The sequence below is a fragment of the Thiorhodococcus fuscus genome (assembly GCF_042682685.1).
GTDB lineage: Bacteria > Pseudomonadota > Gammaproteobacteria > Chromatiales > Chromatiaceae > Imhoffiella > Imhoffiella fuscus.
In genome coordinates, this window is the sequence record NZ_JBHUHX010000062.1 from 56,854 (window position 1) to 112,803 (window position 55,950).

Annotated in this window: 53 protein-coding genes (2 of these 53 cut by a window edge); 29 read left to right on the forward strand and 24 right to left on the reverse strand. The window is 64.8% G+C overall.

What is annotated here, in order from left to right; genetic code table 11:
* Positions 1–359, reverse strand: the start of a protein-coding gene (locus ACFSJC_RS19460; RefSeq protein WP_386028892.1) for a methanol/ethanol family PQQ-dependent dehydrogenase. Its footprint begins 1,597 nt before the window's first position; the window shows 359 of its 1,956 coding nt (coding positions 1–359); it begins with the start codon at positions 357–359; its stop codon lies beyond the left edge, outside the window.
* A gap of 603 nt (positions 360–962) precedes the next feature.
* Here ACFSJC_RS19460 and pip point away from each other — a divergent pair.
* The 4 genes from pip to ACFSJC_RS19480 all read left to right on the forward strand — a co-directional run bounded on the left by pip (position 963) and on the right by ACFSJC_RS19480 (position 6,773).
* Positions 963–1,949 carry a prolyl aminopeptidase gene (gene pip, locus ACFSJC_RS19465; RefSeq protein WP_386028894.1) on the forward strand — a complete coding sequence of 329 codons (987 nt, stop codon included), beginning with the start codon at positions 963–965 and terminating at the stop codon, positions 1,947–1,949.
* A gap of 170 nt (positions 1,950–2,119) precedes the next feature.
* Complete coding sequence (locus ACFSJC_RS19470; protein WP_386028896.1) at positions 2,120–3,865, forward strand: chloride channel protein; 1,746 nt, start codon at positions 2,120–2,122, stop codon at positions 3,863–3,865.
* Between the two features lie 83 nt (positions 3,866–3,948).
* Entirely contained in the window at positions 3,949–5,715 is a 1,767-nt protein-coding gene (locus ACFSJC_RS19475) for a hypothetical protein (RefSeq protein WP_386028898.1), read from the forward strand.
* A 104-nt stretch (positions 5,716–5,819) separates the two neighbouring features.
* Complete coding sequence (locus ACFSJC_RS19480) at positions 5,820–6,773, forward strand: AEC family transporter (protein WP_386028900.1); 954 nt, start codon at positions 5,820–5,822, stop codon at positions 6,771–6,773.
* Here ACFSJC_RS19480 and pqqE read toward each other — a convergent pair.
* The 10 genes from pqqE to ACFSJC_RS19530 form a co-directional block, all read right to left on the reverse strand.
* Positions 6,763–7,947 carry a pyrroloquinoline quinone biosynthesis protein PqqE gene (pqqE, locus tag ACFSJC_RS19485; RefSeq protein ID WP_386028902.1) on the reverse strand — a complete coding sequence of 395 codons (1,185 nt, stop codon included), beginning with the start codon at positions 7,945–7,947 and terminating at the stop codon, positions 6,763–6,765. The genes ACFSJC_RS19480 and pqqE overlap by 11 nt on opposite strands.
* Positions 7,916–8,200 (reverse strand): pyrroloquinoline quinone biosynthesis peptide chaperone PqqD, encoded by a 285-nt coding sequence (gene pqqD, locus ACFSJC_RS19490; protein ID WP_386028904.1) that lies wholly within the window; start codon positions 8,198–8,200, stop codon positions 7,916–7,918. Before pqqD ends, pqqE begins: the two co-directional genes overlap by 32 nt.
* Positions 8,197–8,931 (reverse strand): pyrroloquinoline-quinone synthase PqqC, encoded by a 735-nt coding sequence (gene pqqC, locus ACFSJC_RS19495; protein WP_386028906.1) that lies wholly within the window; start codon positions 8,929–8,931, stop codon positions 8,197–8,199. The genes pqqD and pqqC overlap by 4 nt, the downstream gene beginning before the upstream one ends.
* Before the next feature lie 66 nt (positions 8,932–8,997).
* Positions 8,998–9,912, reverse strand: coding sequence for a pyrroloquinoline quinone biosynthesis protein PqqB (pqqB, locus tag ACFSJC_RS19500; RefSeq protein ID WP_386028908.1), 915 nt, complete (start codon positions 9,910–9,912; stop codon positions 8,998–9,000).
* Between the two features lie 99 nt (positions 9,913–10,011).
* Positions 10,012–10,239: a pyrroloquinoline quinone precursor peptide PqqA gene (pqqA, locus tag ACFSJC_RS19505; protein WP_386028910.1), complete on the reverse strand. Its 228-nt coding sequence runs from the start codon at positions 10,237–10,239 to the stop codon at positions 10,012–10,014.
* Between the two features lie 179 nt (positions 10,240–10,418).
* Entirely contained in the window at positions 10,419–10,868 is a 450-nt protein-coding gene (locus ACFSJC_RS19510) for a hypothetical protein (RefSeq protein ID WP_386028912.1), read from the reverse strand.
* Positions 10,869–10,905: 37 nt separating this feature from the next.
* A complete protein-coding gene (locus ACFSJC_RS19515; RefSeq protein WP_386028914.1) occupies positions 10,906–11,877 on the reverse strand; it encodes an SLAC1 anion channel family protein in 972 nt (323 codons plus the stop codon).
* Positions 11,878–11,968: 91 nt separating this feature from the next.
* Positions 11,969–12,148 (reverse strand): YgaP family membrane protein, encoded by a 180-nt coding sequence (locus ACFSJC_RS19520; protein WP_386028916.1) that lies wholly within the window; start codon positions 12,146–12,148, stop codon positions 11,969–11,971.
* A gap of 120 nt (positions 12,149–12,268) precedes the next feature.
* Positions 12,269–12,955, reverse strand: coding sequence for a Crp/Fnr family transcriptional regulator (locus ACFSJC_RS19525; RefSeq protein WP_386028918.1), 687 nt, complete (start codon positions 12,953–12,955; stop codon positions 12,269–12,271).
* A 73-nt stretch (positions 12,956–13,028) separates the two neighbouring features.
* Complete coding sequence (locus tag ACFSJC_RS19530; protein WP_386028920.1) at positions 13,029–13,730, reverse strand: hypothetical protein; 702 nt, start codon at positions 13,728–13,730, stop codon at positions 13,029–13,031.
* 140 nt (positions 13,731–13,870) lie between these two features.
* Between ACFSJC_RS19530 and ACFSJC_RS19535 the strand changes: the two genes are divergently transcribed.
* Together ACFSJC_RS19535 and ACFSJC_RS19540 are read left to right on the forward strand one after the other, a co-directional pair.
* The gene (locus ACFSJC_RS19535) at positions 13,871–14,356 is read left to right on the forward strand and encodes a DUF2147 domain-containing protein (RefSeq protein ID WP_386028922.1); all 486 of its coding nucleotides are present in this window, start codon (positions 13,871–13,873) and stop codon (positions 14,354–14,356) included.
* A gap of 158 nt (positions 14,357–14,514) precedes the next feature.
* Positions 14,515–15,825 carry a dicarboxylate/amino acid:cation symporter gene (locus ACFSJC_RS19540; RefSeq protein ID WP_386028924.1) on the forward strand — a complete coding sequence of 437 codons (1,311 nt, stop codon included), beginning with the start codon at positions 14,515–14,517 and terminating at the stop codon, positions 15,823–15,825.
* Here ACFSJC_RS19540 and ACFSJC_RS19545 read toward each other — a convergent pair.
* Together ACFSJC_RS19545 and ACFSJC_RS19550 are read right to left on the reverse strand one after the other, a co-directional pair.
* Positions 15,812–16,177: a 4a-hydroxytetrahydrobiopterin dehydratase gene (locus ACFSJC_RS19545; protein ID WP_386028926.1), complete on the reverse strand. Its 366-nt coding sequence runs from the start codon at positions 16,175–16,177 to the stop codon at positions 15,812–15,814. The genes ACFSJC_RS19540 and ACFSJC_RS19545 overlap by 14 nt on opposite strands.
* Positions 16,178–16,237: 60 nt before the next feature.
* Positions 16,238–16,819: an SCO family protein gene (locus ACFSJC_RS19550; RefSeq protein WP_386028928.1), complete on the reverse strand. Its 582-nt coding sequence runs from the start codon at positions 16,817–16,819 to the stop codon at positions 16,238–16,240.
* 321 nt (positions 16,820–17,140) lie between these two features.
* Between ACFSJC_RS19550 and mtoX the strand changes: the two genes are divergently transcribed.
* From mtoX to ACFSJC_RS19570, 4 genes are all read left to right on the forward strand, one after another.
* Positions 17,141–18,514, forward strand: coding sequence for a methanethiol oxidase (mtoX, locus tag ACFSJC_RS19555; protein WP_386028930.1), 1,374 nt, complete (start codon positions 17,141–17,143; stop codon positions 18,512–18,514).
* Between the two features lie 26 nt (positions 18,515–18,540).
* Complete coding sequence (locus ACFSJC_RS19560) at positions 18,541–20,328, forward strand: cytochrome c peroxidase (protein WP_386028932.1); 1,788 nt, start codon at positions 18,541–18,543, stop codon at positions 20,326–20,328.
* A 1-nt stretch (position 20,329) separates the two neighbouring features.
* Positions 20,330–21,685, forward strand: coding sequence for a cytochrome-c peroxidase (locus ACFSJC_RS19565; RefSeq protein WP_386028934.1), 1,356 nt, complete (start codon positions 20,330–20,332; stop codon positions 21,683–21,685).
* 66 nt (positions 21,686–21,751) lie between these two features.
* The gene (locus tag ACFSJC_RS19570; protein ID WP_386028936.1) at positions 21,752–22,642 is read left to right on the forward strand and encodes a DMT family transporter; all 891 of its coding nucleotides are present in this window, start codon (positions 21,752–21,754) and stop codon (positions 22,640–22,642) included.
* A 37-nt stretch (positions 22,643–22,679) separates the two neighbouring features.
* Here the strand turns inward: ACFSJC_RS19570 and ACFSJC_RS19575 are convergent, their stop codons facing one another.
* The 3 genes from ACFSJC_RS19575 to ACFSJC_RS19585 form a co-directional block, all read right to left on the reverse strand.
* The gene (locus ACFSJC_RS19575; RefSeq protein WP_386028938.1) at positions 22,680–23,621 is read right to left on the reverse strand and encodes a CysB family HTH-type transcriptional regulator; all 942 of its coding nucleotides are present in this window, start codon (positions 23,619–23,621) and stop codon (positions 22,680–22,682) included.
* A 121-nt stretch (positions 23,622–23,742) separates the two neighbouring features.
* Positions 23,743–24,789, reverse strand: coding sequence for a GGDEF domain-containing protein (locus ACFSJC_RS19580; RefSeq protein ID WP_386028940.1), 1,047 nt, complete (start codon positions 24,787–24,789; stop codon positions 23,743–23,745).
* Positions 24,790–24,831: 42 nt separating this feature from the next.
* Positions 24,832–25,392, reverse strand: coding sequence for a carboxymuconolactone decarboxylase family protein (locus tag ACFSJC_RS19585; protein WP_386028942.1), 561 nt, complete (start codon positions 25,390–25,392; stop codon positions 24,832–24,834).
* A gap of 749 nt (positions 25,393–26,141) precedes the next feature.
* Between ACFSJC_RS19585 and ACFSJC_RS19590 the strand changes: the two genes are divergently transcribed.
* The 3 genes from ACFSJC_RS19590 (at position 26,142) to ACFSJC_RS19600 (ending at position 30,285) form a co-directional block, all read left to right on the forward strand.
* On the forward strand, positions 26,142–28,427 hold the full coding sequence (locus tag ACFSJC_RS19590) for a VTT domain-containing protein (RefSeq protein WP_386028944.1): 2,286 nt from the start codon (positions 26,142–26,144) through the stop codon (positions 28,425–28,427).
* Positions 28,417–29,166: an endonuclease/exonuclease/phosphatase family protein gene (locus ACFSJC_RS19595; RefSeq protein ID WP_386028946.1), complete on the forward strand. Its 750-nt coding sequence runs from the start codon at positions 28,417–28,419 to the stop codon at positions 29,164–29,166. The genes ACFSJC_RS19590 and ACFSJC_RS19595 overlap by 11 nt, the downstream gene beginning before the upstream one ends.
* A 516-nt stretch (positions 29,167–29,682) precedes the next feature.
* Positions 29,683–30,285 carry a hypothetical protein gene (locus ACFSJC_RS19600; RefSeq protein WP_386028948.1) on the forward strand — a complete coding sequence of 201 codons (603 nt, stop codon included), beginning with the start codon at positions 29,683–29,685 and terminating at the stop codon, positions 30,283–30,285.
* Between the two features lie 135 nt (positions 30,286–30,420).
* On the opposite strand, the gene ACFSJC_RS19605 is transcribed toward ACFSJC_RS19600, so the two are convergent.
* A complete protein-coding gene (locus tag ACFSJC_RS19605; protein ID WP_386028950.1) occupies positions 30,421–31,497 on the reverse strand; it encodes a ribonuclease T2 family protein in 1,077 nt (358 codons plus the stop codon).
* A 305-nt stretch (positions 31,498–31,802) separates the two neighbouring features.
* Here ACFSJC_RS19605 and ACFSJC_RS19610 point away from each other — a divergent pair, with 305 nt between their 5' ends.
* Both ACFSJC_RS19610 and cysK read left to right on the forward strand, forming a co-directional pair.
* On the forward strand, positions 31,803–32,471 hold the full coding sequence (locus ACFSJC_RS19610) for an RBBP9/YdeN family alpha/beta hydrolase (RefSeq protein WP_386028952.1): 669 nt from the start codon (positions 31,803–31,805) through the stop codon (positions 32,469–32,471).
* A gap of 69 nt (positions 32,472–32,540) precedes the next feature.
* Positions 32,541–33,518, forward strand: coding sequence for a cysteine synthase A (gene cysK / locus ACFSJC_RS19615; protein WP_386028954.1), 978 nt, complete (start codon positions 32,541–32,543; stop codon positions 33,516–33,518).
* 82 nt (positions 33,519–33,600) lie between these two features.
* On the opposite strand, the gene ACFSJC_RS19620 is transcribed toward cysK, so the two are convergent.
* Together ACFSJC_RS19620 and ACFSJC_RS19625 are read right to left on the reverse strand one after the other, a co-directional pair.
* Positions 33,601–35,058 (reverse strand): methyl-accepting chemotaxis protein, encoded by a 1,458-nt coding sequence (locus ACFSJC_RS19620; RefSeq protein WP_386028956.1) that lies wholly within the window; start codon positions 35,056–35,058, stop codon positions 33,601–33,603.
* Positions 35,048–35,566 carry a PAS domain-containing protein gene (locus ACFSJC_RS19625; RefSeq protein ID WP_386028958.1) on the reverse strand — a complete coding sequence of 173 codons (519 nt, stop codon included), beginning with the start codon at positions 35,564–35,566 and terminating at the stop codon, positions 35,048–35,050. The genes ACFSJC_RS19620 and ACFSJC_RS19625 overlap by 11 nt, the downstream gene beginning before the upstream one ends.
* Positions 35,567–35,975: 409 nt before the next feature.
* On the opposite strand from ACFSJC_RS19625, the gene ACFSJC_RS19630 reads away from it, so the two are divergent.
* On the forward strand, positions 35,976–37,292 hold the full coding sequence (locus tag ACFSJC_RS19630) for an MFS transporter (protein ID WP_386028960.1): 1,317 nt from the start codon (positions 35,976–35,978) through the stop codon (positions 37,290–37,292).
* A gap of 32 nt (positions 37,293–37,324) precedes the next feature.
* Here the strand turns inward: ACFSJC_RS19630 and ACFSJC_RS19635 are convergent, their stop codons facing one another.
* From ACFSJC_RS19635 to ACFSJC_RS19650, 4 genes are read right to left on the reverse strand one after another with little or no spacing between them, the layout of a single operon-like run.
* Entirely contained in the window at positions 37,325–38,131 is an 807-nt protein-coding gene (locus ACFSJC_RS19635; protein ID WP_386028962.1) for a formylmethanofuran dehydrogenase subunit C, read from the reverse strand.
* A complete protein-coding gene (gene fhcD, locus ACFSJC_RS19640) occupies positions 38,128–39,027 on the reverse strand; it encodes a formylmethanofuran--tetrahydromethanopterin N-formyltransferase (protein WP_386028964.1) in 900 nt (299 codons plus the stop codon). Before fhcD ends, ACFSJC_RS19635 begins: the two co-directional genes overlap by 4 nt.
* On the reverse strand, positions 39,024–40,694 hold the full coding sequence (locus ACFSJC_RS19645; RefSeq protein ID WP_386028966.1) for a formylmethanofuran dehydrogenase subunit A: 1,671 nt from the start codon (positions 40,692–40,694) through the stop codon (positions 39,024–39,026). The genes fhcD and ACFSJC_RS19645 overlap by 4 nt, the downstream gene beginning before the upstream one ends.
* Complete coding sequence (locus ACFSJC_RS19650; RefSeq protein WP_386028968.1) at positions 40,688–41,998, reverse strand: formylmethanofuran dehydrogenase subunit B; 1,311 nt, start codon at positions 41,996–41,998, stop codon at positions 40,688–40,690. Before ACFSJC_RS19650 ends, ACFSJC_RS19645 begins: the two co-directional genes overlap by 7 nt.
* Before the next feature lie 330 nt (positions 41,999–42,328).
* On the opposite strand from ACFSJC_RS19650, the gene ACFSJC_RS19655 reads away from it, so the two are divergent.
* The 8 genes from ACFSJC_RS19655 to ACFSJC_RS19690 all read left to right on the forward strand — a co-directional run bounded on the left by ACFSJC_RS19655 (position 42,329) and on the right by ACFSJC_RS19690 (position 50,057).
* Positions 42,329–43,345, forward strand: coding sequence for a beta-ribofuranosylaminobenzene 5'-phosphate synthase family protein (locus ACFSJC_RS19655; protein WP_386028970.1), 1,017 nt, complete (start codon positions 42,329–42,331; stop codon positions 43,343–43,345).
* Between the two features lie 8 nt (positions 43,346–43,353).
* Positions 43,354–44,256, forward strand: a complete 903-nt coding sequence (locus ACFSJC_RS19660; RefSeq protein WP_386028972.1) for an NAD(P)-dependent methylenetetrahydromethanopterin dehydrogenase — start codon at positions 43,354–43,356, stop codon at positions 44,254–44,256.
* Positions 44,246–45,406, forward strand: a complete 1,161-nt coding sequence (locus ACFSJC_RS19665) for an ATP-grasp domain-containing protein (protein WP_386028974.1) — start codon at positions 44,246–44,248, stop codon at positions 45,404–45,406. Before ACFSJC_RS19660 ends, ACFSJC_RS19665 begins: the two co-directional genes overlap by 11 nt.
* Positions 45,403–46,380, forward strand: coding sequence for a methenyltetrahydromethanopterin cyclohydrolase (gene mch / locus ACFSJC_RS19670; protein ID WP_386028976.1), 978 nt, complete (start codon positions 45,403–45,405; stop codon positions 46,378–46,380). Before ACFSJC_RS19665 ends, mch begins: the two co-directional genes overlap by 4 nt.
* On the forward strand, positions 46,377–47,297 hold the full coding sequence (locus tag ACFSJC_RS19675) for an ATP-grasp domain-containing protein (protein WP_386028978.1): 921 nt from the start codon (positions 46,377–46,379) through the stop codon (positions 47,295–47,297). Before mch ends, ACFSJC_RS19675 begins: the two co-directional genes overlap by 4 nt.
* Positions 47,294–48,262: a triphosphoribosyl-dephospho-CoA synthase gene (locus ACFSJC_RS19680; protein WP_386028980.1), complete on the forward strand. Its 969-nt coding sequence runs from the start codon at positions 47,294–47,296 to the stop codon at positions 48,260–48,262. Before ACFSJC_RS19675 ends, ACFSJC_RS19680 begins: the two co-directional genes overlap by 4 nt.
* 30 nt (positions 48,263–48,292) lie before the next feature.
* The gene (gene fae, locus ACFSJC_RS19685; protein WP_386028982.1) at positions 48,293–48,805 is read left to right on the forward strand and encodes a formaldehyde-activating enzyme; all 513 of its coding nucleotides are present in this window, start codon (positions 48,293–48,295) and stop codon (positions 48,803–48,805) included.
* 64 nt (positions 48,806–48,869) lie between these two features.
* Entirely contained in the window at positions 48,870–50,057 is a 1,188-nt protein-coding gene (locus ACFSJC_RS19690; RefSeq protein ID WP_386029017.1) for a 6-pyruvoyl trahydropterin synthase family protein, read from the forward strand.
* Between the two features lie 81 nt (positions 50,058–50,138).
* Here ACFSJC_RS19690 and ACFSJC_RS19695 read toward each other — a convergent pair whose 3' ends face one another.
* A complete protein-coding gene (locus tag ACFSJC_RS19695; protein WP_386028984.1) occupies positions 50,139–50,816 on the reverse strand; it encodes a HisA/HisF-related TIM barrel protein in 678 nt (225 codons plus the stop codon).
* A gap of 12 nt (positions 50,817–50,828) precedes the next feature.
* On the opposite strand from ACFSJC_RS19695, the gene ACFSJC_RS19700 reads away from it, so the two are divergent.
* The 5 genes from ACFSJC_RS19700 to ACFSJC_RS19720 all read left to right on the forward strand — a co-directional run.
* Entirely contained in the window at positions 50,829–51,833 is a 1,005-nt protein-coding gene (locus ACFSJC_RS19700; protein WP_386028986.1) for an ATP-grasp domain-containing protein, read from the forward strand.
* On the forward strand, positions 51,826–52,866 hold the full coding sequence (locus ACFSJC_RS19705; protein ID WP_386028988.1) for a hydantoinase/oxoprolinase family protein: 1,041 nt from the start codon (positions 51,826–51,828) through the stop codon (positions 52,864–52,866). The genes ACFSJC_RS19700 and ACFSJC_RS19705 overlap by 8 nt, the downstream gene beginning before the upstream one ends.
* A gap of 93 nt (positions 52,867–52,959) precedes the next feature.
* A complete protein-coding gene (gene pabB, locus ACFSJC_RS19710; protein WP_386028990.1) occupies positions 52,960–54,357 on the forward strand; it encodes an aminodeoxychorismate synthase component I in 1,398 nt (465 codons plus the stop codon).
* 2 nt (positions 54,358–54,359) lie between these two features.
* The gene (locus ACFSJC_RS19715; RefSeq protein WP_386028992.1) at positions 54,360–54,962 is read left to right on the forward strand and encodes an amino acid kinase family protein; all 603 of its coding nucleotides are present in this window, start codon (positions 54,360–54,362) and stop codon (positions 54,960–54,962) included.
* Positions 54,963–55,756: 794 nt separating this feature from the next.
* Positions 55,757–55,950: the 5' portion of a hypothetical protein gene (locus ACFSJC_RS19720; RefSeq protein WP_386028994.1), read on the forward strand. 202 nt of this gene lie beyond the right edge of the window; 194 of the gene's 396 nt are visible here — the first part of the coding sequence; its start codon is at positions 55,757–55,759; its stop codon lies beyond the right edge, outside the window.

Sequence of the window (55,950 nt, forward strand, 5' to 3'; positions counted from 1 at the left end):
TCCTGGCGCGGCTCGTATTTCCAGATCACCTTCCCTTCGTTGTTGAGGTCGAGTGCGAACACCTTGTTGGGGAAGGGGGTGTGGATGTACATGACATCCCCGATCACCAGCGGACCGCCCTCGTGACCGCGCAGCACCCCGGTCGAGAAGGTCCAGGCGACACGCAGATTCTTGACGTTGTCGGCGTTGATCTGATCGAGTTCGCTGTATCGGGTGCTGGCGTAGTCGCCGTTCTGCATGACCCAGAGATTCGGGTCCTGCTGCAGTTCCAAGAGCTCTTCGTTCGAAAAGCTGTTAGCGCTGAAGGCGAGCGCGGCGGATGCGCAGGCGATCAGCAATGAGTTCTTTGGGGTTGGCATCGTTCTCGGAACCTCCTCGATGGACTATGAAGATGAGCCCGAGGAACAGGCACGTCATGCTCGTTGCCTGCTTGCCCCGCAGCTCATGAAGCGGACTCACTCGGTGTGCCGGAGGGATGTCCGCCAGCACGCGACGTTGCCTGAGTTCTGCTTCTGCGCTCTGTTGTCGCCTCGATTTCGCAAATGCTGGCAACCCCCATCAGCAAACCCTATGCCAGTGGGTGCCACATGCCGGCGTGAGGCGCCGATACTGTGTTCGCGGCGTCTGCGGGGGGAGATGCAGGGCGTGGAGACGTCAGGTGACTGGACTTGTTTGGGTCTGCCGCGCCGCTCCGGCAGTAGGGTGGCCGAGCTGCCGTTGCGGCGAACCTGCGTGTTCGCCGACGCGGTTTCTGATGGGACGGGGCGCTGTTGGGTTGCGAGCGTTTAAAGGGGCGACGCGCTTGCGATTTTCTGTACCTGAGCTGCCCGTCATGTGTCAGGCGAGGGACAGTCCGCCCGTTACAGACGCGCTCCTCGATTCCGTGAACCGTTTCAGGGAATCATCGAGAGGGACTTCTGTCACAACCCATTCCTCGGTCACAACTCAGGCGAGGTGGTTCGATGCCTTCACTCTATCCTCCGATCGAGCCCTTTCGGACGCATCATCTGGCGGTCGGTGGCGGTCATCTGCTCTATGTCGAGGAGTGCGGTCGGCCAGACGGCCGACCGCTCGTCTTTCTGCATGGAGGTCCCGGCTCGGGGTGTTCGCCCGAGCATCGGCGCCTCTTCGATCCCGAGCACTATCGAATCGTGCTCATCGATCAGCGCGGCTGCGGACGATCCGTTCCGCTCGGAGGGCTCGTCGCCAATCGAACCTCCGATCTGATCGCCGATCTGGAGTTGGTGCGGCGTGCGTTGGGTATCGATCGCTGGGTCCTGTTCGGCGGTTCCTGGGGCGCGACCTTGGCGGTGGTCTATGCGCAGACCCATCCGGAGCGGCTGTCCGCACTCGTACTGCGCGGGGTCTTTCTGGCGCGTCGTCGCGATCTGGCCTGGTTCTTCGGCGAGTCGGGTGCCGCGCGCTTCTTTCCCGACGACTGGCAGTCCCTTTGCGACTGCGTCGGAGAGACGGATTGGGAGCGGCTGATCGAGCGCTATCAGGGGCGCGTGAACGGCGAGGATCCGAGGATGGCGGCCGCTGCGGCGCGTGCCTGGACGGTCTGGGGCGAGCGTCTGCTGAGCGCGATTCCCTCGTGGCTCTCGGACCGGGATGTCCCTGCGACTGGGGAACCGGCGACTGGGGAACCGGACACCGCCGCACTGGCGAAGGCCCGGATCGAGATCCACTATGCGTTCCATCGTTATTTTCTGGCCGAGGACGAGATCCTGATGCGTGCCCGGCAGCTCCCGGATTGTCCGCTGGTCATGGTGCAGGGGCAGCGCGACCTGGTCTGTCCCCCGGAGGGCGCCTGGTCGCTCCATCGCGCCGTTCCCGGTTCACGGCTGCGCCTGCTCGCAGACGCCGGACACCTGGCCTGGGATGCGGCGATCCTCGACGCGCTGATCGAGGAGACCGATCGCCTGCGCGGTCTGCCGGACGGTTGCTGACCGCCGCTGCAGTGTTTCGACGCACGTCACGCCCGTCATTCGGACGGGGTGCGAGCGCAATCTGAGGTGTCCTTCGCCGGTTGGCGCGGCGGTGAATGCGGGCGTCGTGGGTGTTTGAGTGGGCCGGGGGTGGTTGCCAAGTGCCCGTTTGGTCCGCAAGATGGCGCGCCATGCTGTTTCGCAGATTTCTCCGCCATCGGCCGCGCCTGGATCTGGAGGCGCTTCGGCTGCGTCTCTCGCGGCCGGATGCGCTCCTCTGGCATGCCCTGCTGGGGCTGATTGCGGGATTGGCGACCGGGGTTCTGATCGTCGGTTTCCGGCTCTCGGTCGAAGGGTTCCAGGCGGTCATGCTGCCGCTGCATGGCGAGAACTACGAGGCGTTGTCGCTCTGGATGCGGCTACTGCTGCCCCTGGTCGGGGCGCTGGCCATCGGAGTGATCTTCGTTCGCTTCGCCCAGGGGATCCCGGTGCTCGGCGTGGCGCGCGTCATGGAGCGCATGGAATATCACCAGGGTCATCTCACCGCGCGCGGGCTGGTGCTCCAGTTCGTCGGGGCGGCGATCGCGATCGTCAGCGGCCACTCGGTCGGGCGCGAAGGACCGCACGTCTATCTGGGCGCGGCCAGCGGCAGTCTGATCGGACAGGGGCTCGCCCTGCCCAACAACAGTATCCGCAACATGGCCGCCTGCGGCACGGCCGCCGGGATCGCGGCTTCGTTCAACACACCGCTGGCCGGCGTCATCTTCGCGCTCGAGGTGCTGGCGCTGGAATACAGCATCGCCGGTTTCATCCCCATCATCCTGGCCGCAGTCAGCGCCAACGCAGTGTCGGTCGCCGTGTTCGGCAGTGCGCCCGTCTTTCAGGTGCATCCCTTTCTGTTGACCTCGCTCTCCGATCTGCTGCCGGTGGCGGTGCTGGGGCTGGCTGCGGGCGCACTGTCCGCCGCCTACATCCAGGCGTTGCAGAGCTGTGCGCGATTCGGCAAGCGGTTCCCCTATTTCTGGCGAATCGTTCTCGCCGGGTTGACCGCTGGACTGTGCGGAATGCTGGTTCCGGAGGTGATGGGGCTGGGTTACGACACCCTGCACAGCCTGCTGGCCGGTCAGTTGCCCTGGGCGTTTCTGCTGGTCCTGCTGCTGGTCAAGCTGATTGCGACCTCGACCAGCGTGGGGTTCGGCATTCCGGGTGGAACCATCGGTCCGGCGCTGTTCATGGGGGCGGTGATCGGCAATCTGGTGGCGGGTCTGGCCGGTCTATGGGTGCCCATCGATGCGAGCCATGCCAGCTACTATGCCCTGCTCGGCATGGGGGCGATGATGGGCGCGAGCCTGCAGGCGCCGCTGGCCGCCCTGACCGCCATCGTGGAATTGGCGCACAGCCCCGGCGTCATGATGCCGGGGATGCTGGCGATCATTCTGGCGGTCGTCACGACCAGTCAGCTGTTCCGCAAGAATTCGCTCTTTCTCGGCGTGCTGCGGGCCAACGGGCTGGATTACCGCGCCAATCCGGTGGTCGAGCTGCTGCGGCGCAGCGCGGTGGGCGGGGCGATGAATACCAATTTCAGACGTCAGCCAGCTCTCATGACCCGTGCTGCGGCGGAGCGCCTGATGGGGGAGGGACCTGAATGGATCATCATCGAGACGGCCAGGGGGCCTTCGCTGCTGATGCCGGGGATCGCCATCGCCAGCCATCTCGCCCATGACCCGGAGGCGCAGGAGATCGATCTGCTCGCGATTCCGGCCGAGCGGCTCGAACTGGCACCGGTCCATCTGCAGGCGACGCTCAAAGAGGCGCTCGACATCCTGCGGGCGCGGGGCGTGGAGGCGCTCTATGTCCAGCGCCCGATCGCCCCTGGTATCGATCATATCTACGGCGTTCTGACCAAGGGCCGGATCGAGTCGGCCTATCGTTACTGACCCGCGCTGGATACCTGTTCACCAGGGCTGCTTCATCCGCGCGTTGCCACCGATTCCCGATTTCCCCGTGCTGGATCACCCCGATGCCTATGCTTGTCTTATCGCGCGACCTTCGGCCGCCTTACCTCACCTGGCCCTTTCTCGCCCTGGCGGTGCTCTTCGTCTCCCTGGCGGTGATCGGCGGCTTTCGGAGCTACACGCCGACCCCCTTCTGGGATTCCTGGGGCATCTACCAGTTCGTCGAGAAGGTCTCCACCGGCGATCTGTCCGCCTGGTGGGCGCTGCACAACGAGCATCGCATCCTGCTCACCCGCGTTCTGCAGTGGCTGGACATCCGGCTCTTCGACGGCTCCATGGTCTTTCTGGTGGCGATCAACTACGCCATGGCGAGCGCGATCTGTCTGCTCTTTCTGCGCGCGCTCGCGGATGCCGTCCCCGTTGGCAAATCGTCTGGCATGCGACTGATCCTCGCCTGCCTGATCTGCGCGCTGAGCTTTTCGTGGCTGCAGATGGAGAACTTCACCTGGGACTACCAGAGCCAGTTTTTCGGCGCACAGCTCTTTCCGCTGCTCGGGTTCTATGCGCTCTATCGTGCGCGTCGCGTCTCGCCGTTCGGCGACGGCCCGTTCATCGCCGCCGTTCTCGCCGGCATCCTCAGCGTGGGCACCATGGCGAACGGTATCCTGGCGCTTCCCGCCTTCGCCGTCCTGGCCTGGATCTATGGCGCCGGCCGGGTCCGGGTCGGCGCGCTCGTCGCGGTGTCGATCCTCATGGCCGGACTCTATCTGCTCGGCTACCACACGCCCGGCGGACAGCACTCCTCGCTGTTCGCCGCCCTGATCGAGCATCCCGTCCTGCTGGCGAATCACACGCTCATCTACCTGGGCGGACCGATCTACCATCTGCTTGGCATGCGCCACTCCGGGCTCGCCCTGGTCGTCGGGCTGTTCGTGGTCCTGAGCGCGCTGTTTCTGGCGGTCCGATCGCTGCGCGATCCGCGCCAGCATGCGCTCGAACTGGCGCTACTCGCCTTCGTCGCCTATGTGATCGGAACGGCGCTCATCACCTCCGCAGGTCGCATCCATTTCTTTGAGGATCGGCCTTATCTGCCAAGCCGCTATATGACTCCAGTCCTGATGGCCTGGTCGGCCTTGCTGATCGCCTTCGCCGCTCGGTTCGCTCACCGACTCGACGATCGGCGTCTGCGTCCGATCATGGTCGGGGCCGCGTTGGCGCTTCTGCTCTTGCTGACGCCCTTCCAATTTCTTGCATTGCAGACGCATGACGACAGGATCTTCCTGCAGTATGCGTCGGATCTCTGGGCACCGACGTCGCACGAGGAGCAGAACTTTTCACGCTCGATCACCGCGCTGGCATTGGAACTGGGCGTTCAGGATTCGGCGCGGATTACCGCGACCTTTCCGGAGGTCGATATGGCGCTGGCCTTGGCGCGTCCGGCGATCGCGCACGGTTGGTCGGCGTTCGGCGATCCACTGCTCGCGGACGCGGGTGCCCGGCTCGGCACCCGCATCGGCGAGGTTCCGGGGCGCGTCTGTCTCGGACATCTGGACGGGATCGCTCCGGTCGACGGCGATGCGCGCTATCTCCGCTTCTCGGGTTGGATCTATGCGCGACACGACACGTCGGTTCCGAGGTCCGTCCTGCTCGTCGGCCGTGACCGTCGGATTCTCGGCTATGCCCTGACCGGTCGGCCGCGCCCGGACGTCGAGCGCGCCGTCGGCGGGGCTGCGGCGCTGTCCGGCTTCGAGGGGTTTCTACCGGCCGGGTCGTCGTATGCAAAGGCGCTGCTCGTCGGGTCGGATCCCGATTGCCGCCTGACGCTGCCCTGATCGGTCACGCCGGTTCGCCAAGCCGGCCGCTTTGCGGCGGCGCTCTGGATCTCCCTGCGCGGGGCGGGCAGTATGTCCGCCCGACTCGATAAAGACTCCTCTCGATGCACAGCTTGCTTTCCAATCTCGATTTCGCGCTCTCCGTCACAGGCCCCATCATGCTCGTCCTCGCGCTGGGGGTCTGGCTCACGCGGCGCGGTCTGCTGACGGACGCCTTCGCCGATGTCGGGTCCAGGCTGGTCTTCAACGTGACCCTGCCGATCCTGCTCTTCATCACCATCAGTCAGACGCATTACACCCAGGCGGCGAATCTGCGCTTGCTGGCGGTGGGTTTGATGGGGACGCTGGCGAGCTATCTGCTTTTCGAACTGGTCGCGGCGGCGACGGTGGAGCCGCGACGGGATCGGGGCGTGGTGGTGCAGGGCGCCTTTCGCGCCAACATGGGCATCGTGGGATTGGCCTATTGCGTCAACGCCTATGGTGACGTGGCGATGGCGACGGCCGCGCTCTATCTCGGCGTGGTCACGCTCTTCTTCAACGTGCTCGCGGTCGTCACGCTCAACCGCTCGCTCAGCGAGCATCGGTCGCTCGTGCCCATCCTCAAGGACATTGCCCGCAATCCGCTGATCATCGCCATCCTCTCGGCGTTGCCCTTCGCCTATTTCGAGGTGCGGCTGCCGGATCTGCTGCTGCAGACGGGCGAGTATTTCGCCCAGATGACCCTGCCGCTCGCCCTGCTCTGCACCGGCGGATCCATGAGCCTGCGGGCGCTGCACCTGGATTCGCGCAACGCCCTCATCGGCGCCTTCGGCAAGGTGGTCGTCACGCCGCTGGTGGTGACCGGGATGGGTTATCTGGTTGGATTGCGGGGCATGGAACTCGGCATCCTCTTCCTCATGTCATCGGCGCCGACCGCTGCCGCCAGCTATGTGATGGCGCGCGCCATGGGCGGCAACGCCGCGCTCGCAGCCAACATCATCGTGCTGAGCACCATCGGTTCCATCGTCTTCACCAGCCTGGGTATTACCCTGCTCCATACGTTCGGGGTCATCCGGTAACGATCGTTCGGTCGACGTGCCTGGTTGGTGCGGCGCCGGTCTCCAGCAGACCCATGTGGCGCTTGGAGTTGCGCATGTTGCGGAAGATGAGCGGGGTCTCCGGCTGGGCGGTCTGCTCGGTCGCGCTCTGGACCTGACGGCGCAGTTCCGCGTGGTGCGGCGACTTGGAACAGACCGGGTCGGCGTTGGCGGCATCGCCGGTGAGCAGATAGGCCTGGCAGCGACAGCCGCTGTAATCCTTGGTCTTCTCGTCGCAGGAACGGCAGGGCTCCTTCATCCAGCCGTAGCCGCGAAAACGGTTGAAGTCGGGCGAGTCGTTCCAGATCCAGTCGAGGTCGTGATCGCGGACGTTGGGAAAGCTCAGTTCCGGCAGCGAACCGGCGGCGTGACAGGGCAGGGCGGTGCCGTCCGGGGCGACGGTGAGGAAGATGGAGCCCCAGCCGCTCATGCAGGCCTTGGGGCGCTCCTCGTGATAGTCCGGGACCACGTAGAAGATCTTCATCTGACCCTTGAGCCGTTCCTGGTATTCATGGGCGACGGCCTCGGCCTGCCGCACCTGCTCGCGCGTCGGCAGGAGTTGGTCGCGGTTGAGCATGGCCCAGCCGTAATACTGGGTGGTCGCCAGCTCGACATAGTCCGCCTGCAGCGCGTGCGCCATGTCGAGGATCTGGGCGACCTCGCCCGTGTTGTGCCGATGGAGGACGAAGCAGAGCACCATGGGGTAGTCGTACTGCTTCACCAGTCGGGCCATCTCCAGCTTGTGCTGGAAGGTGTCGTTGCCGGCGATGAAGTCGTTCAGCTCGGCCCCGCTGGCCTGGAAGCTGATCTGGATGTGGTCGAGCCCCGCCTCCTTGAAGGCGCGGATGCGACGCTCGTCCATGCCGACGCCGGAGGTCAGCAGGTTGGTGTAGAAGCCGAGCCGGTGCGCCTCGGCGATCAGTTCCTCCAGGTCCTTGCGCACCAGGGCCTCGCCGCCCGAGAGCCCGAGCTGGACGGCTCCCATGGCGCGCGCCTCCCGAAACACCCGGAACCAGTCCTCGGTCGAAAGCTCGTCCGCGTATTTGGCCATGTCCAGCGGATTGGAGCAGTAGGGACACTGGAGCGGACAGCGATAGGTCAGCTCGGCCAGCAGCCAGAGCGGCTTAGGCGTCGAATTGGATCCATTGGTTGTCATGGGCGGTACTCAGGAAGGTGTAGACGTCGTCGCGCAGATTGGGGGCCTCGGCGAACTGGGTTTCGAGGTCGGCGACGATGCCGTCGATCGAACGCTCGCCGTCGCAGCGCTTGAGGATCTCGCCGGCCGGGCCGTTGAGTTTCACCATGCCCTCTGGGTAGAGGAGTACGTGACAGCCCTGGGCCTCTTCCCACTGGAGCCGGAACTGCCGGGTGATGCGCGGGATGCGCCCCGGCTCGATCTCGGTGCTCATGGCCGCCCTCCCAGGTTGTGGTAGGGCGGACGCTTGGCGATATAGGCCATCCAGATGCAGTCGAGCATGGTCCAGAGGACGTCCAGCTTGAACTGCAGCACTTCCAGCATGCGTTCCTGCTGCTCGCGGGTGCGGTAGTAGTCCAGGGTGATGGCGAGTCCGTGCTCGACGTCGCGGCGCGCCTCGCTCAGCCGCTTGCGGAAGTAGGCATAACCCTGGGGCTCGATCCAGGGATAGTGCGCCGGCCAGCTATCCAGTCTGGACTGATGGATGGTCGGGGCGAACAGTTCGGTCAGCGAGGAGCTGGCGGCGACCTCCCAGGGCTGGCGCCGGGCGAAGTCGACATAGGCGTCGACCGCGAACTTGACGCCGGGCAGCAGGTGCTTCTGGCTCCACAGATCCTCGCGCGACAGACCGACCGCCTCGCCCAGTTGCAGCCAAGCCTCGATCCCGCCGTCCTCGTCTGGGGTGCCGTCGTGGTCGATGATGCGCTGGATCCAATGTCGGCGTACCTGGGGATTCGGACAGTTGGACAGGATGGCGGCATCCTTGAGCGGGATGGATGTCTGATAGTAGAAACGGTTGGCGACCCACCCCTGGATCACCGGCTTGTCCACCTGGCCGCTGTGCATCAGCTGATGCAGCTCGTGATGGATGTGGTAGTAGCGCTCCTTCTCGCGCAGCTTCCGTTCGAACTCGGCGCGGGACCAGGGCTGTGTGTCGTGCTCCATAAGACTCCTCGGTGCGATGCGGGTGTGACGAGCGATGCGTTGTGATCGATTCGACGTCCGATCCGGTTACACCTTGATCTCCATCCCGTCGTAGGCGACCTCGATGCCGGCCCGTTCCAGGGCGCGGCGCTCGGGCGAGTTCTCGTCCAGGATGGGGTTGGTGTTGTTGATATGGATGAGGATTTTGCGCGGCCCCTTCAGGGCGCCCAGCGTCTCGACGATGCCGCCTCGCCCGGACTGATCCAGATGCCCCATCTCCTGTCCGCGCTTCTCGCCGATGCCGGCGCGGATCATCTCGTCGTCGGTCCAGAGCGTGCCGTCGACCAGGATGCAGTCGGCTTCGCGCATGTAGCCCAGCACCTCCTCGTCGAACGCGCCCAGGCCCGGGGCATAGAAGAGCGTTCCGCCGGTGCGCGCGTCCCGCACGCGCACGCCGATGTTGTCGCCTGGGACCGTGTTGTGTCTGTGCGGCGAGTAGGGCGGCGCCTCGCTCTTGAGCGGTACGGCGGTGAAGCTCAGCCCTTGCGCGCCGAGGATCTCGAATGCCGTGCGGTCGGTCGGCACCTCGTGCCAATGCACGCCACGGAAATGTTCGAGGATGTTGAAGATGGGGAAGCCGGTCGTGAGGTCCTGCTGAACGGCTCGGGTGCAGTAGATGTCCCAGGGCGCGGTGTGCTCGCGCAGCATCAGAAGTCCGGTGGTGTGGTCGATCTGGGCGTCCACCAGCAGGATGGCGCGAATGGCGGTGTCGCGGATGTGGTGGGCCGGCTGCAATGCCGGAAAGGATTCGATCTGGGCTCGAATGTCGGGCGATGCGTTGAAGAGGACCCAGTCCGTGTCGTTCGGGCTGATCGCGATGGAGGATTGGGTGCGTGCGCTGGCGTGGATATCTCCCCGCCGCAGTCCGTCGCAGTTCGGACAGTTGCAGTTCCACTGGGGAAAGCCTCCGCCCGCCCCGGATCCCAGTACATGGATTCGCATGAGACGGCCTGCCGAATGAGTCGGCGGAGTGCGTCCGCCTTCGGATGAGGAAGTGCCCCGTCGGTGATCTCCATCGGCGGGGCAGGCATCGCCGCTCGATCAGCGGTTGTTGATGTAGAGGTTGATCTCGAATCCGAGCCGCAGGTCTTCGTAGGCAGGTGTCGACCAGGTCATGGGGCGTGTCCTCCGTCTTCTGCACAGTGGTGATGGCATGGTATTGCCGCGAGTGGTCGCGAGCCTGGATCCGTAGCGCAGTCCCTGGCGCGGTCGGGGGTGGATCTTTGGGTCGCGATGTGTCGCGGACAATAAAAGCAGAAGGTGTGCCATTTCAGACTCAGCAGGGCGATACCTTTGCGCGCGCCTTGCGACGGAGGTCTAGAGCGTTGGAGGCGGGGTGTTCAGCCGTCCCATCTGTGTCAGCCGGGGAACAGGTTGGTACTCGGACGGAGCGATATCGTCGAGACCGCTGGCCGCTTCAGGTTCGCTCCTTGGTCAGCATCAATCGCTCAGATAGCGTTCGACTCGGCTGTTACGGACGGGGCCTTCCGGGGGCTCGTGGGCGTCGCGGTCGTTTCCGGCTGGACGTCGGGTGGGGTTTCGCTCGGCGCGGACCGATCCGCCTCCAGAATCTCGGTCAGCTCCTCCGTTAACCGTTGGCGCTCGGTCTCGAATCGGGTGATCTGATCCTGTCTGAGCGCGGCCAGCGCGGTTTCCAGCGTCTCCATGCGTGCTTGGGTGTCTGCGAGCTCAGCGGCCAATGCCTGGTCTCGCACGGCCTGGCGGTCCCGCGTTGTCTTCTCGCTGTCGGCAGCACTCGCCGGCTCGATGACCAGAGCGGCGGATGGGCGCATCGCGTCTACCGAGTAGACGAGCAGCAGGCCGGCGGCGAACGTGAGGGCTAGATAGCCGATAGCGAGCCCCGACTTCCAGGGGCTGGGTGCTTGGGTGTCGGACATGGTCTTCATCTCTGATGATTGATGGCGCGCGGACAGGCTAGTGGTCCGGAGAACAGATCTTTCGTTTGGTCACCGCCTTCAGTGTGTTGACGAGCAGCACGGCGACGATCCCGGTCAGCATGGTCAGCATGCCGATTCCCAGATAACGGAAGAACGCGCTACCTGTTTGGTCGAACATCAGCATGTTGGCGATGCTGAAGGCCGCCAGGGGGAAGGAGTAGGCCCACCAGGAGAGAAAGAATCCGAGCCGCAGGAACCGGGGCGCCTGGGTGAAGAGCAATAGTGTCAGAAAGAGCGCGCTGTAGTAGAGCGCATGCCCGAAGCCGTCCAGGTCCTGAACCAACCGCAGATAGGCGATGAAGCCGACCGCAGGCGGTGCGATGAGGATGAAGAGCGTCGGCATCAGTCGCTCCTCGATCGGCTGATGGAAGAGCACCCGGTAGAAGATGATCGTCATCAGGATCAGCCAGAAGAGCATGCCGACGCTGAAGAAGAACCAGGACACTTCCGGGTGGCCCAGCGGAACGCCCGCGACCGGGACCAGCACGTTGCCGACCGCCGGGATGAACCAGGCCGGGTTCATGTGGTGGACCTGGAAGTGGTCGTGATGGATCCAGACGCTCACCACATAGAGGGTGAACAGCAGGTGCAGGCTGGCGCCGGCGGTCCAGAGCACGCGGCTCACCGACGGCGCGAGTGGCAGGAAGGCGATGGCCAGCAGCAGGAGGCTGATCGAGATGGCCGGGAAGAAGTTCAGCTTCACCGGATGTCTGAGCTCCTTGACGACGAACGCGCGATGCAGCGCGAGCTTGGTGGCGTAGAGGAAGGCCAGGACCAGGAACAGGGTCGAGCTGAAACCGACCAGCCAGGGGGTGATGCCCAGATCCAGATCCAGGATGTGCTGGGCCTTCTCCCAGCCGATGGTCAGGCCGGTCAGACCCATGACCATGGCGAAGAAGGAGATGGGAAAGAATTGGATGCGCGAGTGCGTTTCGGTCGGGGTGGCCATGGTGTCTCCAGGCGCGGATCTCGTGCGTGAGTGCTCCGAATCGTCCGCTCCCGGCGGGAGAGGACGATGGAGGAGAGAACCGGTTTCAGGCCTATTTGTTGGTGTTCAGTCCGAGCGGACGGTAGGCGGGGCACCAGCCGATCAGGCCGGTGGCGAGCGGGATCAGGCCGATGGCGCCGAGCCAGTTCTGCGAGGCGAGCCCCCAGGCGATGAGAAGGATGCCGCCGACGATGCGGATGGTGCGGTCGAGCTTGCCGAGATTCTGAGTCATGCGATGGTCTCCAGGATGATGGCGACCGACCGTTGCGGCCGGTCCGACGTGGTGTGGTAGGAGACTATCGGCCTGGGTCATTGCGCTCAGTGACTTTGTCACCCTCGCTCGAAAATGTCTTCAGCCGTCTCGCGCGCGCCGCTCCAGTTCGGGAATGTCCAGCAGTTCGATGAGCCCGCGCGTGGCGCGCAAGAGCCCCTGTCCCTCCAATCCCTTCAGCACCCGGCTGATGACCTCGCGCGAGGACCCGAGCTCGACGGCCAGCGCCTGATGGGTCATGCGGATCTCGGGCGTCGGCGAGGCGGTTCGCAGGCTCAGCAGCCGTGCGATGAGCCGCTGGTCCAGGCGCTGGAAGAGCACGGCGTCGAGCACGCCGAAGACCTCCTGAAGCCGCTCGGCGATCAGGCCGAAGATGTACGCGCGCCAGGGCGCCGAATCGGCCATCCAGCGACGCACGTCGTTCGGGCGCACCACCAGCGCCTCGACCTCGGTCTCGCACTCGGCGAAGGCGGGGAAGGGGCGGTCGCTGAGGATGCAGGAGGCGGTCACCACGCAGCTTTCGCCCGGCTCGATCCGGTAGAGCGTGATCTCGCGACCGTTCTCGCCGAGCTTATAGACGCGGCCCGTTCCGGCGATCACCAGAGGGAGCGCCGCGCACTGCGAACCGTCCTGGCAGATGAGATGCCCAGCCGGCAAACGCATCGACGTGGCCGTGTCGAACAGCGCCTCGCGGAAGTCGGGCGAGGCCGCGCGCAGAAAGGGAAAGACATCGAGGATCCGATCGCGTTGTTGGGGGTCGCTGATCATGTTGGGGGTCCTGGTGCGTTCGAAAGCGCGTGGGGTTGCCGGTCGCGAGCGGGATCCCGGATGGGGCGCGGGATCAATATCTGGGTCCCCGCTGGTATCTGAGCATGGCGCGGTCGGCCTGGATGATCTGGTGGTTGCGGCAGTTCGGGCTGGCGTCCGTGCGACGACCCGAGCGGTCATAGATGACCTGACAATCGTCCTCGAACAGGACTCGGGTTTCGCCGTGGCGGCCTGGGAGGATCTGAGGTGGCATCTCGCGGTCATCGCGTCCAGGACGATCGTCGTCCCAACGGTTTTGGCGCAGATGCTCGCGAATGGCCTGATCGGCGCTGCGCATCTCATCCGTACCACAGTTTCGGTAGTGTCTGATGAGATTGCCTCGGTGATCGTAGATTGCCCGGCAACCGCCCGGAACGCGTACATCGAGGTCGCCCGAGGCCATCTGTCTCACCTCTGTGGAGCCGCCCGCGATCGGCCTCTGCGGGCGGGGTCCATGGTAGCGAATGTCGACGACACGGCGTCTGTCGACCTCGCAGCGCCAGGGATATTTGGTTCCGTCGATCTTGGTCTTGCCTTCGACCCGATAGTGCTTGTCGCCCGGGATCTGTTCGGCGCGCGATTCGCGCAGATCCATGAGGCCGTAGTCGCTGCGCAGCCGGCTCTCGCACGACTGGATGGCGTCCTTGTTGTCGTAGGCCAGGGCCGCGCCTGGAGCCGCCAGTGCGACGATCAGGAGCAGGCCGATCGGTGAATGGGTCGGTCGTATGTGAATCATCGTCGGGATCACCCGTGTCTGAAGATTGATACCTGTCCAAGTGATCCATCGGCATTGCCGTCAACAGGGATCGACGTCGGTTGCATGGCTCAGGCTTGGATGTTGAACTACCCCGCCTCTTATTATGCTCGGAGACCACCATGATGCGCCGCTCCCGCCTGCTCGGAATCCTCGTCCTGCTCTTGCCGCTCGCCGCTTGGTCGGCGGAGCCGTCGCCGGTCGGTTTTTGGCTCGTCCAGGACGGCGGCGCCGTGGTTCGGCTGCAGGAGTCTGGCGGCACATTGAACGGCAGCACGGTCTGGATGAAGGAGGCCAGCTATCCGAGCGACGATCCCGAGGGGCGCGCCGGCAAGCCCTTGCTGGATGACTTCAATCCCAACCCGGCACTACGCGAGCACAAGCGGTTGGGACTGCGGATCCTCTCGGGGTTCGTGCCTGGCGACACGCCGGGCGTCTATTCCGGCGGTCAGGTCTACAACCCGCGCGACGGAAAGACCTATTCGGGCACCATCACCCTGGCCGACGAGGATCGTCTCGAACTGCGCGGTTATGTGGTCATCAGCCTGCTTGGCAAGACCCAAACCTGGACCCGCGTCGATCCCTCCAAGTACGGGCTCAAGCCCTGATCTCGACCCGGCCGCGCGATCCGTATCGCCGGGCCTCGATTGCTCGGCCGGGCACGATCTGACATCATGCGTCCAGACTCATTTCATGGTGTGGTGATGGGTTTTCCCCCGAGCGATCGGGCTGCCCGAATCCGCCGACGCAAGCAGGGTAGTCGCCGATGTCTCCACTCAAGCTCAAGCTCCATTGGCAGATTCTGATCGCACTGGGCCTGGCCATTCTGGTCGGGCTCGCGGTCGGGCGTGAAGCCGGACTCTTCGGCGTCACCTTCTACGCGATCTTCGATTTTGTTGGGAAGCTCTTCCTCAACGCACTCAAGATGTTGATCGTTCCGCTGATCCTCTCATCGATCATCGTCGGGGTCTCAGGGCTCGGGTCGGGCAATCTCGGCAGGTTGGGTGGCAAGACCATCGGCTATTACGCCATGACCAGCCTCTTCGCCATTTTGGTCGGTCTCATCCTGGTGAACCTGATCCAGCCAGGCGTGGTGGACGGGGATCCGAAAGAGGTCTTCGGGTTCAGCGCCGATGTCCAATCGCTCGAAGCGAAGATCGGCGACAAGGATGGCGGGGACGTGGTGGAGGTCTTCCTGCGCATGATACCCACCAACGTGGTGGCCGCAGCGGCGGCTGGCCAGATGCTGGGGCTCATCTTTTTCGGCTTGCTCTACGGCTTCTTCATCACCCGCCTTCCCGAGAATCTCGCCAAGACGCAATCCAGTTTCTTCGAAGGCGTGTTCGAGATCATGATGCGCATTACGGATCTCATCATGCGTTTCGCGCCCATCGGCGTTTTCGCCTTGGTGGCCAAGACGGTCGCCAGCACAGGGCTCGACGCCTTCGTGCCGCTGGCGCTCTTCTTCCTCACCGTGGTGCTCGCCCTGGGGACGCACTTCCTGGTGGTGCTGCCGCTGCTGCTCTATTTCATCGGTGGCGTGAGTCCGATCCGTCACTATTCGGCGATGGGCTCGGCCCTGCTGACGGCCTTCTCGACCGCGTCCTCATCCGCAACCCTGCCGGTCACCATGGAATGCGTCGAGAAGAATGCCGGCGTCTCCAATCGCGTCACCAGTTTCGTGCTCCCGCTCGGCGCGACCGTCAACATGGACGGCTCCGCGCTCTACGAGTGCGTCGCCGCCATGTTCATCGCCCAGGCCTACGGACTGGATCTCACCTTCGGCACTCAGTTTCTGGTCGTGTCCTTGGCGTTATTGACCTCGATCGGCGTGGCCGGCATCCCTGCCGCCAGCCTGGTCGCCATCGCCATCATCCTGGGCGCCGTCGGTTTGCCACTGGAAGGCATCGGCCTCATCCTGGCCGTCGACCGTATCCTCGATATGATGCGCACCACCGTGAACGTCTTCAGCGACTCCTGCGGTGCCGTCATCATCGCCCGCAGCGAGGGCGAGACCAATGTCTTGCAGCCGCCGCCCGAGCTCTCCGGGTCGGCGCCGGGCCTCAGTCGTACTTGATGTAGGCGTAGCGGAGATCGTCGGGCGTCCCGTCCAGCGCGCTTTCGGCGCCGGGACGCCACATGAGCGTTTCCTCGATCTTGCGTGCCAGTTCGAAGTCTTTGTCGGTGATGCCCTTGGCCGAGTGGGTCATCAGCTTCACCATGACGAAGGCATAGGAGGCCGCCAGGTCGGGGTGGTGCCAGGCCGCCTCGGCCAGATGTCCCACCGTGTTGATGACCATGAGGGTCCCCTTCCAGCCGCTGGTGCGGTACTTGCGCCGGATCCAGCCGTTCTCGTAGTACCAATGGGGCAGTTCGGATTTCAGTCGCTGCTGGATGTCCGCCTCGTCATAGACCGTTTCTTCTGACATCTTCGGATCTCCTTTCAAGTGGGTCGGAATGGTCCGGTCGAGTGCGCGCGCCTCGCCGCTTCAGCCGGAAGGCCTGCGCGCGTCGAGCAATCCGCGTACGGTCTCCACGATTTCCTCCGGTGGCAGTCCGTAGGGAACGAGACGGGCAACGCGTCCTTCCGTATCCAGTATGTAGATAGAGGCGCTGTGGTCCAGGCTGTAGTGCTCGCGCGTTCCTTTTCCCACGAACGCGTAGCGGACATGGTAGCGGTCGGCGACCTCCTTTAGCTCCTTGGCCGTTCCGGTCAGACCGATCAGCCTCGCATCGAAATAGCCTACGTAGTCGCGCAGCTTCTCGGGCGTATCCCGATCCGGGTCGAGCGAGACGAAGATTCCCTGGACCCGATCGGCCTGGTCTCCGAGCTGGCGGAGCGCCGCGCTCATGACCGCCAGGGTCGTCGGGCAGATGTCAGGGCAGAAGGTATAGCCGAAGGACAGCACGACGACCTTGCCGTGCGTCTGGCTCAGGGAGAAGGGTCGGCCATCCTGGTCGACGAGCTGGAAGTCGCCGCCGATCGGTTCGGGTTGGGCATGAGCGCAGGCCAGGGTCAGCAGGGTTGCGAGTGCGAGTCGCAATAGGATCTGTGCGTGAAGGCTGTTCATGCCTTTGGTCAGCAGGTGGCATGCCAGCGATCGATTGTGGGATGGCGTCGACGAGCGATCGTTTTCCGACGTGTCTCCTGCGGGGCACAGGTGTCGCTGGTTTGAAACAGCCTGCTGCGTTGCTCGACCAGTATGACGTTGGGGGTTTCGGGGTCGAGTTCGGCTTCTGGTCGTCCCGATCCGATCGCCTCCCGAGTGGCTCGGAAATTGCCCCAGTGTTGGAGTCGGAAACGGGCCTGGCGCTCGCTCGGATACCTCCTGGTTTGGGCGAGGGCTTCGGCTCGATTCCGCGTACTACAACAACACGAGAGGAGGATCGGCATGTTCCAGAGACTGTCAGGCTGGGTTTCAGCCGTTGGTGTCACCAGCGCGCTGGTTTTGGCGGGGGGCGGATCGGTCTTCGCCGACGAGACCTGCGTCTCGCCCTACTCGCCCAAGATTGTCGGCCAAGAGGATTATGTCTACGTCTGGACCCTGGGCGTCGAGGGCATGGGCGACGAGCAGGACAAGCTGGTCAGCATCGACGCCAACCCGGATTCGCCGACCTATGGCAAGGTGCTGCATAGCGTCTCGGTCGGCGGCCGCAACGAGGCGCATCACTCGGGCTACTCCGACGACCGCCGTTATCTCTGGGCGGGAGGGCTGGACACCAACAAGATCTTCATCTTCGACGTGCACACGGATCCGGCCAAGCCGAGTCTGTTCAAGGTGATCGACGACTTCGTCGCCGTGAGCGGCGGGGTGGTCGGCCCGCACAGCTTCTATGCCCTGCCTGGGCGCATGATGATCAGCGCGCTCTCGAACAATGCCGACCACGGCGGACGGACCGCCTTGGTCGAGTACAGCAACGAGGGCGAGTATGTCGCGACCCATTGGATGCCGACCGACGAGGATCTCCAGGGCGCCGAGAAGACCGGCCAGTTCGCCGACGGTTACGGCTACGACGTGCGCTTCCTGCCGGCCAAGAACCTTATGGTGACGACCTCATTCACCGGCTGGTCGAACTACATGATGGACTTCGGCAAGATGCTGAACGACCCGGAGGCCATGAAGCGCTTCGGCAACACGGCCGTGGTTTGGGATCTGCACGCGCGCAAGCCGCTCAAGGTCTTCGACGTGCCGGGGGCACCGCTGGAGATCCGCTGTGCCTGGGGCAACAACTACTGCTTCACCACCACCGCGCTCACCTCCAAGATCTGGCTGATCTACGAGGACAAGGACCAGGGCTGGACCGCCAAGGAGGTCGGCACCATCGGCGATCCCTCCAAGGTGCCGTTGCCGGTCGCCTTCTCCATCAGCGCCGACGACCGCTTCCTCTGGGTCAACACCTTCATGGACGGTTCGACCCGGCTGTTCGATGTCTCCGATCCCTTCAATGCGAAGCTCGTGGACACCTTCAAGATCGGCTCGCAGGTCAACATGGTCTCCCAGAGCTGGGACGGCGAACGTCTCTACTTCACCTCCTCGCTGCTCGCCAACTGGGACAAGAAGGGCGATGACGATCAGCAGTTTCTCAAGATGTACCACTGGGACGGCAAGCAGCTGACCGAGGGCTTCACGGTCGATTTCTACAAGGAGAAGCTGGGTCGCGCCCATCTGATCACGCTCAACTCGCGCGCGCTCTATGCGAGCAAGATCGCCGAGAGCTCCATGCCCGCAGGCGGCGCGCTGGCGGCGGTCGCGGAAACCGACTGAATCCGGTGCTCCCCATGCGGTCGAGGATGGGAGCCGCCCTTCTGCTGGGCGTCTGTCTGAGCGTGCCGGTTGCGTCCGTTGCGGCGGATGCGTCGGCTCAGGTTCTGGCGCCCGGCTACCGGGCGCTGAGCTTTCCGCCGCCCGAGCCTGGCTCCTATCGTCTTCCGGTCATCGGCCCGGCTGCGGGCGGCGAACTCCTGTCGGATGAGGGCGAGCCGGTCCGACTGGAGGACCTGCTGGCCGGCCACTACAGCATCTTGAGCTTCATCTACGGCAGCTGCGACGACGTCAACGGCTGTCCGCTCGCCACGGCCGTGCTCTACCGTCTCTTCCGGACGCTCAAGTCCGAGCCCGAGCTGGCCAGCCAGGTTCGGCTGCTGACCCTGAGCTTCGACCCTGAGCACGACACGCCCGAGGTGATGCGTCTCTACGGCGCCGGTTTCCAGGGCGGTCCGGCGGACTGGCGCTTTCTGACGGCGGCCTCCGATGCGGCGCTGGCGCCGGTGCTGGATGCCTATGGTCAGGGCGTGAACCGCCTCTACGATGCGCAAGGCCGGCCGAGCGGTCGTTTCGCCCATGTGCTGCGGGTCTTTCTCATCGATCCCGAGCGGCGCATCCGCAACATCTACAGCGTCTCCTTTCTCCATCCCGACCTGCTGCTCGCGGATCTGCGCACCCTGATGCTGGAAGAGGCGGTCGATGACGGGGCCGCGCCGACACCGCCGCCCGAGACAGGAGGTCGCGCGCTGTTGGCGCGGGCGGTGCGTCCGCCGCTCGGTCTGCCGCCGCTCCCGGAAATCGAGGGACAGCCGCTGACGGCCGAGAAGGTCGACCTGGGGCGGCGTCTCTTTCTCGATCGGCGTCTCTCCTCGAACGGGACGCTCTCCTGTGCCCTCTGCCACATCCCCAGCCAGGGCTTCACCAGTCAGGCCATGTCGCGCGCCGTCGGCATGGAGGGGCGCTCGCTCAGGCGCAATGCCGCCAGTCTCTTCAATGTCGCCTACGTCCAACCGCTCTTTCTGGACGGACGCGAGCGCGGGTTGGATACCTTGGCCTGGCAGGAACTGCTCGATCCCGACCGTATGGGCAATCGCTCGGTCGCCATGGTCCTGGATCGCTTGGGCGAGCTGCCCGAATATCAGGGGCGGTTCGAGCGGGCGTTCGCGGGTCGGGGCGCGAACATGGAGACGCTTGGCGAGGCCATGTCCGCCTATCTGAGAACACTGGTCTCGGGGAACGCGCCCTTCGATCGCTGGCGTTTCGGTGGCGAGACGGATGCCATGGACCTGGCGGCGCAGCGCGGCTTTCGGCTCTTCGAGGGCAAGGCGGGCTGCGTCCAGTGCCATGCGATCGGTGAGCGGGATGCGCTCTTCACGGACAACCGGTTGCACGACACCGGTATCGGCTGGGCGCGCTCCATGCACCCCGAGCCGCTACGTCGACGGCTGGAGCTGGCGCCAGGCGTAACGCTCGATATCGACCCCGCCGCGCTCGCCGGAACCGAGGAGCGCCGCTTCAACGATCTCGGGCTCTACGAGGTCACCCAGAACCCCGTTGACCGGTGGCGCTTTCGCACGCCCAGCCTGCGCAACATCGCCCGGACCGCGCCCTACATGCACGACGGCAGCCTGCCCGATCTCGCCGCCGTCGTGGACTATTACGATCGCGGCGGTCATCCGCACCCGGAGCAGGATCCGCGCATCCGACCGCTCGGTCTGAGCGCCGACGAACGGGCGGACCTCATCGCCTTCCTCCATGCACTGACCGGCGACGATCTCGATCGCCTTGCCGCTGACGCCGCCTCGGGGCCGTAGGATGGGTCGAGCGCAGCGAAACCCATCGATTCCCGCGCCGAGCGTCCGTCGAGCCTGGCGCGGGATTTCGCGCCCGATCGTCGCTGGCGGCTGGTGTCTGTTGTGCTGGCTGGCCTCTCTCCCCATCTTGCCGCCCGCTTCGGCGGCGGTCGACGGACCCGGCGACAATCGCGATGGCTACGCGTCGGCGGACTATCGCACCCGCTCCCTGGCGTTGAGCGGGCGTGTCGGCCGGGAGGCGGATCTGCTGGCGCTGGCGAGCGATCCGCCGCTGGGTCTGCCGCCGCTCCCGGTACCGGCCGACAATCCGCTGACGGCCGAGAAGATCGCGCTCGGGCGCAAGCTCTTCTACGACCGGCGCCTCTCGCTCAACGGCACCCAGTCCTGCGCCATGTGCCACATCCCGGAGCAGGGGTTCACCAACAACGAGTTGGCGACGGCGGTCGGTCTGGAGGGCAGGGACGTCGGTCGCAACGCGCCCACGCTCTACAACGTCGCCTACCTGCACCAACTCTTCCACGACGGACGCGAACGCAGCCTGGAGCACCAGGCGTGGCAGCCGATGATCAATCCGCTGGAGATGGCCAATCCGTCCATCGGCATCGTACTCGAACGTCTGCGAACCTGGCCCGATTACGCGGGGCTCTTCGAGTCGGCCTTCGCGGGTCGGCCGGCCAGCATGGAGCGCGTCGGTCAGGCCATCGCCAGCTACGAGCGCACCCTGCTCTCGGCCGATTCGCCCTTCGACCGCTGGTATTTCGGCGGCGAGCGCGATGCACTGAGCGTATCGGCCCGGCGCGGCTTCGCGCTCTTCACCGGCCGCGCCGGATGCAGCGGCTGTCACGCCATCGGCGAGCGGAGCGCGCTCTTCACCGACCAGGCGCTGCACAACACCGGGGTCGGCTACCCAAGCCCGAATGAGCGCGGACGGACCGAGCCGCGCCGCGTCCTGCTGGCGCCGGGTGTCTACGGCGAGCTTTCGGCGGCGGCGCTCTCGTCCGTTTCGCGTCCCCGGCGCACGGCCGATCTGGGCCGCTACCGCATCACCCGGAATCCGGCCGATCGCTGGCGTTTCAGGACGCCGAGCTTGCGCAATGTTGCGCTGACCGCGCCCTATATGCATGATGGTCGGTTCCTTCGCTTGGAGGAGGTCGTTGCCTTCTACGATCGGGGCGGGGTGCCCAATCTGCTGCAGGATCCGCGCATCCGCCCGCTCGGACTGACGGCACGGGAGTCCCTGGATCTGGTGGCCTTCCTGACTTCGCTCACCGGTGCGACCGAAACCCTGGTGCTCGATGCCTTTGCCGCTCCGATCGGAGACGTCGGGAGCGAGCGTCGTCCCTCATCCGCTGAATAAGGCCGTGTTATCCGTTTCGATTCGACTGACCGATTCGCGCCGGCCATGGCTGGGAGCTGAATCTGGATGCGTTTTCCCATCTGGCTGTTGGCCATTCTGCCGCCCCTATTCTGGGCCGGGAACATGGTGCTCGCCCGCGCCCTGCACGCCGAGATCCCACCGCTCGCCCTAGCCTTCTGGCGCTGGTTGCTGGCCCTGCTGGTGTTGTTGCCCTTCGCCGCCGCTCCGCTGCGCGCCCAGTGGCGACTGGCATTGCCGCATTGGCCGATCCTGACGCTGCTCGCGCTGCTCTCGATCAGCGGCTACAACACCTTCGTCTATCTGGGTCTGCAGGACACCACGGCGACCAATGGGGCCTTGCTGACCTCGACCATGCCGGTGTTGATCCTGGGCTTCTCTTTCCTGCTGCTGCGCCAGGGCGTTACCGCCCGGCAGGGGCTGGGGATTCTGCTGTCGCTGCTGGGCGTGCTGGTCATCGTGACCCAGGGGGAGCCATCCCGATTCGCCGATCTGGCGTTCAACCGTGGGGATCTCTGGATCCTGGTGGGTGCGTTGAGCTGGGCGCTCTATTCGGTCTGTCTGCGCTGGCGTCCGTCGGGGCTCGATCCCTTGGCCTTGCTCGCCATCCTCATCGCGATCGGACTGGTTCCCTTGCTTCCGCTCTATCTCTGGGATCTCGCCCAGGGGCATCGTTTTGCGCTCAACCCGGTCAATCTCTCGGCGATCGGCTATGTCGCCGTCTTCCCGTCCGTCGTCGCCTATATGGTCTGGAATCTGGCGGTGGCCCGGATGGGACCGAACCGCACCGGCCAGTTCATCCATCTGATTCCGGTCTTCGGCGCGTTGCTCGCCATGCTGCTGCTCGGCGAGCGGCTGGCGCTCTTCCATGGGGTTGGCGTCGTGCTGATCGTGCTCGGCATCTGGTTCGTGACGTTCTACCGCGCGGATGCTCGGTAATGTCTTTCGGGGCCGCGCCGATTCGAACCGCCGTTGCTCAGATGGCGTATTCGCTCCCGTCGGCCTTCAGCGCACGATCGATGACGCGGCGGGTGAGGTGCGGGGCGAACAGCTCGATGAAGTCGTAGGTGTAGCTGCGCAGCCAGGCATTTCGGCGTAGGCCCAGGTGGGTGACGCTGGAATCGAACAGATGCCCGGCGTCCAACATCCCGAGTCCGATGTCCAACGTGGGGTCGTAGGCCATGCGGGCGACGATCCCGATACCGAGCTCCATGCGTACATAGGTCTTGATGACGTCCGCGTCCAACGCGGTGAGCACCACTCTGGCCTCCAGTCCGTGGCTCTGAAAGGCGCGGTTGATCTGGTTGCGACCGGTGAAGGCCGAGTCGTAGGTCACGATCGGCCAGCGCGCGATCTCGTTCAGGCTGAGCGGAGCGGTATCGAGAACTGGATGTCCGAGCGGGGCGATGATGCAGTGATTCCACTCGTAGCAAGGCAGGCTCAGCAGCTCTGGATAGTCGGCGACCGATTCGGTGGCGATGACCAGATCCGCCCGCCCGGAGCGGACCAGCTCGCACACCTGCGGCGGATTGCCTTGCTGCAGCGAAAGACCGACCTGCGGATAGCGCTCGATGAAGGCGTGAACCACCTTCGGCAGTACGTAGCAGGCCTGGGTGTGGGTGGTGGCGATGGAGAGCTTGCCCACCGATTCGTTGCTGAACTCGGCCCCGACTTGGCGCAGATTGTCCAAATCGCCCAGCATGCGCGCGGCGATCGCCAGCACCTCGCGTCCGGGCTCGGTCACCTCGACCAGTCGCTTGCCCTGGCGGGCGAAGATTTCCACGCCCAGCTCGTCTTCCAGCTGACGTATCTGCTTGGAGACGCCGGGTTGTGAGGTGAAGAGCGCCTCGGCCGCCGCCGAAACGTTCAGGCCCTGGCGGACCACTTCGTTGATGTATCTGAGCTGCTGAAGGTTCATGCGGCGCATCCAGGTCATAACCTGCGGCTATATTACTCTGGCCGCTGAGGGCTTGCGCCTACGATGAACGCGTGAGCTCCACCTTCCATCTAGGGCGCGGGTCCGGTTCGCGCCGACCGGTTCATCCGGTCGTGACCCTGTTGCGGCCCGATGCCTTAGAGCGATAGAGCGCGTCGTCGGCCCGTTTGAGCAATTCCTCCAGCCTGACGTCCGAGCGCCCGTCGGTGCTGGATGTACCGAGACTGAGGGTGACGCCGAGATCCTGCGCTGGATCGCGACTGAGGGTGATGGGGAGTTCGGCGATGGCCCGGCGAAACTGTTCGGCCGTGTTTGCGGCGGCGTCCTCGGTGCAGGGATAGAGTACGAAGAGAAACTCCTCGCCGCCGTAACGTCCCAGGCTGTCGCTCGCGAGGGTGTGTGAGCGTAGCCGGCACGCGACCTCCCACAGCACCTGGTCGCCCGCCAGATGGCCGTGGCTGTCGTTGATGATTTTGAAGAAATCGATGTCGGCCAGGATGACGCTCAGCGGTTGTTCTTCGGTCCGAGCGCGCGCGAGTTGCTTGCCGAGATGCTCCAGGATGGTTCCCCTGTTCAGCAGACCGGTCAGGGCGTCGCGGGTTGCCTTGTGCAGGAGCGCCTCCATCGCCTGCTGTCGTAGCTGGATGGTGGTCAGGCGCTCGGTGAAATGGCTGCCGAAGATGCGGATGAATCGGGTATCCAGGTCATTGAAGGGGGTGCGTCGCGCGGCTACGGTCAGCAGGCCGAGGCACTGGCCGAGCCGCGCGAAGGGTAAGACCTGGATCTCGACGATGGTTTTTCCTTCGAGATGCTCCGGTGGCAGCGGGCCGTCGCGAATATCGGCAGGATCGATCTTTCTCGGTACCTGGGCGGCCAGATGGTGCGCATCCCAAGGGTGCAGTGTTGTCACCTCCGCGAGATGGGCTGCTCCACGAACGCCGTCGATGACTCTGAAGCCGTTCTCATGGGGGATCACCATGCGCCAGCAGGCGACGTTGGCGAAATATTTCCAATGGGCGGCGACCCGGTGCGAGATCTGCTGGATGTCTTCGGTTTGCTGAATGTCGTCGAGCAGTTTGAAGAGCGCCTCGTAGCGCACCAGCTGCTGTGTGGTTCGCTCTTGCCAATCCGATTTGGTTTCTGTATCCATGTTTCGTCTCCCTGGCGAGCACTCGGAGCGGGCGAGCGTCTTTTAGAGAATGGCCCGATAGTTTGGGTCCAGATCGATCTTGAGTGTGCTGGTGTAGATGTTGAACATGGACGCCAAATCGATCACGGCGATGATTTCGCAGATCTCCTCCTGACTGAAACCCTCGTCCATCAACGTCTCGAAGTCCGCGTCCTCGACCTGATTGGGGTCCGACACCACCTTGTTCGCGAACTCCACCACACGCTCGTAGTAGGGAGGCAGGGTGCAGTCGGTCTCGGCGTGGACGAAATTGGACAGGTCTTGGAATGCCAGCGTCTTGTCGAGGCCGAGCACGTTCTGGGCGTGGCAGGCCGAGCAATAACGGGCGCCATGCTTGGCGGATACGGCGAATACGATCATCTCTTTCAGCGGTAGCGGCAGACTGCCGCTAAAGAGGGTGCCCTTCGCCCTTTCCCAATAGGCGCGAGCCAGCGCGGAGCTGTGTCCCAGGCTTTTCATCCAGATCGGCACCGAGCTGTCTCCGCTCATGCGCATATAGTCGTCATAGACCGCCCGAGTCTCGGGCGATGCATCTTCGTATTCGGTGAGGATGTAACGTTGCATGTGCGGTTCTCGGTGTGGTCTGTTAGAACAGGGCCTTCGGCGGAAGCCTTGAGGCCAATGCCTGTATCCTGTATCCCGTGTCCCTGGTAGCGTCTGTCTTCTCTTCGAGTCGGAGGTTATACGAGCAGGGCTTTGTCGGTCACGAACGGTGCGAAAATGTAACGCTCTAGATTTGACTCGATTGCCGGAGCCTGAATCAAGCAATAGTCGTCGGGGCGATTGTCGGAAAGGGTCCTAAATAACTGATTGTAATTATTGTATTCGTGTTCATTCAAACCCCTGGGTTGTACGGGATGAGTTGCTGTTCGCTCGACACTCTACGTTGACATTTCGGGGGCAGGTGAGAATAACGTCACAAACAAAAAGTTTATTTGCGTTCCTTCTATACGGCTGCAACGGCGGGTTATCGGCTTGAACAAGTCGATTTCGCCTCCATTTAAATTGGCTGCTTAAGCTTGTGCCAGCAGCCAAAGATGATTCTGGCTTTGGCGTCGATTCATCCTCGACGGATAGAATGGGAGAGCGAGTCGCGCTAGCCATCTATCCACGCCGCTTGTCTCGATAACAAACTCTACTTGCCCTCTGTTTGATCGATGCCCCCTCGTTGTGTCGGACCTTGATGTCGGAATGAGCGTTCAATCCGGCCGTGTCGGCTCCATGCATCGATCAGGCATCCCGCCACAGCCTCCGCGCCAATGAGCCGCGTCGCGCGCGGGCAGCGGGGCGATCACGACTATTCGGAGACACCTATGGTTGTCGATACATCCTCACCCATCGATCTGTTCGAGCGCGAATCCTCGGCCTCTGATTCCGCTCGATCCAGTCGGCGTGTCGGTCGGCGCCCAAGACCATCGCCTTCCGGCGGCAGCGAGTCGCTCAAGGGGCTCGATTCGCTGCTGGAGCCGGGCCGCAATTGCTGGCGCCTGGAGGGGGCCGAGCGACTCTCCGTGCTGGTCGACGGCGAGGAGTATTACGGCGTCGTGCGCCAGGCCATGATCCAGGCCCGCCGACGCATCGCCATCGCCGGCTGGGATCTGCACAGCCAGCTGCGGCTGGTCCGCGACGGCTTCGACGATGGCCATCCGGTCCGGCTTGCCGAACTGCTGCGCCACTTGCTGGAGCGCACCCCGGAGTTGGAGGTCTTCGTCCTGCTTTGGGACTATGCCCCCATCTACGCCCTGGAGCGCGAGCCGCTCTTTCTGGGCGATCATCCCTGGGGCGACGATCATCCACGGCTGCATTTCGTCAAGGACGCCAGCCATCCGGTCGTCGCCAGTCAGCATCAGAAACTCGTCGCCATCGACGGGTGCATCGCCTTCTGTGGTGGCTTCGATTTGAGCAAGTGGCGCTGGGACACCAACGCACACCCGCCTGCGGACGAGCGTCGCGTCGATCCGGACGGCGATCCCTATCAGCCCTTCCACGACCTGCAAATGCTCGTCGACGGCCCGGCCGCGACCGCCATCATGGATCTCTTCCAGGATCGCTGGCGGTGGGCGACCGGCGAGACCCTGGAGCCCGTGTCCGCCTCGGATGATGCGCCGTCTCCTTGGCCTCAAGGCGTAGAACCCATGCTGCGAGATACGCAGGTGGGGATCGCCCGCACCTTGCCCGCCTACGGAGAGCGCCCCGAGTCGCGCGAGGTCGAGCAGCTCTATCTGGACATGATCGATCGGGCGCGGGACTGTATCTATATCGAGAACCAGTACCTTTCCTCCCGCTCCCTGGTCAAGGCGCTGTGCCGCTCGCTCAGACGCCGGAAGGGGCCGCAGGTGATCGTCATTTTGCCGCAGGGGACCGGCGCCTGGATCGAGCAGCACACCATGGATGTGCTGCGTGCGCGCATGCTGGCGCGCATGCGCAGGCTCGACCGGCACGGACGGCTCGGCGTCTACTATCCCGACGTCCAGGGGCTGGGCGACGGCTGCCTCATGGTCCACGCCAAGCTCATGATCGTCGACGACGCCGTGTTGCGGATCGGGTCCTCCAATCTGAGCAATCGATCCATGGGACTCGACAGCGAATGCGACCTCTGTGTCGTCGTCGACGACCATGAGGCGATCGCCGCCATTCGGTCATTGCGTCAGCGTTTGATCGGCATGTTCCTTTCGGTCGAGCCCGAGCGGGTCGATGAGGCCGAACGTCAGGCGCGCGAACAGGGCGGCGGGATTCTCCAGGCGCTCGAACGGTTGCGCGAGCAACAGTCGGCGCCGGACGCGGATCCTGCGATCCGGCTTGCGGTCCTCGACGGCGAGGTGGATCCCGAATGGAATCGCCAGCTCCCGGACGAGCGCATCCTGGATCCGGATCGGCCCATCGACGGCGATTTGGTCACCAAGGTCGTGGTCGGCGGAGAGGAGCACGCCCGGCATCTGCGCTGGCGGGTCATCCTCGGTGGCGTCCTGGTGGCGCTCTTCGTCGCGTTGGCGGCCAGCTGGCGCTGGACCGCGCTCGGAGACTGGCTGAGCCCGGATAGCCTGGCGAATCTGGTCCAGGGACTGAGTCATGCCGTCTGGGGGCCGCCGGTCGCCGTCGCCGCCTTCGTCACGGCCGCCGTGATCGCCGTTCCAGTGACCCTCTTGATCCTGGTGTCCGCCTTGGTCTTCGGGCCGGTAACCGGGTCCGTGGTCGCCCTGAGCGGTGCCACGCTCTCGGCCTATGCCGGCTATGGGATCGGCAGCTATCTCGGCCGCGCGGCCGTGGATCGCATGTCCGGCGGCGGGCTGGGCCGGCTGAGCCGCCGCCTCGCGCGCTACGGTATCCTGACCGTCATCACCGTGCGCATCGTTCCGGTGGCGCCCTTCGCCGTCATCAATCTCTTCGCCGGCGCCTCGCATCTGCGGGTGCGCGACTTCATGATCGGCACCGCGATCGGCATGACCCCGGCCATCCTGGCCATGGCGGTCTTCGCCGAGGGGCTCATGTCGCTGATCGGCAAGGCGGACCTGCGCGCCGTGGCGCTCGTCTTCGTGGGCGTGTTGGCGATCGCCGGCCTGACCTGGTATGGACGACGGATGCTCGCCAATGACGGATAAGCGTCGGCCCCTGACGGTGGCGACCTACAACATTCATCGCTCGATGGGGTCGGATCGCCGTATCGACGACGGGCGGATCCTGGATGTCATTCTGGACTTGGACGCCGATCTGGTCGCCTTGCAGGAGGTCGAGACGCCGCTCAAGCCAGGGCCGGACTACGTGCCACTGATGCAGCGTCTGAGGCACCAAGGCTACCGACCCCTGCTGGGGCCGACCCTGACCTCGGAGCGCTCGAACTACGGTAACGTGTTGCTGAGCCGACTGCCGGTCAAGATCCAGCGGCAGCGGAATCTAAGCTACCCCGAACGCGAGCCGCGCGGCCTCATCGAGGCGGTCATGGACATGAGCGCTGCGGATCCGGCCGCTGATGGGGTGTCGTCGGAACTCTGCTGTCTCGCGACCCATCTCGGACTGAGCGTCGCCGAGCGACGCTGCCAGCTCGCCCGGATCGCCGAGCGGCTCGGCCAACTCGCCAGGCGACCGAGCGGCATGCGTCCGACCATCCTGCTCGGGGACTTCAACGAATGGCGCCGACACCCGCGACGGCTTTCGGCCATCGATGCATGGCTCCAACCCGCCCCGATTCATCGCTCCTTTCCAGGCGTCTTTCCGCTTTTTCCGCTGGATCGCATCTGGTTCGCTGGTGGTCTGACGCTGGACGCGCTGGAGGTGATCCGCAGCCCGCTGACCCGTGTGGCCTCCGATCATTTGCCGTTGAGGGCGTCCTTCCTCTGGTGATCGGGCATCGATCGCCTGCCGACGTGGTGGGGCAGGGGGCAGAGCCGAGGCCATCGCAGTCCACATGCACGGTGTCGAGGCCCCGAAATTTTGGCGTGTGTCGCCGAAACGGCGGTTTGGCATGCTTGAAGACGTCTAATTCATCACAATTTGGTGATATTGTGTAAGCCTGTGTCGGCATCCAATGTATCCTTGGCGTTGATTCATCCTTCGAGCATGAGCGTACAATCCGGCCGCGCCCAGCCCAGGAGTCCATCAGGCGTTTCGCCATCTCTCCGCGCCAAGACGCCCTAGATCTTTAGCGTGCGTCGAGGCAATCAGGGCTATTCGGAGGCCCCGTGGTTGTCGATACATCCCCATCCTGCAACGTGCCCGGCGAGCGCATTCTCGACCCGGATCGGTCCATCAATGGCCAACTGGTCGTAAGGGTCGCGGGCGGCGGGCCAGAACGTGCGTGATATGCGCCCGTGCGCAGCATCAAGCTAGATAAAGTCGTATTTCTAAGAGGTTTCAACGGTGGCCAGTCAAGCAGCAGTACGTGAATCCATACAGGGCCAGCCCTTCAACGATGTGCTGAACGAGTTGCATGCACATACCTTCTCCGGCGCTCCCGGGGAGTCAGACCCCTTTACGCTGAGCGAGCTCGAACGCGAGTACATCGCCTATGCGCTGGGGCTCTACTATCAATGCGACCACTGCGTCCAGTACCACGGGCGTGTGGTCGAGCGGGTTCGCAAGAGTCTCGGCAACGATGTCTGGGCATGGCAAGACGAACTCTTGAAGGTGGTTCTCTTCCTGCGGACCAGTCGCGCCAACGTCTCGTCCAGGGAATGGGAGGGTTGGGTCGATGCTTGGCGTCGTTTCGCCGGGCGCCTGCATCATCATCAGGCGGGACTGGCCTGCAACATCGCCTATGCGGTCGGCATCGCCCGTGCCGACGAGCATCTGATGGACATCGCCTTCGAATCCCTGAGAACCTTCTATCAGGATGACGAGGTCCTGCTCGGTGTCATCCGCGATATCGATCGGGTCGTCGTTTTCATGAAGGCCGCGACATCGAAAAACCGCACCGACCCCATCGTGCGGCGTCAACTGGGCGGTCAAGGCATTCGTGTCTGACCCTCTCGGACTGACTCCACGGGGGTTGATGCAGGCGTTTACGCGCCCTTCCCCAACAACCCCCGCAAGGGCGAAATCCAGGGAGACGCGCGAGCCCGGTCAAACAGGGCTTGAGCGTCTTTCTGTTACGCATCTTCAGCGCACCGCTTGTACGCGCCCCTTGGCGCAGCTCGTTTGATCGGTCGATCTGGATGTCGGCGGCGCGGCCTGTATCAGCTTGCCGAGATCGGCCGGGACGGCGATGTCGCCCTTGAGATTGATCCAGAGTTCGGCGATGAGGTTGTCGCCTCCGACCTTGCTGCAACGGATGAGGACGCGTTCTCCGGCTCCTGTGCCGAAGGCGTTGTCGAATGCGGACTGGATCTGCTCGCGTGTCAGCGTTTGTCCCAGATGTTCGGCGAAGAGTTGCCGCACGCCGGAGGCGTTGAGCGCCTTCAGGGCGGCCATGGCCTCGGTGAAGTATTCATCGGGGTCGGTCCCCGCGTCCGGACCACTTTTGTCGCTTTCGTAGCAGGCGCCGTGTTTCGGCCATTCGTGCAGGTGCAGGCCGGATTGCACGCCTGGCATGGCGACCTTCAACTCGTTCATGACCTCGGGCGAGAGCCTGATCTGGGTATCGCGGTCCTGGCTGCCCGTGCAGCTCACCGGACCGCCTCGGCCGCAGTAGCAGGGAAAGATTGCGGTGTCGTCGAGGTCGTCGGGCCAGAGTCCGTGGAGTGCGAAATGGGTGGCGTCGAATCGATCGGGTGTCTGGGAACGGCATTCCTTCTTGTCGCGCCCCTTTGCTGTGGCGCAGAAGGTGGGCTGCCAGCTGGCGGCTAGGACGTATTCGATGCTGTCCGGGGCGAGGCTGCTGGCTCCGGTGCCTGGGGGCTGTGCGCCTGGCGCTTGGCCCTGATCCTGCGATATCACCAGGCTGTCTTTGGGGGCGTAGGTGCCGCAGCCCATGGGAACCCAGCGGGCTTGCGTGATCGGGGCATCCGGTATCTTGATTTGGTAATGGCTGCCAGGTGTGCTGTTGCGTCCGATCATATCGTATGCGTGCCGGACTTCGAGCCGGATGTTGCCGGGGTTGCCACCGTCCTTTTTCTGCGTCGCCTCGCAATTCGAGAGGGCGATGAAGTAACCCTCCAGGCGGACCTGTTGCGCGGCCGAGGGCATGGCGATGGCGAGGGTCAAAAGGGCGCAGGCGAATGCGATGGATCCTTTCATGGCGGACCTCCGTCCAGAGGAGTGTGCGTGGCGAAATCGGGTATCGATTTCGGGGTTTCGTCGCCCGGATACAGCATAGCGGAATCCGGGGAGTGCTCTTGCGGGGGCGGGGCGGCGGATTTGGCGGCGCTCCTGGGTTTCGCTGCGCTGCACCCAGGCTGCGGGGGGTATGCCCTGGCGTTATATTCAAAGCGATAACTATTCTTTTCGTTTGCTGATTGCGGTGGCTATCGTTGAGTCATGCACCGATCCGGTTTTGGGTCGGGCCGATGTTTCCGATCTCACGCCATTCAGGAGCGACCGCCATGTCTTCGAGCAAGATCGCCGCTTTTCCTCCGCATTCGACACTCATCATTCCGGGCTTTCAGGGGAGTGGTCCCGGTCATTGGCAGAGCTGGCTGGAGCGTCAGCTCCCGGATGCACGCCGGGTGTCCGGAATCGATTGGGGTGCGCCGGTGCTGGCGAATTGGGTGGACTCCATTCGGCTTGCGATTCAGTATGCGCCAAAGCCCGTGTGGCTGGTCGCGCATAGTTTCGGCTGCCTGGCGGCGGTGACTGCGGGCAATGCGTTGACCTCGCGGGTTGCGGGAGCCCTGCTGGTGGCTCCGGGCGATCCCGATCGCTTCTCGGCTCGGGGGCTGCGAGAATCGGAGACCAGTGGGGACAGTATTGAGTCCGATCTGCCTCGGGATCTGCTCGGTTTCCCGAGTCTGATCGTGGCAAGCGGAGACGATCCCTGGATGCGGCCGGCGAGAGTGGCCTATTGGGCCGACCGTTGGGGCAGCACCGTCGTGAATGCCGGAAAGGTTGGGCATTTGAACGAGGCGTCGGGGTTCGGACCCTGGCCCGAGGGGCTCGCCTTGCTCAAGTCCTTTCAGGAGTCGCAGTCGCGGGGTCTCGGTGCCCCCGTGCATATCCAGCCGGCTGCCGCATCGCGTGGAGGCGCGGGCCTTGAGCCGAGGCGGACCGCCTGATGCGTGTGTGCGGTGCGACGCTGGCGGCCCCTGTTTGCGGCAGCCGGTGACATTTTTAGAGGAGATCTCATGTCCAAGTGGTTTGCAGACAATGCCCAGTCCATCGGCCGCACCCCGTTGGTCGCGCTGAATCGGGTGACGGATGGCGCGTCGGCGCGGGTGCTGGCCAAGATCGAGGGGCGTAATCCGGCCTATTCGGTCAAGTGCCGGGTCGGCGCCTCCATGGTGTGGGATGCCGAGCGTCGCGGGTTGCTCGGCCCTGGCAAGGAATTGGTCGAGCCGACCAGCGGCAACACCGGCATCGCGCTGGCCTTTGTCGCCGCCGCCAAGGGGATTCCGCTGACCCTGACCATGCCGGAGACCATGAGTCTGGAGCGGCGCAAGCTACTCGCGGCCTATGGTGCGCGGCTGGTGCTGACCGAAGGGGCCAAGGGCATGGGCGGTGCGATCGCCAAGGCGGAAGAGATTGCGGCCTCGGACCCGGATCGCTATCTGTTGCTCCAGCAGTTCAAGAATCCAGCCAACCCGGCGATCCATGAGGCCACGACCGGCCCGGAGATTTGGGACGACACCGACGGCGAGGTCGATATCTTCGTTTCGGGCGTCGGCACCGGCGGCACCATCACCGGGGTGACGCGCTATCTGAAGCAGGGGCGGGGCAAGCCGATCCTCTCGGTTGCGGTCGAGCCGGCGGCCAGTCCGGTGCTGACCCAATTCCGAGCCGGCGACCCGCTCAAGCCCGGCCCTCACCAGATTCAGGGCATCGGCGCAGGTTTCGTACCGGAAGTGCTGGATCTTGGGCTGGTCGATCTGATCGAGACGATCGAGAACGCCGATGCGATCCAATACGCGCTGCGTCTGGCGCGGGAGGAGGGCATCCTCTCCGGTATTTCCAGCGGCGCGGCGGTTGCGGCGGCGGTGCGTCTGGCGCAACGCGAGGAGCATGCGGGCAAGACCATCGTGGTGGTGTTGCCGGATTCGGGCGAACGCTATCTGAGTTCGGTGCTGTTCGAGGAGTTGTTCGACGAGAACGGAGTGGCTCGATAGGACGTCGTCCGAAGCCATGCTTGACGTCGATAGGCTGTAATGAACGGTCCGTCGGCGTCGCTCCACGCCCCTCCGTCCAGTTCTAGGATCCGCTCCAGCTGCCGTGCTTCTCGACGACCATGCTGTCGACCAGTCGCATGACCTCAAGGCTGGCGGCCTCCGTTTGCTTCATGGCCTCCAAGATGGCCGTTTGCACCTCGATATCGCTTTCCCATGCCTCGTCTAGGCGTGGCAGCATCTGGTGGACATGGTCGTGCACCTGGGCGTGCGGGCGCTCCAGTGCCGCGTAGCTTCGTGTCAGGCCGAAATCCTCTCGACCCGCCGAGTCGTACCATTGTCCGAGGCGGCACTGGTGATGATCGACCCGAATCGCGTCGCGGTAGCCGGAGCCATCGTCCTGGTCGGCCGCGTTGATGGCCATATAGGCACGCTGCTTGAAGATGACGTGATCGACCTTGACCAGCGAGCCGAAGCCCATGTCGCGCGAGCGCGTGGCGTGCTTCTGGGTCTCGCGGGCCGAGACGGCGAAATGGGCGAAACGCCCCTCCATCTCCCCGATCACTTCGCTCGAACTGCTCGCCATGTCGCGCATGGCGAGCGAGTCCTCTTGCATGCGTTCGGTGGCAATGGCGAAGCTTCCCATGATCTGCCCGATGGATTCGGAGGCGCTCTTGGTGTTTTCGGCCAGCTTGCGCACCTCATCGGCGACCACCGCGAATCCACGTCCCGCCTCGCCCGCGCGCGAGGCCTCAATGGCGGCATTGAGCGCGAGCAGGTTGGTCTGGTTGGCGATAGCGGTGATCAGCTGCACGGCTGAGGTGATTTCCTGACTGCGGGCGCTGAGTTCTGCCACTGCGTCGGCGACGTAATTGATGCGGGCGGTGATCTCGTTGAGATAGACGACGACCTGGCTGACGGTGCTCTGGCTGTCCTCGGCATCGACCGCCGTCGCGGTCGCGAGTTCGAGGACGGATTGCATCTCGGTGTTGACCCGCATGAGGTCTTTTTGGCTGGAGGCTAGATTGTCGAGGAGGTTGCTGCTGTTGAGCTGTTGAATCTGGGTGTGGAGGCGGTTGCGCATCTTCTCGCGCTGAACCTCGGCGATGCCGTCGAGCAGTCGGTTGTGGCTTTCCAGACCCTCCTTGAAGGTACCGTGCAGTCCGGTGGGGAACGCCTTGCGATAGAGGTTTCCGGCAACGTGTTGACTGAAGGCCGTGGCCTCGTCGCGGAAGAAGGTCTCCAACTGGTCGAGCATGTCGTTGACGTTCCAGCACAGCAGGCCGATTTCATCGGCGTTCCGAATGTCGGTGATGCGACCCTCGAAGCGGCCTGCGGCAATGTCTGTGGTCAGCCGGTCCAACTGGGCGATGGGGGCGAGCCAGCTTCGGATCGCTCTCTGTCCGGCGAGGGCGATGCCGATCGCCAATATCGGGAATAGCGCCAGCGCCCAGTCCGCCCCGGTGCGCCACCAGGCGTAGAGGGCACCCGCGAGCGTTACGCCGGCGAGGGACCAAAGCAGGGCGACGAACTTAGATTGCAAGGACCAATTCGTCATAGCTCATGCCCTTTTCGGTCAAGAGATCGGAGAGGATTTTGCTGGAGGCGTCGATCGCCAGTTTGGGACCGGCTTGGCGCTCGGCATCGAGCATGGTGCGGTAGAGTTCGGTAACGGTGGCGAGGGCCGCCGCCTTGGGTTTGCGCCGTACCGAGAAATAGCCGTCGATGGTGCCGTTGGGGGACAGGCTCGGGGTGATGTTGGCGAAGACCCAGTAAAAGCTCCCGTCTTTCGCCATGTTCTTCACGTAGGCGTTGCATTCGCGTTTCGCCTGGATGGTGTCCCAGAGCAGTTTGAAGACCGCCCTCGGCATATCGGGGTGACGGATGATGTTGTGCTGGGACCCGATCAGTTCTGACTCGGTATAGCCGGAGAACTCGATGAAGATGCGATTGCCGTAGGTGATACGTCCGGTGGGGTCCGTTTTGGAGACGATGAAGTCGTCGTCCCTCATGACCTTTTCCACCGAGGTGGGCGTGATCTTTCGTTTCATGTCAGCGAAGCGTCGGCGCGCCCCCGTCCGTCGATGGAGACGGTTGCGGTGGTGTGTGGAATTGAACGCCTACAGGGCGTTCGCTGCGAGTCCTGTCGGCCTGTGCCGCAAACGACCGGGCTTGTACGTCGGTCCATCATGAGGGTGCGGCTGGCGGTCTGTCCGGGGAGCATCTGCTCGATCCTGAGCCTCGATCGGATGACTTCTGAGTGGGGCGTGGGACGGAGCGAAATGATATTCATCAATTAGAACCGGTCTTTTTGGTCATGCTACGCTGTGCCACCTTGGGAGACAAGCCGCGCCATCACGATCTGTGAGGCGCGTGTCAAGACCCGTCGCAACACCTTGAATCGGTATGAATTAAGAACGACGGGCTTCATGGAATCATTGAGGAGGAGCAAGGTCCGCCATGTCGATCGATCCCCGTGTTCGAGCGCGCTTTCTGCGCGCGCGCTGGTCCGTGTACGCCATTCTCGTTCTGGCCTACATGATGGTCTTCTTCCACCGCATGGCGCCAGGCGTGGTCGCTGCGGACCTGATGGCGGCCTTCGGCACCAGTGGGGCCGCGCTCGGCTCCCTCGCCGCCATGTATTACTACGTCTACACGGCGATGCAGATTCCCTCTGGGGTGCTGGCGGATACGCTGGGTTCACGGATCGTCGTCGCCCTCGGCTGTCTCGTGGCGGGAGGCGGTTCGATCCTGTTCGGCGTCGCCGCGAGCTTCGAGACGGCCTCGCTCGGTCGGCTGTTGGTCGGGTTGGGGGTCTCTGTGGTCTTCGTCGGGCTGATGCGCTCCAACACCCAGTGGTTCAGCGAGCGCTACTATGGCGTGATCAGCGGTCTGACGCTTCTGCTCGGCAACGTCGGCTCCATCCTTGCCGCTGGACCGCTCGCCTTGGTGCTGGGGGCCGTTTCCTGGCGGGTCGTCTTCGTCGGGATCGGGGTGCTCTCGATCCTGATCGGCGTGCTGACGGCGCTGATCGTGCGCAGTCGGCCGGAGGACGCGGGCCTGCCTTCGGCGCGCGAGATGGAGGGGCTTGAGCCCCATCCGTCGCGCCATCGTCACTGGCTGCACGACCTGCGTGGCGTCTTCATGACGCCCGCAGTCTGGCCGAGCTTCTTCGTCATGTTCGGCGTGACCGGAAGCCTCTTCGCCTTCGCCGGCCTCTGGGGCGTCCCCTTGATGCGGGACGGCTTTGGACTGGATCGCGCTCAGGCCTCCGTCTACACCACCGTCGCCCTGGCCGGATTCGCGATCGGCTGCATGGTCATGGGCAGCCTTTCCGATCATCTCGGGCGGCGCAAGCCCGTGATCCTCGCAACCTGCGTGCTCTCGCTCGCTATCTGGATGGCGCTCATCCTGCTGCCCTGGGGGCCAGGTTGGAGCGGTTTGCTGCTCTATGGCGCCCTGGGCCTGACCGCAGGCGGATTCGTCGTCGGCTATGCGGCCGCCAAGGAAGTGGTCTCACCAGGGGTCGCCGGCATGGCCATCGCACTGGTCAACACCGGACTCTTCCTCGGCGCCGCCATCATGCAGCCCGCCTTCGGTTGGGTCATGGACCTCACCTGGGACGGCACCCTGACCGAAGGTGTCAGACATTACTCGATGGACGACTACCGCAACGGACTCTGGCTGTCCGCCGCCTTTGCGCTTCTCGCGCTCATCGCTGCCGCCTTCGTCCATGAAACGAAATGCCGCAACATCACCGTCGCCCACACCCCGTAGCACGGATGGAGCGATAGGAATCCGGGGATGCCTTACTGGGACCAGGCCAATACCTCGCCTTGGCCGCCGTGGCCGAGGTCGCCGAGCCAGCGTTGGACGCGGGTGCCGCGTTCGCCGATCTGGTCGAAGGGCGGTGGGAGGGATTTGGCGAGCAGGGTCAGGACGCTGAGATCCTGCGGTCCGTTGTCGTTGAAGGTCGGCGGCAATTCGGGCGCGGAGGTCAGCAGTATCGTGCCGCGTCGCATGGCGAGTCCGACATCGGCTCCTGTCCGGCCGAGGACGAGGATGGTGCCGGCGCCCATGCGCGAGCCGCAGTAGTCTCCGGCGTCGCCCGCGATCAGGATGATGCCGCGTCGCTGGCGGTCGCCGACGCGGTCGCCGGCATTGCCCTGCACCTCGATCCGACCGCCGCGCAGTCCGCGCCGTTCGCCTGGGATGGCGGCGCCGAGGAAGTCGTCGGCGTTTCCGCCGATGCGGAGTCGTCCGCCCGTCATGCCGGTTCCGGCGAAGAGGCCCGCGTCGCCCTCGACCTGGATCTCGCCGCCGCGCATCCCGCGTCCGAGATAGGCCCCGGCTCGTCCCTGGATGCGGATGCTGCCCCGGGTCATACCGCTGCCGATGCCGTCGAGCCGATCGCTCTCGGACTCGATGCGGATGTGATCGCTGTCGTGCCCATGGATGATGAATAGCTCGCCGGCGGGCATCTGGCGATTGCCGACCCACAGCGGGAGCGCCTGAATATCGGCTAGGGAATTCCCCGCGAGCGCGTCCGGTGTGAATCCGGAAAGATCGACGCGTTGTCGCGGGCATTCCCGCAGGCGCAGTGTGAGCGCGCTCATGCCATCAGCTCCCGCAGGTGGAAATGGTATTGCCCCAGCTTGCCGCCGTAGTTGCCGGCCGAGATGCGCAGCACGCCGGAGTCCGCGCCGAGCGTGCAGACCGCCTCGATTCCGGTCCGGGTCGCCTGGCGAACGTCGCTCTCGGTGAGACCGTTGATGACGATCTCCAGCACCGCCCCGACCTCCGGTCCCAGCTGGGAGGCGGGCGAGAGACCTCGTAGGGTGGGACAGAAGGCGTCGTTGGTCGAGGCCATGAGCGCCTTGTATTTGGAGCCGACCTTGGATCCCGAGCGCGCGATGCCGCCGGGGAAGGGCAACAGGACGTTGGGCAGGGCGCGGATCGCCGCGACCGCCCGCTCGCAGGCGGCGAGCGCCTGGAGCTGAGTGCGTGCCAGTACCAGGAAATTGCCGCCGCCGACGGCGCCGACACGGGCCGTCAGCTCCTCGCACAGGAACTCGCCGTCCATCACGGGCACCCGCCAGTAGCGGCGCCCGTCGATCTGCTTGGAGATCTGGTAGCCGTCCCCGAAGAAGCGCAGGTTCTTGCCCAGCGGCACCGGTTTCTCGCTGGCGATGCCGGAGAAGATGGCCGTGGTCGGGCAGGTGAGGACGCACTGTCCTACCCGGCGCTCGACCTGTTTCTCCAGCTCCTTGCCCGACATGGCGAACAGCAGCACGCTGATGCCGGGACGCCCGTCGGGCGTTTGCTCGGGCGCCATCTCGGCCTCGATGCCGGCCTCGGCGCCGCAGGCGATGACCGAGGTCGCAAAGCCGGTCATGGTCTCGGCGGCGATCCGCGCCCAGCGGTGGTCGATCGCGGTGATGACGAGCCGCGTGGCGTTCATGCCGAATGCCTCGGCGAAGGTGTCCTCGATCTCGATGCCGTTGCGGATCATGTGACGCTCCTCGGTCGGCAGGGGTGGACCTCGACCGGGCTGCCGATGCCCTCGGCCATCTCCGCGTCGGAGATGCCGAAATTGGCCAGACGCACCGTATGGTGGCGGTCGAACCAGTCGCCGATGCGTCGCTCGATGGCGCGGTCGTACTCGGGCCGCACCACCTGGGTGGTTCCCCGCACCGGCCGGGTGATGCGGCCCTCCTCGACCACGACCTCGCCGTCCTTGAAGACGAGCATGGGGCTGGAGAAGATCCGCTCGGCATCGTCCGAGGGGCGGTAGACGCAGATGTCGGCGCGGGCGCCCGATCCCAGATGGCCGCGATCGGCGAGCCCCAGGATCCGTGCCGGTGCGGCCCGGGTCATGATGGCGATCTCGTAGAGGCTGTATTCGCGTTCCAGCGAGCCGAGCTGGCTCATGGCGGCGGCGTCCGGGTTGATCCGCGCGAGCTGATCGTTGCGGAAGCTGCGGTCCATCAGCAGCCGGATGAGATGCGGGTAGCTGGTGAAGGGCGCACCGTTGGGGTGGTCCGTGGTGAGGAAGACCCGCCAGGGATACTCGACCATGAGGAACAGCTCCAGCCCGATCGCCCATTGCAGGGCATTGACGAAGTTCTTGTCCTTGTAGCGAAAGGGTATGACTCCGCACCCGGCCTCGCACTCGATGTCCATGCAGGTCCATTTGCGCGGATGGGCGTGATGATGGTTGGCATACTGATGCATGCTGTCGCCCGAGATGGTCGCCGTCTGACCGAACATCACCTGTCCGACATCGATGGTGACGTTTTTCAGCCGATTTACGGCTTCGGCGATCTCGGCCGCCGCCGACGAGAAATGCCGATCCCCCTCGGTGCCGTAGGCGTGGAACTGGATGTGGGTCAGATGAATGGGAAAGCCTTCGGCGGCGGCCATGGTCGCGAGGGTCGCGGTCCGATTGCCGGGGACGCCCAGGTTGGATGCGTGGACGTGGAGCGGGTGCGGCACGCCCAGCTCGGCGACCGCGCGGCTCAGGGTGCGGATGATGTCGCGCGGCTTGAGCGGGTAGTGCGGGTGCTGCTCGTCGACGTCCAGCGTGCGGGCGTTGAACTTGAAGGCGTTGATCCCGCCCGGGTTGACCACCTTGATGCCGATGCACTGGGTGGCGTGCAGGGTCCAGGCGACATAGTCGTTGATGGTCTCCTGGCTCGCCCCCTCGCTCATGAGTTGCAGCAGCAGGTCGTCGTTGCCGAGCATGGCGTAGCCGCCGGTGTCGACCATCGGCGTGTCGGCCATCTCCATGTGCGACTGACGCGCGTTGATCGGCAGGATCGCGGGCTCGAAGCAGCAGGTATAGCCCATCTCCGCGTAACGGTAGCCGGCGGCGAGGGTCGAGGGTGCGGCATGGCCGCCGCCCGAGCGGGTCGAGGCGGTCCGGCTGCGTCGATGGGCGCGCTGGTCCTCCGGCAGCATGGCGCGGGCGATGTTGACCTTGCCGCCGCCGATATGGGTGTGCATGTCGATCGCGCCCGCCATGACCAGCTTGCCGTCCAGATCGAAGGTCTGTCCGGGCGTCTCGCCGGGCGGTGGGTGGTGCAGGATGCGGCCGTCGTGGATGTAGAGATCGCGGACCTCGCCGTCGATCCCGTTCGCGGGATCGTACAGTCGGCCGCCGACGAGCTTGGTCAGCACGGTGTCTCCTCCTGTGCGGTCTGCGCGAGGCGCTGGCCCAGCTGGGTGAGGATCTGGGCGACCGAGGGCAGTCCGAGATCCCGGATCTGTCCCAGCGGCAGCGGACAGGCGGCGTCGCTGCGATACCAGTGCCCCGGATGATCGATGCCCGGGACCCCGACCGGAATGAAGACCTCGGGCGGACGTTCGATAAGCAGTCCAGGGTGTCCCAGTACCAGTGTTGGATAGTCCGTCGATGGTGGGTCGCCGCCTCCCGGAATTGCGGCGATCCACAGCAGCAGGTCGCATTCGTTGCGGGCCAGGATGTCTTGGTGGCGGTTCAACATGGGGTCGTAGCGCGGACCCTGTTGTTGGAAATCGGTGCGAAGCGGATAGCCGCTCTGCCAGGTGCAGACCTGATTGACCGTGATGTCGCCGAGCGTGCCGGCCAATGGCAGCGCGGCGGCTCGGGTGGTTTGGTTGAGGTCGCGCACCAGTTCGCTCAGTGTCTGGACGGTCAGCTCGGCGTGCGGGAAATCCAGCTCGGCGGCAGACCAGACGAACAGGGCATAGCGGGCCGACTTGAGCTGCTCCGCCAGCGTCAGGAGCGTCTCGGCGTTCACGTCTGGGATGGCGTCGGCGCGCACCGGGCGTCCGGCGACGAGCCCGCGCAGCAGCCCGGCGAGTGCGCCGATCTGTCGGTTCTCGATCTGAATCACATTCTGAATGCAGCCCCGCAGTTCGGCCGGAACCGCTTGGCTTTCATAGGGGCCGATGAGGACGAAACGCCGCTCGCTCGTCTCCGTGAAAAGCGCCTCGGGCGGGCTTAGGACGCGCTCGATCAGTCTGGGGAAGCGTTCGTGCCATTGTGATCCGATCAGCACGACCAGATCGGCGCGATTGCGTGCCTCGGTCAGGGTCGTGGTCATCCAGCCGCTGTCCTGCTGCACCAATTGGTTGCGGAAGAGGGCGTCGCTGTTGACGTGATCCAGCAGTGCGCCGCACTGGTCGGCCAGGCTCAGTGCGGCGCGCATCCCGTTCACGTCGGTTGCGAGGCCGCCGAAGAGCGGTGCGCGTGCCTCGCGGAGTCGGCTGACGCACCGCTCCAGTGCCTCTTCGAGCGCGACAGGTCGCCCTGCGATCATGGGCGGTCGCGTTTCGGCCGCCATGAGTTGGGTGAAGGCATTGCGCGCGGTCTCGCAGCCGTTTCGAATGTCGATCGGGCCGTTCGAGTCCTGATGCTCCAGTTGCAGATCGTCACACGCGAGCCCACAAAAGGGGCAGGTGAGATGGTCCGTGCTGGCGGTGAGCTCGGTCTTCCACATGATGCTTCTGAGCGTCTCCCTGGAATGGACGTGGGAGTGAAGCCGCCGCGCGAGCGACGGGCGATTTCCGGCCGTGTTGCAACGCAGACATCATGCCATTTAGCCGATGGTTTCGCTGGCTTGATGCGCACCGTTGGCGCGCGCCGGTCAGGGCTGCCGGCTGGTCGCTCGGTGTGTCCAGCGGCATGCCTTCGAGTGACACTCTGAGTCAGCAGGGACACAGGCACGGCCGATCGTCATGTCCGCCGGGATCGCGAGCCTGTTTGCGATGGGCAGGGCATGTGATTTGCTTAGAGCGGATCAACGTCGATTTCGACAAGGGGGTAGTGGATGAATCATCGCTTCACGACGCGTTATCCGAATCATACGGTCGATGTGGAGGCGCCGGCTCGGCTTCATTTGGGATTCCTCGACCTCAACGGCGGTTTGGGGCGCCGCTTCGGCAGTCTGGGGCTGACCATCGAGGGGGTGGCGACCAGGTTGCGAGCCGAGAGTGCCGACGATTTCAGCGCCGAGGGGCCAGAGTCGGAGCGGGCGCTGGCATTCGCCCGAGCCTATGCGGCTCGACTCGGTCTTTCGGGAGGCGTGCGTCTGCATTTGCACGAAACGATTCCGGGGCATGCCGGCCTGGGGTCCGGGACGCAACTGGCGCTTGCGGTCGGAACGGCCATGGCGCGTCTCTACGAGGCCCATTCGGACAGCCGTGCGATTGCCGGTATGTTGGATCGTGGGCGGCGCTCCGGGATCGGTATCGGCGCCTTCGAGGATGGCGGATTCATCGTGGATTGCGGGCGTGATGAGCGTGCGTCGGACGAGGTTCCTCCGCTCGCCTTGCGCCTGACCTTCCCCGAGGACTGGCGTATCCTGCTGCTGTTCGACCAACGGGGACAGGGAATGCATGGCGAGCGGGAGGTGCGCGCGTTCGCCGAGCTGCCCGAGTTTCCCGAGGCGTCGGCCGGCCAACTGTGCCGGATCCTGCTGATGCAGGTCGTGCCCGGTCTGCTCGAAGGACGTTTGGACCCGGTGGCCGAGGGAATCGGTGTCATCCAGCGCACCGTCGGCGAGCATTTTGCGCCGGCCCAGGGCGGCCGCTTCGCCTCGCCGGCGGTGTCCGCAGCGCTCGACTGGGCGACCGGTCGGGGCTTCCCCGGGGTGGGCCAGAGTTCATGGGGGCCGACCGGATTCGTGCTGGCCGAGGATGGCGAACAGGCGCGCTGGCTGGAGCAGGGGCTCAAGCGGCGTTTCGGCGATCTGTCGCCACTGCGCTACCGTATCGTGACCGGGCGCAATCTCGGCGCCCGAGTGAACCGGATCGAGGCACCGATCAAACTTCGCCAAGAGAGCTGACCGATTCCATGGAAAAGCCCCTCATTCTGCACATGTTCACGGCGGCCAAGAACCTGAGCCCCTTCGACGTCAACATGGCCTGCGATGCCGGCTGGACGGTTTGCGTGCCCTATCTTCAGGTCGCGTTGGGCGAGGTTTCGGGACTGGTTCAGGACGCCATCTTCTCGCGCGGTCCCAAGGGCGTGAAACGCACCGGGATCTTCCTCGGCGGACGCGACATCCATCTGGCCAATGAGATGCTGGATGCAGCGCGGGGCGCCATGGTGCCGCCGTTCGAGGTCTCGGTCTTCGCCGATCCCAGCGGGGCCTTTACCACGGCGGCGGCCATGGTCGCCTGCGTCGAATCCGAGCTGCGCAAGCTGAGCGCCGAGGGGCTCGCCGGTCGCCGGATCCTGGTCTTCGGCGGAACCGGACCTGTGGGGACGGCCGCCGGCATGCTGGCCGCGAAGGCGGGCGCGGACGCGGCGATCGTCAGTCATCTGGGCCTGGGCAAGGCCGAGGAGGTGGTCCATGAGGTTGCGGATCGCTATGGGGTGACCCTGGGTGCCGAGGACGGCAGCAGCCCGGATCGTGTCGCTGCCCTGATGGCCGGGGCCGATGCCGTCTTCAACGCCGCCGCCGCTGGCGTTCAGGTGCTGAATGCCGATCAGCTCGCGGCCGGAACGCGGCTCAAGGTCGCCTGCGACGTCAATGCGGTTCCTCCGGAGGGGATCGAAGGGGTTGGTGTGATGGATCGAGGCGTGCCCATTGACGGCTCCCACAGCGGTGCGCTGGGGATCGGAGCGCTCGCGGTCGGCAACGTCAAGTATCAGGTGCAGCAGGCCCTGCTGCGCCAGATGCACGAGGCCGGATTCCCGCAATATCTGGGGCTCGACGCCGCCTTCGAGATGGCCCGCCGGCATGTCGACTGAGCGATCCGAATTGCTGATTGTCGCCAACTCAGGACGCGCGCTCGCCGAATCGGCCGTTCGCGCCGGATACCGGGTGCGGCTGATCGACGCCTTCGCCGATGAGGACAGCCGCGCCTGCGCCGAATGCATCCAGGTCCCCATGAAGGGCCATGGCTTGGACGCCGATGCCGTTCGGTGCGAGCTGGAGCGGATCCTCTCCCAGGCATCGGGGCGGCCGGATCTGATCTATGGTGCCGGATTGGAGCCCTCGGCGGATCTCCTCGAATGGCTGGAATCGCGGGTGACCGTGCTCGGGAACGATTCCAGCGTGCTGCGTCTGCTGGCCGATCCGATCGCCTGGTTCGCGCGGCTCGACCGTCTCGGCATCCCCTACCCGGAGGTCCGTTTCGATCCGCCGGAGCAGGACACGGGCTGGCTGCTCAAGGAGCCCGCAAGCAGCGGTGGTCTCGGGGTTCGGTGCTGGCGCTCCGGTCTGTCGCGGCCGCAAGGGGCGCACTATTTTCAGCGCCTTCTGGACGGCGCGCCCATGTCCTTTCTCTTCATCGCCGATGGGAAGCGCGCGATCCCGATCGGTTACAGCCGGCTGTCGAATGCAGCCGATGCCATGGATGGCCCGTTCTTCTATGCGGGGGCCAGAAGCCTCGATGCGGCCGAGGCCGCTCGGTGCCGGGTGATCGAGACCTATGCGCGGGCGCTGGTCGCCGATCTGGGTCTGCGTGGCATCAATGGCATGGATTTCATCCTGCATGGGGGGCGGGTCCAGCTGCTGGAGCTCAATCCCCGTCCCACGGCGACCCTGGCGCTCCATCCCTGCCCCTTGGCCGAGGGCTGGGTCGCATGTCAGGTTCAAGCCTGTCAGGGTCTGTTGCCGGATCCCGCTCTTCATGCGGCGTCCCGTGCGACCGCCCACCGCATTCTCTATGCCGAGCGCGATTTCTCGGTTCCGGCCGGACTCCATTGGCCCGATTGGGTCCGGGATCGGCCCTGGCCCGGAACCTGGATTCCGCGCGGCGCGCCCCTGTGCAGCCTGTACGCAGAGGCGACCGACATGGATGCGTTGGAGAGGCTGCTCGCCGAGCGCGCTCGTCTGGTCGTCTCGTTCCTTACGGACAGGTCGACCCTTTCGATGTCTACCGAGGTGATTTCATGATCGAGCGCCGCCCGAGCCTCAACGCTCTCGTTTCCCCATTGGTCGACGCACTGGTCGCCGATGCCGATTGGCTGCGCCTGGAGGTGCGGCGTCTGGAGAACGGCGCCCAGCTCATCGATGCGGGCATCTCGGCGCTCGGTGGCCTGGAGGCCGGGCGGCGGATCTCCGAGATCTGTCTCGGAGGTCTGAGTCGGGTGAGGCTGAGCGGTAGCGGTCCGGTTCCCGGTTGGCCGTCCAACGTCGAGGTGAGCGCCGCCGATCCGGTGCTGGCCTGTCTGGGCAGCCAGTACGCGGGATGGAGCCTGACGCACGGTGAGGGCAAGGGCGCCTTTCATGCGCTCGGATCCGGACCCGGCCGGGCGCTCGCAGGCAAGGAGCCGCTCTTCGCCGAACTCCGATATCGCGACCGGTCCGAGCGGGCCTGTCTGGTCCTGGAGGTCGACAAGGAGCCGCCGCTTCCGCTGGTCGACAAGATTGCGAGCGAGTGTGGGGTCGATCCGTCGGCCCTGACCCTCATCCTCACTCCGACCAGCAGCCTCGTCGGAACCGTTCAGATCGTCTCACGGGTGCTGGAGGTGGCGCTGCACAAGACGCACGAACTGGGGTTCGACCTGGATCGGATCCACGACGGGATGGGCAGCGCGCCGCTGCCGCCGCCCTCGCCCGATTTCGTCACCGCCATGGGGCGGACCAACGACGCCATCCTCTTCGGCGGGCAGGTGCATCTTTTCCTGGGTGGGCGAGACGACGTCATCGAGGAATTGGCCGAGCGTCTGCCCAGCAGTGCCTCGCGCGACTACGGACGGCCGTTCGCCGAGGTCTTCAAGGCGTATGACTACGACTTCTTTCAGGTCGATCCGCTGCTCTTCAGTCCGGCTCGGATTCTGCTGACTGCCGTGGAGAGCGGGCGGACCTTTGCGGCGGGCCGGATCGACCTCGATCTGCTCGCGGCCTCATTTGGGATCGCTCCATGATCCAGCCGACCCGGCGTATCGCCATCTTCACCGACGATCCGGGCTGGCACGGCGCGCGTCTGCGCCAGGCGTTTGCCGCGCATGGCTGGGACAGTCGCTATGTCTCGCTGCAGGCGTGCCGCTTCGATCTGATGGCCGATGGCGCCGGACTGGTCATTCCCGGGTTCGATGGTTTGCCGGATGGCGCCTTCGTGCGCGGCGTTCCGGGCGGCACGCTGGAGCAGGTCACCTTCCATCTGGACGTGCTGCATGCCCTGAGCCGGCTCGGCATCCTGGTCTATAACGAGGCCCGCGCCATCGAGCGCAGCGTCGACAAATGCATGACCAGCTTTCTGCTGCGCACCGCCGGCATCCCGACCCCGCCGACCTGGTGCGCCCGCGACCCGGACTGGATCGCCGAACTGGTCGAGCGCGAACTGGCCGCCGGTCACCAGCTGGTCCACAAACCGCTCTTCGGCTCGCAGGGCGAGGGGCTGACACGGGTGCGCGAGCGCGGCGATCTTCCCGCGCCGGATGCGTGCAACGGCATCCATTATCTTCAGCGCTTCATTCCGACCGGCGATGAGGGTGCGCACGACTGGCGCGTCTTCGTCGTCGGCGGACAGGCGCTGGCGGCCATGCGCCGTTCGAGTCGCGACTGGATCACCAACGTCGCCCAGGGCGCGAGCTGTCACCCGGCGGTGCTGGATGCCGAGCTGCGCACCCTGGCCGAGTCTGCCTCGGCTGCGCTCGGGATGGCCTATACCGGTGTCGATATCCTGCGCGATCGCGAGGGGCGAGCCTGGGTCATCGAGGTCAACGGGGTGCCCGCGTGGAAGGGGCTGCAGCAGGTGTGCGGGCTCGACCTGGCCGAGGTGCTGGTGTCGGACATGCTGCGTCGTATCCACGAAAACCGCGTCATGGAGGCCGTGTCATGACGCTGTTCCATCGGCGCGATCCGATCTCGGACGGCGGGACGCCGGTGCGTCGCGTCCAGCTGATGCGTCTCTATCGACAGGCGTGTCTGCTGGAGCTGGAGGCGCTCAAGCCTGGTAACGTCCATCGCTACGCCTCGGGTCACGGGATGTGCGTCGAGGACTTCGTCCATAGCGTCGAGGCGAGCGTCGCACCCTTGACCGAGTCGGGGGTCGGACTCGGCGCGCGCATCCATGGCGCCGTGGCTGCGACCCGCGAGGCCGTTGGCTGCAACACCAACCTCGGTATCCTGCTGCTGTGCGCCCCGTTGGTCCAGGCGGCGCTCGATCCGTGCCCGACGCGCGGTCTGCGCGACCGGCTCGCCGAGATTCTGCGAACGGCCGGTGCCGAGGATACGGATTGGCTGTTCCGGGCCATCCGGCTGGCGGCACCGGGTGGGCTGGGCACGGCGCCGAGGCACGATGTGCATGACGGCGCGGGCGCGCCCTTGGTCGAGGTCATGGCCAGCGCCGCCTCCTGGGACCGCATCGCCCGTCAGTACGCCACCGATTACGCCGACCTCTTCGAGGTCGCACTGCCGCTGTCGGTCGATCTCGACGGACGCTGGCTGGATCAGGCCTGGTCGACCGCCGTGCTCTATCTGGAATTGCTCGCCCGCTGGCCGGACTCGCACATTGCGCGTAAGCAGGGGGCCGAGACGGCAGATGAGGTGCGCGAGCGCGCCGCCGTCCTGCTCGATGAGGTGCGTCGGGCGGAGCATCCTCGGATGCGGCGGGCCGAGCTGCTTGCGTTCGATCGGGAGCTCAAGGATGCCGGCATCAATCCTGGCACCTCGGCGGATCTCACGGTCGCAACCCGTTTGCTGCGCGGGTTGGAAACCGCTGCCTCAGCGTTCGAGCCCACGGCGGCATCTCGCCGTCTTTCCGATGTCCCGGCGGGCGGTTGCGCCACCGGGATCTGTTCTTGAATCAACCACCACCACGAAGGAGACATCACGATGGCTGTCATCAACAAGACTCTGGTCGGCGAATCCCTGGTCGGCGACGGCAACGAGGTCGCGCACATCGACTTGCTCATGGGGCCGCGTGGTTCGGCGGTCGAGGCCGCCTTCTGCAACGGCCTGGTCAACAACAAGGATGGCTTCACCAGCCTGCTGGCCGTGGTCGCCCCCAACCTGGCGGTCAAGCCGAACACCATGATGTTCAACAAGGTCACCATCAAGGGTGCCAAGCAGGCGGTACAGATGTTCGGACCGGCCCAGCGCGGCGTCGCCATGGCGGTGGCCGATTGCGTCGAGGACGGCACCATTCCGGCCGACGAGGCGGACGACCTCTTCATCTGTGTCGGCGTCTTCATCCACTGGGAGGCCGAGGACGACGCCAAGATCCAGGATTTCAACTATCAGGCGACCAAGGAGGCCATCAAACGCGCCGTAGCCGGCGAGCCGAAGGCCACGGAGGTGGTCGCCCAGAAGGGGAGTGCCTCGCACCCCTTTGCCGCCCACGACTGATCTGACGCTGTGACGCGGACCGGGCCCCCGGTCCGCGTTCATGCAGGAGCGATCGCAAGTGACGATGCAGGATATGGGGGAGGTCCGCTCGGCCGGATTGGAGCAATGGCTCGACACCGAGGGACTGACCCTTCAGGAATACGCCATCCGCCATCATGTGCCGCTCGACCTGCTGGTCGAGCGCAACGATCTGAATCGTCCGGATCGGATCTCGGACTATCCGCCGCCTAGTCGCTATCCGGACGAGCGTGCCCGAGCCGTGCTGCGCGGTCTTGGCTGGGCCGGCCTGCTGCGCGAGGAAGGCGACTTCAGCGTGCTTCCCGGCGAGGTGCGGCGTCTCGATCTGCTGTTCTGGAATCTCGACGCGCTGAGCGATTACGGCTTTCGTTTCCGTCAGGAATACCGCTACAGCGACCGCTCCCATCGGGTGGTCGCCCACAATCGGCTCAAGGCACCCAGGTCGAATCTGAGTCTCTTGGACGCCGTGCCCCATTGTCCCGTTCCGCCGCCCGATTTCTGGCTCGCCTTGGCGACCTTCGTCGCGCACGTGGCCGAGTGGCATGCGGGTTATCTCTTCATGCCCTTTCAGAAGGCATCCCAGGCGCACTGGGTTGCGGTCGAGCTGGAACGTCAGGGGATCGCCGTCATCGAGCTGGATGCCGCCGACCAGCCGGGCGGGGCGCTGCTGCGCACCCATGCACTGGCGGACACTCGATGCCTGCTGGATCGGCTGCGTTCCCATCTGAGCGTCATGCCCGGTGCACTGGAGCGCTTCGAGCAGGAGACCCCGACGCTCACCGTCTGCAAGAATCTGGTCTTCGATTCGGCCCACTTCATCACCGACCATCCGGCCAAATGCTCCAACCTGCATGGCGGGCGCTATGCCCTGAACGTCAAGGTGCGCGGGCGCATGGATCCAGTGACCGGCTGCGTGATCGACTACGGCTATCTCAAGCGGGTCGTCGGCCGGCGGGTGATCGATCGCTTCGATCACGCCACGCTCAACTACGCCGCCCCCGAACTGGCCTGGCGCTCAAGCACCGAGATGCTGTGCGTCTTTATTTGGGAGCAGCTCATCGATTATCTTCCCGGCCTCGTCGAGCTTGAGCTAAACGAGACCACCCAATCTTGGTGCAATTACAGCGGCCCCAGCCTCGCCGACTTCCAGCGCGACGGCAGCGATCCGGTCCTGACCCATTTCCAGCGCCGGATCGGTGCCTCGTCCTGGCGCGCGTCCGTCGCAGAGATCTGACGCAGCGCAATCCGGGGACACCGTTGAATCGGGTTCGAACGTTGGCGTTGTCGGATGGCCCTGGATTGCGCTGCATCCAGGCTAGGGGGTGATTGCGGGGGCGGGGATGTGGCCCTGATGCAGTGCGGTGGCGACGAGGGCGCCGGCGATGCCGATCGCGTCGAGTCGTTGCAGGTCGGTTGGGTCGCGGACTCCGCCGGCGGCATGGATGCGGTGGCTCGGTGCAAGCTGGCGCAGCGCGGCGAGTCGGTCGAGGTCCGGTCCTTGTGCGCTGCCGACCCTTGCCAGGGTCATGAGGATGACATCTTGGGGCCAGAGCGCTGGATTGGCATCCAGTCCGGCGGGGCCGAGCGGTTGCTCGCCACGGTAATCGAGCGACAGCACCGCGTCCGGGTGGCGTGCGCGCAGATCGGCCAGTTGGTCGAGCGATTCGAGCGATTCGCTTCCCAACACCGGACGGGCGAGGGTGGCGAGCCGATCGAGTGCGGCAAGTCCGCTGTCCACCCAAAGTCTCGGCCTGGGATGCTGCCGGTGCAGCCGTTCGATCTGGTCGACATGATCGCCGTCCCCAGCGATGGCGTTCAGGTCGGCGATATAGAGGTTTTCAACGGGATAGCGCTTCAGAATGGCCGCCGCCACCTCGTCCAGTTGGCTGGATGGGCAAAGCGGCGAGACGAGCGGTTCATAGGTGTCCCGCCGGCCCTGTCGCGCGGCGACCACCTGGCCGTCCTTCAGGTCGATGACAGGTATTAGCTTCATTTCGGATTGGGCATGCGCATCTTCGTCTTCGAATACATCACTGGTGGCGGTTTGTTGGATACCGCCCTAACCCCCTCGCTGGCGCGGGAGGGCGATATCATGCTGCGTGCCTTGGTCTCCGATCTCACCGCCCTGGACGGGGTGGAATGTCTCGTCACGCGCGATGCGCGGCTCGCACCGCTGCGCCTTCCAGTCGAGTCCCGCCGCGTTCACTCGCCCGAGCAGTTCGCCCAGGTCTGGGCCGAGACCCTGTCCGAGGTCGATGCCGTCTGGCCCATCGTCCCCGAGCATCAACAGGCGCTGGGGCGCATCACCGGGGCCATTCTCTCTTCGGGTAAGCGACTGCTCAACAGCCGGCCTCGCGCCGTGGTGACCGCGACCAGCAAGATTCAGACGCTGCGCCTGCTGGAGTCCGCCGGGCTTCCGGTCGTTCCGACCTTCGCGTGCGAGGACGTCCTGCCCGACATCCGGGGGCGCTGGGTGCTCAAGCCGGACGATGGTGTCGGCTGTTACGGGATCCGTGTGTTCCAGGATCGCGACCTCCTCTGCGGTGCCTGGGATCATCTGGAGGAGGGCTGTATCTATGTCGCGCAGCCGTTCGTTCAGGGTACCCCGGCCAGTCTGAGCCTTATCGCCTGCGACGGCGAGGCGCGTCTGCTCAGCGTCAACCGTCAGCGCGTGGCTCTGATGGACGAGGAGCTGGTCCTGCTCGGCTGCGTGGTCAACGCCTGGGACGCACGCGATTCCGGCTTGCGCGCGTTGGCCGCGCGTATCGCGGCCGCCATGCCGGATCTCTGGGGCTATGTCGGCGTCGATCTGATCCTGACCGAGGATGGACCGCGCATTCTGGAGGTCAACCCGCGCCTCACCACCTCTTATGCCGGGATCAAGGACGCACTTGGGTTCAACCCGGCCGCGATGGTACTGAACCTCGATGCCGGGGGCTGGCCGGAGGTCGATCCGGCCGAGTCGGGTAGGGCGATCGAAATCTGTCTGGAGGATGCTGACGTTGCCTGAGACTTGGATCGGTTGGGACCTGGGAGGAGCGAACCTCAAGGCGGTTCAGCTCGATGCGGTTGGCAGGGCCTTGGGTGTGGTCCAGGTCGCCTGTCCGCTCTGGCAGGGGGTGGAACATCTGCATGCCGGGATCGACAGGGTGCTGGAGCACTTGGTGGATCCGCGTTCGCATCGGCATGCGGTGACCATGACCGGGGAGCTGGCCGACCTGTTCGAGGGGCGGGACCAAGGCGTTTCGACGCTCGTTTCGGTCATGTGCGAGCGTCTCGGCGAGGAGCCGCTTCTCATCTATGCCGGAGCGGCCGGGTTCGTCGATCCGCTGCGGGCGGTCGATCTGGCCCATCAGGTCGCCTCGGCCAACTGGATGGCAAGCGCCACGCTGGCCGCCTCCATCGTGCCCGAAGGTCTGCTGGTCGATATCGGCAGCACCACGACCGACCTGGTGCCCTTCGCCGAGGGCGCGGTCAGTGCCTGGGGCACGACGGATCACGAGCGACTGCGTCACGGCGAGCTCCTCTATGCCGGGGTCGCGCGGACCCCGCTCATGGCGCTCGCCAAACGTGCGCCTTTCGATGGGGTCTGGGTGCCGCTGATGGCGGAGCACTTTGCGACCACGGGCGACGTCTATCGTCTGACCGACGAACTGCCGGATCACGCGGATCTGCTGCCGAGCGCCGATGGACGCGAGAAGACGCCGATGGCGAGCGCCCGGCGCTTGGCGCGCATGCTGGGTCTCGATGTCGAGGCGACGGATCGGCAGGGTTGGCAGCGGCTCGCCGAGTATTTTGCCGAGGTACAGCTGCAGGGGCTCATGGAGGCCAGCGCCTGTCTCTTGTCTCGCGGTGAGCTGGCGGCCAAGGCGCCCGTTCTGGGTGCGGGTGTCGGGCGTTTTCTCGCGCGCCGTCTGGCCGAACGCTTGGGGCGGCCCTATATCGGATTCGAGTCGCTGTTCGCGCCGAGTCAGGTCGGCGCGCCGGACATGGCCGATTGCGCTCCGGCCGCCGCGCTCGCGCGTCTGGCGGCCATGATCTGATCCGATGGCGCGCTCCGCTCCGAACATCCGTCGACGTAGAGCGGTTCCTTGTTGCCAACCTGGTCCGAAACCCAGGTCCTCGATTCGACCCCAATGCAGATGACATCGACTCTATCGATCCGCGAATTTCCCTATCGACCCGACAGCTCCGCGCTGTTCGAGCCGCTCGCCAGCCGTGCCTGGCCGGTCTTCCTCGACAGTGGTCGACCCGGTTGCGCACAGGGGCGCTTCGATATCCTGAGCGCCGATCCAGGGACTCGCCTCGTCACCCGAGGGCTCAAGACCGAGATTCGCTCGGAGCGGGGCAGTCTGGCCTCGCTGGAGGATCCTTTCACTCTGCTCGCCGAGACGCTCGGGCCGAGCCGTCCGGCGCCCGAGGAGTTGCCCTTCGCCGGCGGCGCCATCGGCTATTTCGGCTACGACCTGGGACGGCGTTTGGAGCGTTTGCCGAGCCTGGCGTTCGACGTCGAGGACATCCCCGACATGGCCGTGGGCATCTACGATTGGGCCCTGGTGGTCGATCATCAGGCCTGTCGCAGCCATCTGGTCGGGCCGGACCGGGAGACGCTCGACGTCTATGCCAGGCTGCTGTCCGGGGCGCTCGCCGGGCGCTCCACCGGCACGGCGCATCGCTCGTTCCGGGTGCTGGGGCAGGTCGGATCCAACATGAGCCATGGCCAATACCTGGAGTCCATCGGCCGCATCAAGCAGTATCTGCGCGAGGGCGACTGCTATCAGGTGAACTTCGCCCAGCGCTTCTCCGTCCCCGCCGAGGGCGATCCCTGGCAGGCGTACAAGCTGCTGCGTCAGCTCAATCCGGCGCCCTTCGGTGGCTATCTCGATATCGGCGACTGCCAGGTGCTCTCCTCCTCGCCAGAGCGCTTCCTTCGGGTTCGTGAAGGCGAGGTCGAGACCAAGCCGATCAAGGGGACGCGTCCGCGCGGCGCCGATCCCATCGAGGATCTGCTGCTGTCCGACGCACTGCGTCTCAGCCCCAAGGATCGTGCCGAGAATCTCATGATCGTCGATCTTCTGCGCAACGATCTGGGCAAGGTGTGCGAGATTGGCAGCGTGCGGGTACCCAAGCTGTTCGAGATCGAGCGCTTCGCCCGCGTGCATCATCTGGTCAGCACGGTTCGCGGACATCTAGCGCGGGGATGCGGCGCGCTCGATCTGTTGCGGGCCTGCTTTCCCGGAGGCTCCATCACGGGCGCGCCCAAGAAGCGCGCGATGGAGATCATCGAAGAGTTGGAGCCGCACCGGCGCGGCGTCTACTGCGGTGCGATCGGCTATGTCGGGTTCGATGGGGCCATGGATACCAACATCGCCATTCGCACCCTGGTCCATTCTGGCGGGGTCGCGCGCTGCTGGGCCGGGGGCGGCATCGTCATGGATTCCGACCCCGAGTCCGAGTATCGCGAAACCTATGACAAGGCTGCGCCGCTGCTGGATCTGCTGGAGCGCATGCGGCTCGGCAATCTGGGCAGCTAGCCGTGTGGGTGGTCAAGCTCGGGGGCAGCCTCGCCGACTCGGAGCGGTTGCCTGTCTGGCTGGACGTACTGGCAGGACGTTCCGATTTGGTGCTGGTGCCGGGCGGCGGCCCCTTCGCCGATCAGGTGCGTCTCGCTCAGAAGCGTTGGGAGTTCGCGGATGCGGCCGCACACCACCTGGCGTTGCTCGCCATGGAGCAGTACGGTCGCATGCTGTGCGCCATCCAGACTGGATTCACTCCGGCCGCGAGCCTGGATGAGATACGCCGTGCCCTCGACTCGGGATGTACGCCGGTCTGGATGCCGGTCGATATGGTGCTCGCCGATCCCCGCATTCCCCAGACCTGGGACATGACCTCCGACTCTCTCGCGGCTTGGTTGTCCGCCATCCTCTCCGCCTCTGGGCTGCTGCTGGTCAAGTCCGCCGTCCTGGCCGGGGATTCGATCGATCTGGGGGCATTGGCTCGTGCGGGTGTCGTCGATCGACTCTTCCCCGACTACGCGGTCTCCAGTGGGGCCAGTGTCCATCTGTTGTCGATCCAGGATCCGCATGGAGTGGATCGTTTTAGGCGTTTACTGTCGGAAAGTCGGCTTCGAACCTTTTGAAAAGTGGCCCTTGTGTCTGAGTGATTCTTGACTAATCTGGTTGGTGAGGGCGCGTGACAGGCTGGTCGCGGGAACATCGATTCGATGGGGTTGCGACAGCTCGTTCCGCGCTTTCGGGCCGCTCCGAGCGGCTCATCAGGGGGAGGCAAGGCCGCATCGCCTCTTCGATCTCAGCCGATAGCAGGTGACCCCCATGTTTGCACTGACTCGCGATCTCATCACCATCGCCGCCATCGTTTTGACTCTCCTCTTTATCGGCAGCTTGGAAAGCCTGTACTGAGGTGGTTTCTTCTCGACGACCATGCCGGCTGACGTGTCTTGACGCCCTTTTTGAGAGAGAGCGTCATGCGGCGTCATCTGGCATAGGTGCTGGAGGACATTCAGTCTGAAACCTTTTGTCGGCGTTGTGATGAAAATATCGGTCGACTGTGCGCTAATTGCATATGCTTAAGTCGTAAAGCGTGTCGATCGGGAAAGCGCATTCAACAGTTCAAGTCGGTCGATCACGCGACCGTCGGGTTCGCTCCAAGCGGTCCATCAGGAAACCTCTCTCGGCGAACCGGCAGTTTCACCATCCTTGGGTCGATTAGTTGAGCGATTTAATTGCGCCTTAAGGATTCGAGCCGCGGAACAGAACCATGAGCATTTCTCCTGTCTCCATAACCACGCCGAACCTGGCGGCCTCTTACGCCTCCACTCGCCCGGCGACAAGCCCCGCGAATGATTCGGAGCTGGCGTCTGCTAGCTCCCCCGTTGCCCAGCAGTTCGCCATTTCGCCTCCCGCAACCTCCGTCGTGCCAGAGACCGCTCGCCCGGTCGAAGAGGTGACCCCGCCCCAGCAGCAGGAGTTGGCGACGACGACACAGGATGCCTTGCGCTCCCGGTCGCAGGTTGTGCCTGAAGAGTCGAGTGCGGCTACATCCACACCTGCGGCCACGACCACATCTCCACTGGCATCCGCAGACGGTGGTTACCAGATCCAGTCGTC

Coding starts and splice junctions, on each gene's coding strand:
- ACFSJC_RS19470 (WP_386028896.1), top strand. CDS start 2,120: ATGCTGTTTCGCAGATTTCTCCGCCATCGGCCGCGCCTGGATCTGGAG.
- ACFSJC_RS19595 (WP_386028946.1), top strand. CDS start 28,417: ATGACGGATAAGCGTCGGCCCCTGACGGTGGCGACCTACAACATTCAT.
- fhcD (WP_386028964.1), bottom strand. CDS start 39,027: ATGATCCGCAACGGCATCGAGATCGAGGACACCTTCGCCGAGGCATTC.
- ACFSJC_RS19560 (WP_386028932.1), top strand. CDS start 18,541: ATGGGAGCCGCCCTTCTGCTGGGCGTCTGTCTGAGCGTGCCGGTTGCG.
- mtoX (WP_386028930.1), top strand. CDS start 17,141: ATGTTCCAGAGACTGTCAGGCTGGGTTTCAGCCGTTGGTGTCACCAGC.
- ACFSJC_RS19700 (WP_386028986.1), top strand. CDS start 50,829: ATGCGCATCTTCGTCTTCGAATACATCACTGGTGGCGGTTTGTTGGAT.
- pqqC (WP_386028906.1), bottom strand. CDS start 8,931: ATGGAGCACGACACACAGCCCTGGTCCCGCGCCGAGTTCGAACGGAAG.
- ACFSJC_RS19565 (WP_386028934.1), top strand. CDS start 20,330: ATGGGTCGAGCGCAGCGAAACCCATCGATTCCCGCGCCGAGCGTCCGT.
- ACFSJC_RS19655 (WP_386028970.1), top strand. CDS start 42,329: ATGAATCATCGCTTCACGACGCGTTATCCGAATCATACGGTCGATGTG.
- ACFSJC_RS19625 (WP_386028958.1), bottom strand. CDS start 35,566: ATGAAACGAAAGATCACGCCCACCTCGGTGGAAAAGGTCATGAGGGAC.
- ACFSJC_RS19585 (WP_386028942.1), bottom strand. CDS start 25,392: ATGCAACGTTACATCCTCACCGAATACGAAGATGCATCGCCCGAGACT.
- ACFSJC_RS19580 (WP_386028940.1), bottom strand. CDS start 24,789: ATGGATACAGAAACCAAATCGGATTGGCAAGAGCGAACCACACAGCAG.
- mch (WP_386028976.1), top strand. CDS start 45,403: ATGATCGAGCGCCGCCCGAGCCTCAACGCTCTCGTTTCCCCATTGGTC.
- ACFSJC_RS19635 (WP_386028962.1), bottom strand. CDS start 38,131: ATGAGCGCGCTCACACTGCGCCTGCGGGAATGCCCGCGACAACGCGTC.
- ACFSJC_RS19545 (WP_386028926.1), bottom strand. CDS start 16,177: ATGTCAGAAGAAACGGTCTATGACGAGGCGGACATCCAGCAGCGACTG.
- ACFSJC_RS19695 (WP_386028984.1), bottom strand. CDS start 50,816: ATGAAGCTAATACCTGTCATCGACCTGAAGGACGGCCAGGTGGTCGCC.
- ACFSJC_RS19690 (WP_386029017.1), top strand. CDS start 48,870: ATGCAGGATATGGGGGAGGTCCGCTCGGCCGGATTGGAGCAATGGCTC.
- ACFSJC_RS19550 (WP_386028928.1), bottom strand. CDS start 16,819: ATGAACAGCCTTCACGCACAGATCCTATTGCGACTCGCACTCGCAACC.
- pip (WP_386028894.1), top strand. CDS start 963: ATGCCTTCACTCTATCCTCCGATCGAGCCCTTTCGGACGCATCATCTG.
- ACFSJC_RS19610 (WP_386028952.1), top strand. CDS start 31,803: ATGTCTTCGAGCAAGATCGCCGCTTTTCCTCCGCATTCGACACTCATC.
- ACFSJC_RS19650 (WP_386028968.1), bottom strand. CDS start 41,998: ATGTGGAAGACCGAGCTCACCGCCAGCACGGACCATCTCACCTGCCCC.
- pqqE (WP_386028902.1), bottom strand. CDS start 7,947: ATGACAACCAATGGATCCAATTCGACGCCTAAGCCGCTCTGGCTGCTG.
- ACFSJC_RS19570 (WP_386028936.1), top strand. CDS start 21,752: ATGCGTTTTCCCATCTGGCTGTTGGCCATTCTGCCGCCCCTATTCTGG.
- ACFSJC_RS19630 (WP_386028960.1), top strand. CDS start 35,976: ATGTCGATCGATCCCCGTGTTCGAGCGCGCTTTCTGCGCGCGCGCTGG.
- ACFSJC_RS19530 (WP_386028920.1), bottom strand. CDS start 13,730: ATGATTCACATACGACCGACCCATTCACCGATCGGCCTGCTCCTGATC.
- ACFSJC_RS19480 (WP_386028900.1), top strand. CDS start 5,820: ATGCACAGCTTGCTTTCCAATCTCGATTTCGCGCTCTCCGTCACAGGC.
- ACFSJC_RS19515 (WP_386028914.1), bottom strand. CDS start 11,877: ATGGCCACCCCGACCGAAACGCACTCGCGCATCCAATTCTTTCCCATC.
- pqqA (WP_386028910.1), bottom strand. CDS start 10,239: ATGGCACACCTTCTGCTTTTATTGTCCGCGACACATCGCGACCCAAAG.
- ACFSJC_RS19475 (WP_386028898.1), top strand. CDS start 3,949: ATGCCTATGCTTGTCTTATCGCGCGACCTTCGGCCGCCTTACCTCACC.
- ACFSJC_RS19525 (WP_386028918.1), bottom strand. CDS start 12,955: ATGATCAGCGACCCCCAACAACGCGATCGGATCCTCGATGTCTTTCCC.
- ACFSJC_RS19680 (WP_386028980.1), top strand. CDS start 47,294: ATGACGCTGTTCCATCGGCGCGATCCGATCTCGGACGGCGGGACGCCG.
- ACFSJC_RS19675 (WP_386028978.1), top strand. CDS start 46,377: ATGATCCAGCCGACCCGGCGTATCGCCATCTTCACCGACGATCCGGGC.
- ACFSJC_RS19520 (WP_386028916.1), bottom strand. CDS start 12,148: ATGACTCAGAATCTCGGCAAGCTCGACCGCACCATCCGCATCGTCGGC.
- ACFSJC_RS19665 (WP_386028974.1), top strand. CDS start 44,246: ATGTCGACTGAGCGATCCGAATTGCTGATTGTCGCCAACTCAGGACGC.
- pqqD (WP_386028904.1), bottom strand. CDS start 8,200: ATGAGCACCGAGATCGAGCCGGGGCGCATCCCGCGCATCACCCGGCAG.
- ACFSJC_RS19660 (WP_386028972.1), top strand. CDS start 43,354: ATGGAAAAGCCCCTCATTCTGCACATGTTCACGGCGGCCAAGAACCTG.
- ACFSJC_RS19575 (WP_386028938.1), bottom strand. CDS start 23,621: ATGAACCTTCAGCAGCTCAGATACATCAACGAAGTGGTCCGCCAGGGC.
- fae (WP_386028982.1), top strand. CDS start 48,293: ATGGCTGTCATCAACAAGACTCTGGTCGGCGAATCCCTGGTCGGCGAC.
- ACFSJC_RS19540 (WP_386028924.1), top strand. CDS start 14,515: ATGTCTCCACTCAAGCTCAAGCTCCATTGGCAGATTCTGATCGCACTG.
- ACFSJC_RS19535 (WP_386028922.1), top strand. CDS start 13,871: ATGATGCGCCGCTCCCGCCTGCTCGGAATCCTCGTCCTGCTCTTGCCG.
- ACFSJC_RS19605 (WP_386028950.1), bottom strand. CDS start 31,497: ATGAAAGGATCCATCGCATTCGCCTGCGCCCTTTTGACCCTCGCCATC.
- ACFSJC_RS19590 (WP_386028944.1), top strand. CDS start 26,142: ATGGTTGTCGATACATCCTCACCCATCGATCTGTTCGAGCGCGAATCC.
- ACFSJC_RS19510 (WP_386028912.1), bottom strand. CDS start 10,868: ATGTCCGACACCCAAGCACCCAGCCCCTGGAAGTCGGGGCTCGCTATC.
- cysK (WP_386028954.1), top strand. CDS start 32,541: ATGTCCAAGTGGTTTGCAGACAATGCCCAGTCCATCGGCCGCACCCCG.
- pabB (WP_386028990.1), top strand. CDS start 52,960: ATGCAGATGACATCGACTCTATCGATCCGCGAATTTCCCTATCGACCC.
- pqqB (WP_386028908.1), bottom strand. CDS start 9,912: ATGCGAATCCATGTACTGGGATCCGGGGCGGGCGGAGGCTTTCCCCAG.